At 34.8% G+C, this 57,530-nt stretch carries 71 protein-coding genes (1 of these 71 only partly in view); 67 read left to right on the top strand and 4 right to left on the bottom strand.

Features of this window, described 5'->3' with window-relative positions; genetic code table 11:
* Positions 1–178: 178 nt before the first annotated feature.
* Positions 179–880: a vancomycin high temperature exclusion protein gene (locus QTL86_RS21895; RefSeq protein ID WP_410496041.1), complete on the bottom strand. Its 702-nt coding sequence runs from the start codon at positions 878–880 to the stop codon at positions 179–181.
* A 185-nt stretch (positions 881–1,065) separates the two neighbouring features.
* Between QTL86_RS21895 and QTL86_RS21900 the strand changes: the two genes are divergently transcribed.
* From QTL86_RS21900 to QTL86_RS22125, 46 genes are all read left to right on the top strand, one after another.
* Complete coding sequence (locus QTL86_RS21900) at positions 1,066–1,257, top strand: hypothetical protein (protein ID WP_127067844.1); 192 nt, start codon at positions 1,066–1,068, stop codon at positions 1,255–1,257.
* Between the two features lie 375 nt (positions 1,258–1,632).
* Positions 1,633–1,905, top strand: coding sequence for a ribosomal L7Ae/L30e/S12e/Gadd45 family protein (locus tag QTL86_RS21905; protein WP_242825751.1), 273 nt, complete (start codon positions 1,633–1,635; stop codon positions 1,903–1,905).
* A 15-nt stretch (positions 1,906–1,920) separates the two neighbouring features.
* Positions 1,921–2,340 carry a 30S ribosomal protein S12 gene (rpsL, locus tag QTL86_RS21910; protein WP_013658511.1) on the top strand — a complete coding sequence of 140 codons (420 nt, stop codon included), beginning with the start codon at positions 1,921–1,923 and terminating at the stop codon, positions 2,338–2,340.
* Positions 2,341–2,482: 142 nt separating this feature from the next.
* The gene (rpsG, locus tag QTL86_RS21915; protein ID WP_013658510.1) at positions 2,483–2,953 is read left to right on the top strand and encodes a 30S ribosomal protein S7; all 471 of its coding nucleotides are present in this window, start codon (positions 2,483–2,485) and stop codon (positions 2,951–2,953) included.
* 27 nt (positions 2,954–2,980) lie between these two features.
* The gene (gene fusA, locus QTL86_RS21920; RefSeq protein ID WP_013658509.1) at positions 2,981–5,068 is read left to right on the top strand and encodes an elongation factor G; all 2,088 of its coding nucleotides are present in this window, start codon (positions 2,981–2,983) and stop codon (positions 5,066–5,068) included.
* A gap of 121 nt (positions 5,069–5,189) precedes the next feature.
* Complete coding sequence (tuf, locus tag QTL86_RS21925) at positions 5,190–6,383, top strand: elongation factor Tu (RefSeq protein ID WP_127067843.1); 1,194 nt, start codon at positions 5,190–5,192, stop codon at positions 6,381–6,383.
* A gap of 664 nt (positions 6,384–7,047) precedes the next feature.
* The gene (gene rpsJ, locus QTL86_RS21930) at positions 7,048–7,356 is read left to right on the top strand and encodes a 30S ribosomal protein S10 (protein WP_013658507.1); all 309 of its coding nucleotides are present in this window, start codon (positions 7,048–7,050) and stop codon (positions 7,354–7,356) included.
* A 96-nt stretch (positions 7,357–7,452) separates the two neighbouring features.
* Entirely contained in the window at positions 7,453–8,082 is a 630-nt protein-coding gene (gene rplC, locus QTL86_RS21935) for a 50S ribosomal protein L3 (protein WP_127067842.1), read from the top strand.
* 27 nt (positions 8,083–8,109) lie between these two features.
* Positions 8,110–8,733 carry a 50S ribosomal protein L4 gene (gene rplD, locus QTL86_RS21940; RefSeq protein WP_013658505.1) on the top strand — a complete coding sequence of 208 codons (624 nt, stop codon included), beginning with the start codon at positions 8,110–8,112 and terminating at the stop codon, positions 8,731–8,733.
* The gene (gene rplW, locus QTL86_RS21945; protein WP_013658504.1) at positions 8,733–9,032 is read left to right on the top strand and encodes a 50S ribosomal protein L23; all 300 of its coding nucleotides are present in this window, start codon (positions 8,733–8,735) and stop codon (positions 9,030–9,032) included. Before rplD ends, rplW begins: the two co-directional genes overlap by 1 nt.
* Positions 9,033–9,109: 77 nt before the next feature.
* Positions 9,110–9,943, top strand: coding sequence for a 50S ribosomal protein L2 (rplB, locus tag QTL86_RS21950; protein ID WP_127067841.1), 834 nt, complete (start codon positions 9,110–9,112; stop codon positions 9,941–9,943).
* A 31-nt stretch (positions 9,944–9,974) separates the two neighbouring features.
* Complete coding sequence (gene rpsS, locus QTL86_RS21955) at positions 9,975–10,256, top strand: 30S ribosomal protein S19 (protein WP_013658502.1); 282 nt, start codon at positions 9,975–9,977, stop codon at positions 10,254–10,256.
* Between the two features lie 31 nt (positions 10,257–10,287).
* A complete protein-coding gene (gene rplV, locus QTL86_RS21960; RefSeq protein WP_013658501.1) occupies positions 10,288–10,674 on the top strand; it encodes a 50S ribosomal protein L22 in 387 nt (128 codons plus the stop codon).
* 12 nt (positions 10,675–10,686) lie between these two features.
* The gene (rpsC, locus tag QTL86_RS21965; protein ID WP_013658500.1) at positions 10,687–11,346 is read left to right on the top strand and encodes a 30S ribosomal protein S3; all 660 of its coding nucleotides are present in this window, start codon (positions 10,687–10,689) and stop codon (positions 11,344–11,346) included.
* Complete coding sequence (gene rplP / locus QTL86_RS21970) at positions 11,346–11,786, top strand: 50S ribosomal protein L16 (protein WP_013658499.1); 441 nt, start codon at positions 11,346–11,348, stop codon at positions 11,784–11,786. The genes rpsC and rplP overlap by 1 nt, the downstream gene beginning before the upstream one ends.
* Positions 11,776–11,979: a 50S ribosomal protein L29 gene (rpmC, locus tag QTL86_RS21975; RefSeq protein WP_013658498.1), complete on the top strand. Its 204-nt coding sequence runs from the start codon at positions 11,776–11,778 to the stop codon at positions 11,977–11,979. The genes rplP and rpmC overlap by 11 nt, the downstream gene beginning before the upstream one ends.
* An 18-nt stretch (positions 11,980–11,997) precedes the next feature.
* Positions 11,998–12,255 carry a 30S ribosomal protein S17 gene (rpsQ, locus tag QTL86_RS21980; RefSeq protein WP_013658497.1) on the top strand — a complete coding sequence of 86 codons (258 nt, stop codon included), beginning with the start codon at positions 11,998–12,000 and terminating at the stop codon, positions 12,253–12,255.
* A 31-nt stretch (positions 12,256–12,286) separates the two neighbouring features.
* On the top strand, positions 12,287–12,655 hold the full coding sequence (gene rplN / locus QTL86_RS21985; RefSeq protein ID WP_013658496.1) for a 50S ribosomal protein L14: 369 nt from the start codon (positions 12,287–12,289) through the stop codon (positions 12,653–12,655).
* A gap of 13 nt (positions 12,656–12,668) precedes the next feature.
* The gene (rplX, locus tag QTL86_RS21990) at positions 12,669–12,980 is read left to right on the top strand and encodes a 50S ribosomal protein L24 (RefSeq protein WP_330547576.1); all 312 of its coding nucleotides are present in this window, start codon (positions 12,669–12,671) and stop codon (positions 12,978–12,980) included.
* Between the two features lie 25 nt (positions 12,981–13,005).
* A complete protein-coding gene (gene rplE, locus QTL86_RS21995) occupies positions 13,006–13,545 on the top strand; it encodes a 50S ribosomal protein L5 (protein ID WP_013658494.1) in 540 nt (179 codons plus the stop codon).
* A gap of 13 nt (positions 13,546–13,558) precedes the next feature.
* The gene (locus QTL86_RS22000) at positions 13,559–13,744 is read left to right on the top strand and encodes a type Z 30S ribosomal protein S14 (RefSeq protein ID WP_013658493.1); all 186 of its coding nucleotides are present in this window, start codon (positions 13,559–13,561) and stop codon (positions 13,742–13,744) included.
* Between the two features lie 22 nt (positions 13,745–13,766).
* Positions 13,767–14,168, top strand: a complete 402-nt coding sequence (gene rpsH, locus QTL86_RS22005; protein ID WP_013658492.1) for a 30S ribosomal protein S8 — start codon at positions 13,767–13,769, stop codon at positions 14,166–14,168.
* Between the two features lie 30 nt (positions 14,169–14,198).
* Positions 14,199–14,738 (top strand): 50S ribosomal protein L6, encoded by a 540-nt coding sequence (gene rplF, locus QTL86_RS22010; RefSeq protein WP_013658491.1) that lies wholly within the window; start codon positions 14,199–14,201, stop codon positions 14,736–14,738.
* Between the two features lie 22 nt (positions 14,739–14,760).
* Complete coding sequence (gene rplR / locus QTL86_RS22015) at positions 14,761–15,129, top strand: 50S ribosomal protein L18 (RefSeq protein WP_013658490.1); 369 nt, start codon at positions 14,761–14,763, stop codon at positions 15,127–15,129.
* 20 nt (positions 15,130–15,149) lie between these two features.
* Positions 15,150–15,662 (top strand): 30S ribosomal protein S5, encoded by a 513-nt coding sequence (gene rpsE / locus QTL86_RS22020; protein WP_013658489.1) that lies wholly within the window; start codon positions 15,150–15,152, stop codon positions 15,660–15,662.
* 16 nt (positions 15,663–15,678) lie between these two features.
* Complete coding sequence (rpmD, locus tag QTL86_RS22025) at positions 15,679–15,864, top strand: 50S ribosomal protein L30 (protein WP_013658488.1); 186 nt, start codon at positions 15,679–15,681, stop codon at positions 15,862–15,864.
* A 34-nt stretch (positions 15,865–15,898) separates the two neighbouring features.
* Positions 15,899–16,342 (top strand): 50S ribosomal protein L15, encoded by a 444-nt coding sequence (rplO, locus tag QTL86_RS22030; protein ID WP_013658487.1) that lies wholly within the window; start codon positions 15,899–15,901, stop codon positions 16,340–16,342.
* A gap of 2 nt (positions 16,343–16,344) precedes the next feature.
* On the top strand, positions 16,345–17,613 hold the full coding sequence (gene secY / locus QTL86_RS22035) for a preprotein translocase subunit SecY (protein WP_013658486.1): 1,269 nt from the start codon (positions 16,345–16,347) through the stop codon (positions 17,611–17,613).
* 22 nt (positions 17,614–17,635) lie between these two features.
* Complete coding sequence (locus QTL86_RS22040; RefSeq protein ID WP_410496042.1) at positions 17,636–18,283, top strand: adenylate kinase; 648 nt, start codon at positions 17,636–17,638, stop codon at positions 18,281–18,283.
* A gap of 1 nt (position 18,284) precedes the next feature.
* Entirely contained in the window at positions 18,285–19,037 is a 753-nt protein-coding gene (gene map / locus QTL86_RS22045) for a type I methionyl aminopeptidase (protein WP_013658484.1), read from the top strand.
* An 11-nt stretch (positions 19,038–19,048) separates the two neighbouring features.
* Positions 19,049–19,327 carry a KOW domain-containing RNA-binding protein gene (locus QTL86_RS22050; protein WP_013658483.1) on the top strand — a complete coding sequence of 93 codons (279 nt, stop codon included), beginning with the start codon at positions 19,049–19,051 and terminating at the stop codon, positions 19,325–19,327.
* Positions 19,328–19,342: 15 nt separating this feature from the next.
* Positions 19,343–19,561, top strand: coding sequence for a translation initiation factor IF-1 (gene infA, locus QTL86_RS22055; protein ID WP_013658482.1), 219 nt, complete (start codon positions 19,343–19,345; stop codon positions 19,559–19,561).
* 27 nt (positions 19,562–19,588) lie between these two features.
* Complete coding sequence (gene rpmJ, locus QTL86_RS22060; RefSeq protein WP_013658481.1) at positions 19,589–19,702, top strand: 50S ribosomal protein L36; 114 nt, start codon at positions 19,589–19,591, stop codon at positions 19,700–19,702.
* A gap of 151 nt (positions 19,703–19,853) precedes the next feature.
* Positions 19,854–20,225 carry a 30S ribosomal protein S13 gene (rpsM, locus tag QTL86_RS22065; protein ID WP_013658480.1) on the top strand — a complete coding sequence of 124 codons (372 nt, stop codon included), beginning with the start codon at positions 19,854–19,856 and terminating at the stop codon, positions 20,223–20,225.
* A gap of 24 nt (positions 20,226–20,249) precedes the next feature.
* On the top strand, positions 20,250–20,657 hold the full coding sequence (gene rpsK / locus QTL86_RS22070) for a 30S ribosomal protein S11 (protein ID WP_013658479.1): 408 nt from the start codon (positions 20,250–20,252) through the stop codon (positions 20,655–20,657).
* A 13-nt stretch (positions 20,658–20,670) separates the two neighbouring features.
* The gene (gene rpsD, locus QTL86_RS22075) at positions 20,671–21,297 is read left to right on the top strand and encodes a 30S ribosomal protein S4 (RefSeq protein WP_013658478.1); all 627 of its coding nucleotides are present in this window, start codon (positions 20,671–20,673) and stop codon (positions 21,295–21,297) included.
* Between the two features lie 51 nt (positions 21,298–21,348).
* Complete coding sequence (locus QTL86_RS22080) at positions 21,349–22,308, top strand: DNA-directed RNA polymerase subunit alpha (protein WP_127067837.1); 960 nt, start codon at positions 21,349–21,351, stop codon at positions 22,306–22,308.
* A 25-nt stretch (positions 22,309–22,333) separates the two neighbouring features.
* Positions 22,334–22,861 carry a bL17 family ribosomal protein gene (locus QTL86_RS22085; RefSeq protein ID WP_013658476.1) on the top strand — a complete coding sequence of 176 codons (528 nt, stop codon included), beginning with the start codon at positions 22,334–22,336 and terminating at the stop codon, positions 22,859–22,861.
* A gap of 307 nt (positions 22,862–23,168) precedes the next feature.
* Positions 23,169–24,023: an energy-coupling factor transporter ATPase gene (locus tag QTL86_RS22090; RefSeq protein ID WP_410496043.1), complete on the top strand. Its 855-nt coding sequence runs from the start codon at positions 23,169–23,171 to the stop codon at positions 24,021–24,023.
* Positions 24,008–24,874, top strand: coding sequence for an energy-coupling factor transporter ATPase (locus QTL86_RS22095; protein ID WP_410496044.1), 867 nt, complete (start codon positions 24,008–24,010; stop codon positions 24,872–24,874). Before QTL86_RS22090 ends, QTL86_RS22095 begins: the two co-directional genes overlap by 16 nt.
* Positions 24,867–25,658: an energy-coupling factor transporter transmembrane component T family protein gene (locus QTL86_RS22100; RefSeq protein WP_127067835.1), complete on the top strand. Its 792-nt coding sequence runs from the start codon at positions 24,867–24,869 to the stop codon at positions 25,656–25,658. Before QTL86_RS22095 ends, QTL86_RS22100 begins: the two co-directional genes overlap by 8 nt.
* A 76-nt stretch (positions 25,659–25,734) precedes the next feature.
* On the top strand, positions 25,735–26,475 hold the full coding sequence (gene truA / locus QTL86_RS22105; RefSeq protein ID WP_410496045.1) for a tRNA pseudouridine(38-40) synthase TruA: 741 nt from the start codon (positions 25,735–25,737) through the stop codon (positions 26,473–26,475).
* 456 nt (positions 26,476–26,931) lie between these two features.
* Positions 26,932–27,363 carry a 50S ribosomal protein L13 gene (rplM, locus tag QTL86_RS22110; RefSeq protein WP_410496046.1) on the top strand — a complete coding sequence of 144 codons (432 nt, stop codon included), beginning with the start codon at positions 26,932–26,934 and terminating at the stop codon, positions 27,361–27,363.
* Between the two features lie 23 nt (positions 27,364–27,386).
* Positions 27,387–27,779 (top strand): 30S ribosomal protein S9, encoded by a 393-nt coding sequence (rpsI, locus tag QTL86_RS22115; RefSeq protein ID WP_013658470.1) that lies wholly within the window; start codon positions 27,387–27,389, stop codon positions 27,777–27,779.
* A gap of 185 nt (positions 27,780–27,964) precedes the next feature.
* A complete protein-coding gene (locus tag QTL86_RS22120; RefSeq protein ID WP_410496047.1) occupies positions 27,965–29,329 on the top strand; it encodes an LCP family protein in 1,365 nt (454 codons plus the stop codon).
* A 251-nt stretch (positions 29,330–29,580) separates the two neighbouring features.
* On the top strand, positions 29,581–30,030 hold the full coding sequence (locus QTL86_RS22125) for a DedA family protein (protein ID WP_410496048.1): 450 nt from the start codon (positions 29,581–29,583) through the stop codon (positions 30,028–30,030).
* A 171-nt stretch (positions 30,031–30,201) separates the two neighbouring features.
* On the opposite strand, the gene ymfI is transcribed toward QTL86_RS22125, so the two are convergent.
* Positions 30,202–30,945, bottom strand: a complete 744-nt coding sequence (gene ymfI, locus QTL86_RS22130; protein ID WP_013658467.1) for an elongation factor P 5-aminopentanone reductase — start codon at positions 30,943–30,945, stop codon at positions 30,202–30,204.
* The gene (locus tag QTL86_RS22135) at positions 30,935–31,804 is read right to left on the bottom strand and encodes a deoxyribonuclease IV (RefSeq protein ID WP_410496049.1); all 870 of its coding nucleotides are present in this window, start codon (positions 31,802–31,804) and stop codon (positions 30,935–30,937) included. The genes ymfI and QTL86_RS22135 overlap by 11 nt, the downstream gene beginning before the upstream one ends.
* 295 nt (positions 31,805–32,099) lie before the next feature.
* Between QTL86_RS22135 and QTL86_RS22140 the strand changes: the two genes are divergently transcribed.
* From QTL86_RS22140 to QTL86_RS22205, 14 genes are all read left to right on the top strand, one after another.
* Positions 32,100–33,365: an LCP family protein gene (locus QTL86_RS22140; protein WP_013658465.1), complete on the top strand. Its 1,266-nt coding sequence runs from the start codon at positions 32,100–32,102 to the stop codon at positions 33,363–33,365.
* Positions 33,366–33,376: 11 nt separating this feature from the next.
* Complete coding sequence (locus QTL86_RS22145) at positions 33,377–36,205, top strand: phosphodiester glycosidase family protein (protein WP_410496050.1); 2,829 nt, start codon at positions 33,377–33,379, stop codon at positions 36,203–36,205.
* 27 nt (positions 36,206–36,232) lie between these two features.
* Positions 36,233–36,739 carry a hypothetical protein gene (locus tag QTL86_RS22150; protein WP_410496051.1) on the top strand — a complete coding sequence of 169 codons (507 nt, stop codon included), beginning with the start codon at positions 36,233–36,235 and terminating at the stop codon, positions 36,737–36,739.
* Positions 36,740–36,766: 27 nt separating this feature from the next.
* The gene (locus QTL86_RS22155) at positions 36,767–38,692 is read left to right on the top strand and encodes a DUF5693 family protein (RefSeq protein ID WP_410496052.1); all 1,926 of its coding nucleotides are present in this window, start codon (positions 36,767–36,769) and stop codon (positions 38,690–38,692) included.
* A complete protein-coding gene (gene csaB / locus QTL86_RS22160; protein ID WP_410496053.1) occupies positions 38,671–39,777 on the top strand; it encodes a polysaccharide pyruvyl transferase CsaB in 1,107 nt (368 codons plus the stop codon). Before QTL86_RS22155 ends, csaB begins: the two co-directional genes overlap by 22 nt.
* A 254-nt stretch (positions 39,778–40,031) precedes the next feature.
* Positions 40,032–40,763 carry a WecB/TagA/CpsF family glycosyltransferase gene (locus QTL86_RS22165; RefSeq protein ID WP_410496054.1) on the top strand — a complete coding sequence of 244 codons (732 nt, stop codon included), beginning with the start codon at positions 40,032–40,034 and terminating at the stop codon, positions 40,761–40,763.
* 303 nt (positions 40,764–41,066) lie between these two features.
* The gene (locus QTL86_RS22170) at positions 41,067–42,185 is read left to right on the top strand and encodes an ABC transporter ATP-binding protein (protein WP_041713080.1); all 1,119 of its coding nucleotides are present in this window, start codon (positions 41,067–41,069) and stop codon (positions 42,183–42,185) included.
* 191 nt (positions 42,186–42,376) lie between these two features.
* Positions 42,377–43,474: a PucR family transcriptional regulator gene (locus tag QTL86_RS22175; protein ID WP_013658458.1), complete on the top strand. Its 1,098-nt coding sequence runs from the start codon at positions 42,377–42,379 to the stop codon at positions 43,472–43,474.
* 16 nt (positions 43,475–43,490) lie between these two features.
* Positions 43,491–44,198, top strand: coding sequence for a cell division ATP-binding protein FtsE (gene ftsE / locus QTL86_RS22180; RefSeq protein WP_013658457.1), 708 nt, complete (start codon positions 43,491–43,493; stop codon positions 44,196–44,198).
* Entirely contained in the window at positions 44,167–45,060 is an 894-nt protein-coding gene (ftsX, locus tag QTL86_RS22185; protein ID WP_410496055.1) for a permease-like cell division protein FtsX, read from the top strand. The genes ftsE and ftsX overlap by 32 nt, the downstream gene beginning before the upstream one ends.
* A gap of 12 nt (positions 45,061–45,072) precedes the next feature.
* A complete protein-coding gene (locus QTL86_RS22190) occupies positions 45,073–46,215 on the top strand; it encodes a murein hydrolase activator EnvC family protein (protein WP_013658455.1) in 1,143 nt (380 codons plus the stop codon).
* A gap of 68 nt (positions 46,216–46,283) precedes the next feature.
* Positions 46,284–47,456 (top strand): S41 family peptidase, encoded by a 1,173-nt coding sequence (locus tag QTL86_RS22195; RefSeq protein ID WP_410496056.1) that lies wholly within the window; start codon positions 46,284–46,286, stop codon positions 47,454–47,456.
* Positions 47,457–47,585: 129 nt separating this feature from the next.
* Positions 47,586–48,749: a S41 family peptidase gene (locus tag QTL86_RS22200; RefSeq protein ID WP_127067823.1), complete on the top strand. Its 1,164-nt coding sequence runs from the start codon at positions 47,586–47,588 to the stop codon at positions 48,747–48,749.
* A gap of 11 nt (positions 48,750–48,760) precedes the next feature.
* Positions 48,761–49,684 carry a hypothetical protein gene (locus QTL86_RS22205; RefSeq protein ID WP_127067822.1) on the top strand — a complete coding sequence of 308 codons (924 nt, stop codon included), beginning with the start codon at positions 48,761–48,763 and terminating at the stop codon, positions 49,682–49,684.
* 63 nt (positions 49,685–49,747) lie between these two features.
* On the opposite strand, the gene QTL86_RS22210 is transcribed toward QTL86_RS22205, so the two are convergent.
* Positions 49,748–50,548, bottom strand: a complete 801-nt coding sequence (locus QTL86_RS22210; protein ID WP_127067821.1) for a rhomboid family intramembrane serine protease — start codon at positions 50,546–50,548, stop codon at positions 49,748–49,750.
* A 147-nt stretch (positions 50,549–50,695) separates the two neighbouring features.
* Here QTL86_RS22210 and QTL86_RS22215 point away from each other — a divergent pair, with 147 nt between their 5' ends.
* The 7 genes from QTL86_RS22215 to QTL86_RS22245 form a co-directional block, all read left to right on the top strand.
* On the top strand, positions 50,696–51,364 hold the full coding sequence (locus tag QTL86_RS22215; RefSeq protein ID WP_127067820.1) for a hypothetical protein: 669 nt from the start codon (positions 50,696–50,698) through the stop codon (positions 51,362–51,364).
* Positions 51,365–51,388: 24 nt separating this feature from the next.
* Entirely contained in the window at positions 51,389–52,417 is a 1,029-nt protein-coding gene (locus QTL86_RS22220; protein ID WP_410496057.1) for an ATP-grasp domain-containing protein, read from the top strand.
* 598 nt (positions 52,418–53,015) lie between these two features.
* Positions 53,016–53,330 (top strand): nucleotide pyrophosphohydrolase, encoded by a 315-nt coding sequence (locus tag QTL86_RS22225; protein WP_013658448.1) that lies wholly within the window; start codon positions 53,016–53,018, stop codon positions 53,328–53,330.
* Between the two features lie 14 nt (positions 53,331–53,344).
* The gene (locus QTL86_RS22230) at positions 53,345–55,282 is read left to right on the top strand and encodes a DNA/RNA helicase domain-containing protein (protein ID WP_410496058.1); all 1,938 of its coding nucleotides are present in this window, start codon (positions 53,345–53,347) and stop codon (positions 55,280–55,282) included.
* A gap of 651 nt (positions 55,283–55,933) precedes the next feature.
* Positions 55,934–56,254, top strand: coding sequence for a PadR family transcriptional regulator (locus QTL86_RS22235; protein ID WP_013658446.1), 321 nt, complete (start codon positions 55,934–55,936; stop codon positions 56,252–56,254).
* On the top strand, positions 56,247–56,960 hold the full coding sequence (locus QTL86_RS22240) for a DUF1700 domain-containing protein (protein ID WP_410496059.1): 714 nt from the start codon (positions 56,247–56,249) through the stop codon (positions 56,958–56,960). Before QTL86_RS22235 ends, QTL86_RS22240 begins: the two co-directional genes overlap by 8 nt.
* 5 nt (positions 56,961–56,965) lie before the next feature.
* Positions 56,966–57,530, top strand: partial view of a DUF4097 family beta strand repeat-containing protein gene (locus QTL86_RS22245; RefSeq protein WP_410496060.1) — the 5' portion only. The gene runs 239 nt beyond the window's last position; only the first 565 of its 804 coding nucleotides appear in the window; its start codon is at positions 56,966–56,968; its stop codon lies off the right edge, out of view.

Genomic DNA, 57,530 nt, shown 5'->3' on the forward strand with positions numbered 1-57,530 from the left:
TTATTATTATTTTTCATAATCTAGGAAAGTTCTACTTTTGTATAAAAATAGAACTTTCCTAGACTATAAGGGTGCAGGGGAAGTATTTCCTGCCGTATTCAGGAGGGGGCTCAGCTGACATGTTTTTTTGTCAGTGCCGAAGGGAACCTAGGGTTCCCTAGCGGAAGAAATGTGGAGGCTAGTCCACTTTCTTATCGTAGGTAAGCGAGCTATCAGTGGACATGATAGGAATTTTATCGCCTAAATAAGTAGGCTTAGGATTAAATAATGAATAACAGAAATCTTTAACACGTGCCAAGTATTCTCTAGCTTCAAAATATTTAATGTTGGGATATGAAAGTATATCCGCTTTTACGCCGTAGGCTTCAATACCCCTAGCATTTGCTAAATAAACAGCTCTCTTAAGATGATAATCTTGGGTTACAATAATAGCCTTGTTAATTTCGAATATTTCTTTTGCGCGATACATAGTTTCGTAGGTACTAAAACCTGCATGATCCAGATAAATTTGTTTTGTAGGAATACCTAGACTAATAAGATAATCTTTCATGGCATTAACTTCATCATAATTTTTTTGTCCATGGTCACCAGATACTAAAATTTTTAATTGAGAGTTATTTTTATAAATAGCATAAGCTGTATCTAATCGATCTTTTAAAATACCAGAAGGATTACCATTTGAATGAACCTGTGCACCTAATACAATAATAACGCTAGAATCTAATAAAGGTGTATCATTTGGGGAAGAGTAGATGTAAGTATTAGCAGTGTTAATCATATAGAGATTGATAAGTAGTGAAGCTAAAAAAGCAAAAAAGCCTAAACCTATGATAAATACTAGAGTGCGTAAAGTATATGTAAGCAAAGTTTTCTTTTTCATGTATTCCTCCTTAGTAATGTGTTAAATTTATAGTAACAAATAGATTAGAAATAAACAATGAAAAATCTGAATAAATAGATAATTAAAAAACATATTAAAGGATAATTTAATTAATAAGTACAATTATAGGCAGCATTAAGATAAAACTGTTAAAATACATTGTAAATAAAATAAAGGAGCAAAATGTGTATAGAACAAGGATAGAATGGAAAGGCTGGATATTCGAAATACCAGATATAGAACAAAGATTTGGAAAGACAAAAGTAGAGGTGTATAAGAATGATATAGAAGAAGTGTTTTATATAGAAGAACAATACTTATCTGAACTGATTTGTAATGAGTTATATGATAAATACCTGTATGTATATGAGGGATAGAGGGGTAGAAGTCCTAGCTTGTATACATTAATTAAAGGCTAGTTTATGTAATAAACTCGCAGATATTAAATGATAAAGACATGGAGAATGCAAGTTATCCTTATATATGTATATAAAATTTATAGCGTCGTATAAAAAAAGAGTTTTTAGTAAACAATTTAGATCTAGGCAAAATCAATTACTAAACTATAATAAATATACTATAAATAAAAGAACCACCAAGATAAAGGAGAATTAACATAATTTACTTAGAGAAAAGCAAAGATGAATGCGTTATAATTGTAAATGTTCCAGCTACACAAAAGTAATAAAGAAAACAAAATAATTCTTGACAACTAAGACTTAGAGTGATAGACTAGGTCAGTGTGTAATAGTATGCATAAAAATGAACCTAAAGGGGGATTTATGTTGTACGATTTGGAAAACACAATTCAAATTGTGGGGACAAAACAAACGATCAAACATCTTGAAAAAGGTGATGCTAAAGTTGTATTTGTCGCTAAAGATGCCGATGACCGTGTTACGGGTCAGGTGGTAGAGCTTGCAAAAGCGAAAAATGTACAAGTTGAATTCGTTGATACAATGAAAGAACTTGGCGAAAAATGTAACATAGAAGTAAAAACTGCAGTAGCAGCAATTATCGCGTAAGGAGGAGGTGCCAGAATGCCTACATTTAACCAATTAGTTCGTAAAGGCAGAAAAGAAATCGAGAAAAAATCAACTGCGCCAGCGTTACAAAAAGGGTTCAACTCTTTAAGAAAACGTCCTACAGATATCTCTTCACCACAAAAAAGAGGTGTTTGTACAGCAGTTAAAACAGCTACACCTAAAAAACCTAACTCAGCTCTTCGTAAGATTGCCAGAGTTCGTTTAACAAACGGGATTGAAGTAACAGCTTACATTCCAGGTGAAGGTCATAACCTTCAAGAACACAGTGTAGTATTAATCCGCGGAGGTAGGGTAAAAGACTTACCAGGTACACGTTACCATATCGTTCGTGGTACTCTTGATACAGCAGGTGTTGCGAACAGAAAACAAGCTCGTTCAAAATACGGTGCTAAGAGACCAAAAGTTAAAAAATAATCTAAGAAATGAATTGGTGCCCAACTTACGATAAAAAGCTGACTAGTCAGATTTTAAATAGATGAGTGGGCACGCACGATCCTCGTTAAAGAGGACGAGTACCGATGATATTTCGAATGAAATTAGTTAAGGAGGGAAGACCGTGCCACGTAAAGGACATGTAGCAAAAAGAGACGTATTAGCTGATCCTATGTACAACAGCAAGTTAGTAACAAAGCTTATTAACAACATTATGCTAGACGGTAAAAGAGGAAAAGCTCAAAAAATAGTATATGGTGCGTTTGACATCATTGCAGAAAAAACAGGTAGAGATGCATTAGAAGTTTTCCAAGAAGCTTTAGAAAACATCATGCCAGTATTAGAAGTAAAAGCACGCCGTGTAGGGGGTGCAACTTACCAAGTACCTATGGAAGTTCGTCCAGAAAGACGTCAAACATTAGGACTTCGTTGGTTAACAGTTCACACACGTAAACGTGGTGAAAAAACTACAACTGAAGCTCTTGCAGCTGAGTTATTAGATGCACTTAATAACACAGGTGGATCAGTTAAGAAAAAAGAAGATACACACAAAATGGCAGAAGCAAACAAAGCATTTGCTCACTACAGATGGTAGGCTATTTAATTTAAAGGAGGAAATACCTTGGCAGGAAGAGAATATCCACTTGAGCGTACCAGAAATATTGGTATCATGGCTCATATCGATGCAGGTAAAACAACTCTTACAGAACGTATCCTTTTCTATACAGGTAGAAACCATAAGATTGGTGAGAGCCATGAAGGTACTGCTACTATGGACTGGATGGAACAAGAGCAAGAACGTGGTATCACAATCACATCCGCTGCAACAACTTGTTTCTGGTTAAATAACCGTATCAATATCATTGATACTCCTGGACACGTTGACTTTACTGTAGAAGTTGAGCGTTCATTACGTGTACTTGATAGTGCTGTAGGCGTATTCTGTGCAAAAGGTGGGGTTGAACCTCAATCTGAGACAGTATGGCGTCAAGCTGACAAATACCACGTACCACGTATGGCGTTTGTAAATAAAATGGATATCATGGGTGCTGACTTCTTAAGAGCAGTAGGCATGATGAGAGAAAGATTAGGGGCAAATGCTGTTCCTATCGAATTACCAATCGGTGCAGAAGAAAACTTTGTTGGAGTAATTGACTTATTCAAAAACAAAGCATTCATCTACAAAGACGATTTAGGTAAAGAAATTGAAGAACAAGAAATCCCAGCAGATATGGCTGAAATGGCTGCACAATATCGTGCTGAGATGATTGAAGCAATTTGTGAAACTGATGAAGAATTAATGATGATGTACCTTGAAGGTGAAGAAATTGGAGAAGAACAACTTCGTGCGGCTCTTCGTCAAGCAGTTATCAACGTACAAATCATTCCAGTTCTTTGTGGTTCGGCTTACAAAAACAAAGGGGTACAAAAATTACTTGATGCTATCGTAGAATTTATGCCAGCACCAACAGATATCCCAGCTATTAAAGGTGTTAATCCTGAAACAGGAGAAGAAATGGACAAACATTCATCTGATGATGAACCATTTGCTGCTCTTGCATTCAAAATCATGACTGACCCATTCGTAGGGAAGCTTGCTTTCTTCCGTGTGTACTCAGGAAGCATTTCATCAGGATCATATGTTCTTAACTCAACTAAGAACAGAAAAGAACGTTTAGGCCGTATCTTACAGATGCATGCTAATGAACGTAAAGAAATCTCTGAAGTTTACTCTGGAGATATCGCTGCTGCTGTAGGTTTAAAAATGACTACAACAGGTGATACATTATGTGATGAAGATCACCCAGTAATTTTAGAGTCAATGGAATTCCCAGAACCAGTTATTCAAGTTGCTATTGAACCTAAAACTAAAGCTGGACAAGAAAAAATGGGACTTGGTCTTGCAAAACTTGCAGAAGAAGATCCAACATTTAAAACTTGGACAGATGAAGAAACAGGTCAAACAATCATTGCAGGTATGGGTGAGCTTCACCTTGAAATCATCGTTGACCGTTTAATGAGAGAATTCAAAGTAGAAGCTAATGTAGGTGCACCTCAAGTTGCATATAAAGAAACAATTGCTAAAGATGTTGACGTTGAATCTAAATACGTTAAACAATCTGGTGGTAGTGGTCAATACGGTCACTGTAAAGTTCGTTTCTCACAACTTGACCCTAACTCTGAACACACTTACGAATTCGTAAGCTCAGTAGTTGGTGGATCTATTCCTAAAGAATACATTCCAGCTGTTGATAAAGGTATCCAAGAAGCTATGAATGCTGGTCCTTTAGCTGGATTTAAAGTTCTTGGTGTTAAAGCAGACTGTTATGATGGTTCATACCACGATGTCGATTCATCAGAAATGGCATTCAAAATTGCTGGTTCTATGGCATTCAAAGATGCTATGAAAAAAGCAGGTGGTGTACTTCTTGAACCTATCATGAAAGTTGTTGTAACAGCTCCAGAAGAATATTTAGGAGATGTTATCGGAAGTCTTAACTCACGTCGTGGACGTATGGAAGGTATGAACGCAGTTGGTGGCGGACAAGAAGTTAGAGCATTCGTTCCTCTTGCAGAAATGTTCGGATATACAACTGACCTTCGTTCAAGAACACAAGGTCGTGGTAACTCATCAATGGAATTCGACCATTATGAACCATGTCCAAAAAATATCCAAGACAAAGTAATTTCAGACCGTAGAGGTAACTAATTATCTTAAAAAGGATATTAACAAAATAAATCATTTGCAGCTACTTGAAAAGTAGCTGCAAATTGAATATAATCAAATTATCTGAGAAAAACTCAGCCGAAATTAAAGGAGGAAATGACAAATGGCTAAAGCTAAATTTGAAAGAACCAAGCCACACGTTAACATTGGTACAATCGGACACGTTGACCATGGTAAAACAACATTAACAGCAGCAATTACAAAAACTCTTCACGAAAGATATCACTTAGGTGAAGCAGTTGACTTCGCAAATATTGATAAAGCTCCAGAAGAAAGAGAACGTGGTATCACAATTTCTACAGCTCACGTTGAATATGAAACTCCAGCTCGTCACTATGCTCACGTTGACTGTCCAGGACATGCTGACTACGTTAAAAACATGATCACAGGAGCAGCTCAAATGGATGGTACTATCCTTGTTTGTGCAGCTACAGATGGTCCAATGGCTCAAACTAGAGAGCATATCTTATTATCTCGTCAAGTTGGTGTACCATACATCGTTGTTTTCTTAAACAAATGTGATATGGTTGATGACGAAGAATTATTAGAATTAGTTGAAATGGAAATCAGAGACTTATTAAGCTCTTACGATTTCCCTGGTGATGATACTCCAATCATCCGTGGTTCAGCTCTTCAAGCACTTAACGATCCAATGGGTCCATGGGGAGATAAAATCGTTGAATTATTCGAAATCATCGACGAATATATCCCAACTCCAGAACGTGCTGTAGATAAACCATTCTTAATGCCAGTAGAAGACGTATTCTCTATCACAGGTCGTGGTACAGTTGCAACTGGTAGAGTAGAATCAGGTGTTCTTAAAGTTCAAGATGAAGTTGAATTAGTAGGTATTCATGAAGAAACTCGTAAAGTAGTTTGTACAGGAGTAGAAATGTTCCGTAAACTTCTTGACCAAGCTGAAGCTGGTGACAACATCGGTGCTCTTCTTCGTGGTATCCAAAGAACAGAAATCGAAAGAGGGCAAGTTCTTTGTAAACCAGGTTCAATCACACCACACAAAAAATTCAAAGCTCAAGTATACGTTCTTAAAAAAGAAGAAGGTGGACGTCACAAACCATTCTTCTCTCACTATAGACCACAATTCTATTTCCGTACAACTGACGTAACAGGTGTTATCGAGTTACCAGAAGGTACAGAAATGTGTATGCCTGGGGATAACGTAGAAATGACTATCGAACTTATCCACCCAGTAGCTATGGCACAAGGTTTACGTTTTGCTATCCGTGAAGGTGGTAGAACAGTAGGTTCTGGTGCTGTTGCATCAATCATTGAGTAATCTCTGATTATTTGATTATAAAAAGACACATCTTAAGATGTGTCTTTTTTTTAATCGATAATCACTGAATAATAGATAAAGGAATGATGAAGAATATAGGCTTGCCATAGGCGTAAGGAGTAATGATGGCAAGGCAAATTCTTAAGAGTGAAGAAGGTGCAGAAACTAATATACATTCTTGATTCTTCATGTAGAGTCTACAGATGGAAGAAATTATGATTTGCACATCATTGTAAAAGTGTGTAGAATATAAATCGTTAACGAAACGAAAAGGTTAAAAAGTAAATAGCTATTATATAGGAAGAAACTCATTTCTATTACAATAGACATATGAAAAATAATGCATAAATTACCAGAATAAAATTGTAAAAAAAATAAAAAAATCCTTGTCATGTACAAGGAGATAGTGTATAATAAACACGTTGTGACATTGAGAACTATGATCCAGGAGGTTACGCATCGCAAGATGGATTTCTGGGGAGCGAATGTCAGGTTCAAGAAACCAGGCGGCAGGTCACTGTACTATATTGAATAGGTGTTAGGCGTGTCCATAGTTATATGGAAATGCTTGATATAAGTTTGCGCTTATTAACACCAGCAGAGTGTACAGTCACCACTAGTCGTACTAGGTTCAAAAAAGTACGAAAAGGAGGGGACTTTTTTTATGGCAAGTCAAAAAATCCGTATTACATTAAAAGCTTATGATCACAAATTAATCGATCAAACAGCTGCACAAATCGTAGAGATCGCTAAAAAAACTGGCGCTCAAGTAAGTGGACCAATCCCACTTCCAACTAAAAAAGAAGTTGTAACAATTCTACGTGCTGTACACAAATACAAAGATTCTCGTGAGCAATTCGAACAAAGAACTCACAAAAGACTTATCGACGTAGAAGCAACACCAAAAACTGGCGATGCTCTTATGAGAATTGATTTACCAGCTGGTGTAGATATCAAAGTTGACGCTAAATAATTTTAGCAAACTTGATAACAAACGGACGGTTAAATAATCGTCTAGTATGATTACCCGAAGATGGTAATCCGCTGTAGATATTAGGAGGTGCAAGGAATGAAAAAAGCAATTTTAGGTAAAAAAATTGGTATGACTCAAATTTTTGATGAAAACGCAAACCTAATTCCTGTAACAGTATTAGAAGCAGGTCCATGTGTTGTAACTCAAAAGAAAACTATGGAAAATGATGGTTACGAAGCAATCCAAGTTGGTTTCGGTGAAGTTAAATCTAAACACGTAATCAAACCAGTTGCTGGTCACTTCGCAAAAGCTGGCGTTGAAGCTAAAAAATTCTTAAAAGAATTCAGATTAGAAGATACAAGTGCTTATGAAGTTGGTGCAGTAATCGCTGCTGATACATTTGCTGCTGGAGACAAAGTAGATGTAGTTGGTACTTCAAAAGGTAAAGGTTACCAAGGCGCTATCAAAAAATATGGTCAATCTCGTGGACCAATGGGACACGGTTCTAAATCACACAGAGTAGCAGGTTCTATGGGTGCTGCAACAAGCCCAGGACGCGTTATGAAAGGTAAAGGCCTTCCATCACACATGGGTTGTGTACAAGTAACAGTACAAAACTTAGAAGTTGCACGTGTAGATGCAGATAAAAACTTAATCTTAATTAAAGGTGCAGTACCAGGACCAAAAGGTACAATCATCACTATCAAAGATAGCTGTAAAGCTTAAGGATAGCGAGAAAGGAGGAAATTAGTAATGGCAAAAGTAGCTGTATTAAATATGACAGGCGCACAAGTTGGAGAAGTTGAATTAAACGACTCAATTTTTGCGGTAGAAGTTAAAGAACACTTAGTACACCAAGCAGTAGTTGCACACCTTGCAAACAGACGTCAAGGTACACAAAGTGCTAAAACTCGTGCAGAAGTACGTGGTGGTGGTAGAAAACCATGGAAACAAAAAGGTACAGGTAGAGCAAGACAAGGTTCTATTCGTGCTGTACAATGGGTAGGTGGTGGAGTTGCATTCGCACCAAAACCAAGAAATTACTCAATCAAAGTGAATGCTAAAGAAAGAAGATTAGCTCTTAAATCAGCTTTAACAAGCAGAGTAAACGAGTCTAAATTCATCGTTCTTGATTCATTAGAATTAGCAGAAATCAAAACAAAAGCTATGGCTAATGTTTTAGAAGCTCTTAAATTAAATAAAGCTTTAATCGTTACTGAAGGTGAAGCTAGCAAAAACGTTATGTTATCAGCTAAAAACATCCAAGGTATTAAAACAGCAGCTGTAAACAATATTAATGTATACGACATCTTAAAATACGATACATTCGTAGTAACTAAAGATGCTCTTAATAAAATCGAGGAGGTGTACGCATAATGGCAGATTTAAAATTTTATGACGTCATTTTAAAACCAGTTGTTACAGAGAAATCTATGAACAGCATGGCTGAGAAAAAATACACATTCCTAGTTGAAAAAAGTGCTACTAAAGCTCAAATCAGAGAAGCAGTAGAAAAAATGTTCGAAGGAACAAAAGTTGAGAAAGTAAATACAGCTAACTACGATGGAAAAACAAAACGTCGTGGAAGAACAGTTGGTAAAACAAACGCTTACAAAAAAGCAATCGTTAAACTTACAGCTGAAAGCAAAGACATTGACTTTTTCCAAGGAATGTAGTTTAATAGAAAAAGATGAAACACACGGCTAAGTGTAAAAGAATCGTGTAAATTAATCGATTGAAAGGAGTGAACACGATGGGTATCAGAAAATTTAGACCATATACCCCTTCAAGAAGACATATGACTTCTTCAACATTTGAAGAAATCACTAAAGCATCTCCTGAAAAATCTTTATTAGTAACTTTAAAGAAAAACTCAGGTAGAAACAATCAAGGGAAAATCACAGTACGTCACCGTGGAGGCGGCGCTACAATTAAATACAGAATCATCGACTTCAAACGTAATAAAGATGGTGTTCCAGCAAGAGTAGTAGGTATTGAATATGATCCAAACAGATCAGCAAACATTGCATTACTTGCTTACGCAGATGGTGAAAAACGTTACATCTTAGCTCCGTTAGGACTTAATGTAAATGACACACTTATGAGCGGTGAAACTGCAGAAATCCGTATTGGTAACTGTCTTGAAATGAAAGATATGCCAGTAGGTGCTACGATTCATAACATCGAGATGAAACCAGGTAAAGGTGGACAACTTGTTCGTGCTGCTGGTATGTCAGCTCAACTTATGGCTAAAGAAGGTAAATACGCTACAGTTAAATTACCATCTGGCGAAATGAGATTACTTCCAATCAACTGCCGTGCTACAATCGGTCAAGTTGGAAACATCGATCACGAACTTATCAACATTGGTAAAGCAGGACGTAAACGTCACATGGGTATTCGTCCAACAGTTCGTGGTTCTGTAATGAACCCTAACGATCACCCTCACGGTGGTGGTGAAGGTAGATCACCAATCGGTAGACCAAATCCATGTACTCCATGGGGTAAACCAGCTCTTGGATATAAAACAAGAAAGAAAAACAAACATTCTAATAAATATATTGTACGTCCACGTAACAAAAAATAATAACGTGGTTGCGTGAAAGGAGGCATCATTAATGGCTCGTTCCATCAAAAAAGGACCATTTGCTGATCAAAGTTTATTAAAGAAAATAGACGCTATGAACGCAGCAGATGAGAAAAAAGTTATTAAATCATGGTCACGTCGTTCAACAATTTTCCCTACAATGGTAGGTCATACAATCGCTGTACATGACGGAAGAAAACACGTTCCTGTATTCGTTACAGAAGATATGGTAGGACACAAATTAGGTGAATTTGCGTTAACAAGAACTTACCGTGGACATGGTAAAGATGAGAAAAAATCAAGAGTTCGCTAATTAATATTTATACGGAAGGAGGTCTTTCATCATGGCAAAAGGACATAGAAGCCAGATCAAAAAAGAGAGAAACGCTCAAAAAGACTCAAGACCAAAAGCTAGAGTAACATTCGTACGTTTATCAAGTACAAAAGCAAATATCGTGCTTGACCAAATTAAAGGAAAAGATGTTAATACAGCATTAGCTATCTTAGCATACACACCAAGATGGGGTGCTCGTGTAGTAGAGAAAGTATTAAAATCTGCAATTGCAAACGCTGAACACAATATGGGTATGGACGCTTCAACATTATATGTGGATGAAGCATTCTCAACAAAAGGACCAACTCTTAAAAGAATTCGTCCACGTGCTCAAGGTCGTGCATATCAAATTCAAAAACAAACTAGCCACATTACAGTGGTATTAAATGCGAGATAAGGAGGTAAACACATGGGCCAAAAGGTAAATCCACATGGATTAAGAGTTGGTGTTATCAAAGAATGGGATGCTAGATGGTATGCTGATAAAAAAGACTTTGCTAACAACCTAGTAGAAGATGATAAAATTAGAAAATTCATCAAGAAAAAATTATATGCTGCTGGCATTGATAAAGTAGAAATCGAAAGAATGTCTAAACGTGTAAGAGTTCACGTTCACACATCAAAACCAGGTATCGTAATTGGTAAAGGTGGAGCATCTATCGATTTACTTCGTAAAGAAGTAGAAAAATTAACTGCAAACAAAGTTGCTATCAACATTGTAGAGGTTAAAAGACCAGAAGCTTGTGCTCAATTAGTAGCAGAAAACATTGCACTTCAATTAGAAAACCGTGTTTCTTTCCGTCGTGCTATGAAACAAGCAATGGGTAAAGCATTCAAATCTGGAGCAAAAGGTATTAAAGTATCTTGTTCTGGTCGTTTAGGTGGAGCTGAAATGGCACGTACTGAACAATATTCAGATGGTAACATTCCACTTCAAACATTAAGAGCTGACATCGAGTATGGATTTGCAGAAGCAGATACAACATACGGTAAAATCGGCGTTAAAGTATGGATCTACAAAGGAGAAGTACTTCCAACTAAAGTTAAAAAGGAAGGGAGCGAAAACTAATGTTAATGCCTAAAAGAGTAAAACGCCGCAAACAATCACGCGGACGTATGAAAGGCCAAGCTACCCGTGGAAATAAAATCACTTATGGTGAATACGGTATTGTTGCAATGGAGCCATCTTGGGTTAAATCAAATCAAATTGAAGCAGCCCGTATTGCGATGACACGTTATATCAAACGTGGTGGTAAAGTTTGGATTAAAATCTTCCCAGATAAACCAGTTACAGCTACACCAGCTGAAACTCGTATGGGTAAAGGTAAAGGTTCGGTAGATTACTGGGTAGCAGTAGTTAAACCAGGAAGAGTTATGTTTGAGTTATCAGGCGTAGCAGAAGAAACAGCTAGAGAAGCTTTAAGACTTGCGGTACACAAGTTACCAATGAAGTGTAAAATCGTTTCTCGTGCTGAACAAGAAATGGCAGGTGATGGTAGTGAAAACTAAAGCATTCTTAGAAGAAATTAGAACTAAATCAGCTGATGAATTACAAGTTGAATTGGTAAATGCGAAAAAAGAACTCTTTAATTTAAGATTCCAAAACGCTACCAATCAATTAGATAACACAGCAAGAATCAAAGAAGTAAGAAAGAATATAGCACGTATTCAAACTATTATTACACAAAAAGCAACTGTGTAGTAGAGAGGAGGCAAGCTCGTGTCTGAAAGAAATTTACGTAAAACATTAATTGGTAATGTAGTTAGCAATAAAATGGACAAAACTATTACTGTAGCAGTTGTAAACAATGTAAAACACCCTCTTTACGGAAAAATCGTAAAAAGAACTTACAAATTACACGCTCATGATGAAAATAATGAGTGCCAAATCGGTGATAGAGTAAAAGTAATGGAAACAAGACCTTTATCTAAATCAAAAAGATTTAGACTTGTAGAAATCGTAGAAAAAGCTAAATAGTAATAGAAATCTTGAAAGGAGGTCACTTCTCATGATTCAACAAGAGAGTAGATTAAGAGTAGCTGATAACACAGGTGCTAAAGAACTTCTTTGTATCCGTGTTCTTGGTGGCTCAACAAGAAGATATGGTAATATCGGTGATGTTATCGTAGCATCAGTTAAAGATGCAACACCAGGCGGCGTTGTTAAAAAAGGTGATGTAGTTAAAGCTGTTATCGTTCGTACTAAAAAAGGCGTAAGACGTCAAGATGGTTCTTACATCAAATTCGATGAAAATGCAGCTGTAATTATTAAAGAAGACAAAAACCCAAGAGGGACTCGTATTTTTGGACCAGTAGCAAGAGAGTTAAGAGAAAAGAAATACACAAAAATCTTATCACTTGCTCCAGAAGTTCTATAAGGAGGTGTGAATAGTGAAAACTAAACTTAAAAAAGGTGATAGAGTAGTTATTATTGCCGGTAAAGATAAAGGTAAAGAAGGTAACATCACATTAATCGACCGTAAAAATGGTAGAGTTGTTGTTGAAGGTTGTAACATGATTACAAAGCACCAAAAAGCAAATGCAGCTAACCAAGGTGGTTTAATTGAAAGAGAAGCACCTATTCACATGTCAAATGTAATGTACGTGCACGGCGGTAAAGCAGCACGTTTAGGTGTAGAAATTAAAGACGGTAAAAAAGTTCGCGTAGCAATCGTTAACAAAGAACGTTTTGTAATCGACTAATTAGTGAAAGGAGGCAATGTGAACGATGAGTAGATTAAGAGAAACTTATAAAAATGAGATCATGGGTGCTATGACAGCAAAATTTGGTTACAAAAACCAAATGGAAGTACCTAAAATTGAAAAAATCGTTATCAACATGGGTGTTGGTGAAGCAAGAGATAATGCGAAAGTATTAGAAAATGCTGTAAACGATATGCAAATGATCGCAGGTCAAAAACCTGTTATCACAAAAGCTAAAAAATCAGTGGCTGCGTTCAAACTTCGTGAAGGTATGCCAATCGGATGTAAAGTAACTCTTCGTGGTGAAAAAATGTATGAGTTCTTAGATCGTTTAGTAAACTTAGCTCTTCCACGTGTACGTGACTTCCGTGGTGTAAGTGCTACAGCTTTCGATGGTCGTGGTAACTACGCTTTAGGCGTTAAAGAACAACTTATTTTCCCAGAAATCGAGTACGATAAAGTAGATAAAGTTCGTGGTATGGATGTTATCATCGTAACAACAGCTCATACAGACGAAGAAGCTCGTGAACTGTTAACACAATTCGGGATGCCTTTTCAAAAATAAGGAGGGTAAATAAATGGCAAAGAAATCAATGAAAGTTAAGCAACAAAGACCTGCTAAATTTTCAACTCAAGCATATACAAGATGCCGTATCTGTGGTCGTCCACATGGTTACCTTAGAAAATATGGTATCTGCCGTATTTGTTTCAGAGAATTAGCATATAAAGGTCAAATCCCTGGCGTTAAAAAAGCTAGCTGGTAAGAAAGAAAGGAGGCAAATAACAATGACAATGAGCGATCCTATTGCAGATATGTTAACAAGAATCAGAAATGCCAACATCGCAAAACACGATGTAGTTGAGGTTCCTGCTTCAAAAATGAAAAAAGCTATTTCTGAAATTCTTGTAAATGAAGGATATATTAAAGGTTTTGAAGTTAAAGAAGATGGTGTTAAATCAACAATTCGCATGACTTTAAAATACGGAAAAGATAAAAACGAGAAAGTTATTTCTGGTATCAAAAAGATCTCTAAACCAGGTCTTCGTGTATACGCAGATACAGACAACCTTCCAAAAGTTCTTGGTGGACTTGGTACAGCGATTATTTCTACAAACAAAGGTGTAATCACTGACAAAGAAGCTAGAAAACTTGGTGTAGGTGGCGAAGTAATCGCATTCATTTGGTAATAAAGACAATAAGTTAAGGAGGTGCCGAATATGTCACGTATTGGTAAACAACCAATCGCTGTTCCAGCAGGTGTTACAGTTACTATTAGCCCAGCTAACGAAGTAGTTGTAAAAGGACCAAAAGGAACACTTACTCAAACATTTGATACAGCAATGAACATTGCATTAGAAGAAAATGAAGTTGTGGTAACAAGACCAAACGACTTAAAAAGAAATAGATCTCTTCACGGTTTAACAAGAACACTTATTGCTAACATGGTAGAAGGCGTAACTAACGGTTTCACAAAAGTGTTAGAAATCAACGGTGTTGGATATAGAGCACAAAAACAAGGCAAAAAATTAGTTCTTTCTTTAGGGTATTCTCACCCAGTTGAAATGGAAGACCCAGAAGGTCTTACAACAACATTAGATGGTAACAAAATCACTGTAGCAGGTATCGATAAAGCAGCTGTAGGTCAATATGCAGCAGAAATTAGAGATAAACGTAGACCAGAACCATACAAAGGTAAAGGTATTAAATACATTGATGAAGTTATTCGTCGTAAAGAAGGTAAAACAGGTAAAAAATAATAAGTAAAGGAGTGACATCCGCATGATCAGAAAGCAATCTAGAAGCGATATTCGTGTTAAAAAACACAATAGAATGCGTAATAAAGTTCAAGGTACAACAGAGAGACCTAGACTTGCCGTATTCAGAAGTGAAAAACACATCTACGCTCAAATTATAGATGACATGACTGGAACAACTTTAGTTGCAGCATCAACAGTTGAAAAAGAAATTGCTAAAGAATTAAAAGCAACTTCTAACGTTGAAGCAGCAGCAGCAGTTGGAACAGCAGTTGCTAAAAAAGCAGTAGCAAAAGGTATTGAAAACGTAGTATTTGACCGTGGTGGTTTCTTATATCATGGTAGAGTTAAAGCATTAGCTGACGCAGCTCGCGAAGCTGGGTTACAATTCTAGTAAAGGAGGGAAATAAGAACATGGCTAAAAGATTAACTATTGATCCTAGTACAATGGATCTTCAAGAAAAAGTTGTTACCATTAAACGTGTAACAAAAGTAGTAAAAGGTGGTCGTACATTCCGTTTCTCTGCTTTAGTAGTAGTTGGTGACGGTAATGGTCACGTTGGTGTAGGCTTAGGAAAAGCAATGGAAATTCCAAATGCTATCCAAAAAGCTATCGACGATGCTAAGAAAAACCTTATTTACATCGAAAGAAACGATGCAGATAGTATTTATCATGAATTCTATGGTGAATTTGGAAGTGCAAGAGTACTTCTTAAACCAGCTAAAGAAGGTACTGGAGTTATCGCAGGTGGTCCAGCTCGTGCTGTACTTGAACTTGCAGGTATTCGTAACATCAGAACTAAATCTTTAGGTTCAAACAACAAGAAAAACGTAGTTCATGCTACAATCGAAGGTCTTAGAGCGTTAAAAACACCTTCACAAGTAGCTAAACTTCGTGGAAAATCAGTAGAAGAGATTCTAGGCTAAGAGGAGGAAGTAAAAGATGGCAAAGATCAAAGTTACATTAGTTAGATCTACAATCGGAGCACTTCCAAAACACAAAAAAACTGTTGAAGCGCTAGGATTAAGAAAGATTAACAGTGCAAACATTCACGAAGATAACGCAGCTATCCGTGGTATGATTGACCAAGTTACACACTTAGTAAAAGTAGAAGAAATTAACGAGTAATAGATATTTACAAATAGAAGGAGGTGCCAAGGACATGAATTTAAGTACATTAAGACCAAATGAAGGATCTAAAAAAGGAACTTTCCGTGTTGGTAGAGGTCATGGTTCAGGTAATGGTAAAACTGCTGGTAAAGGACACAAAGGGCAAAAAGCTAGAAGTGGCGGTGGTGTAAGGCCTGGTTTTGAAGGTGGTCAAATGCCATTATACAGACGTCTTCCAAAACGTGGATTTACAAACCGTAACAGTGTAGAAATCGTTGGTATCAACGTTGACTTATTAAATCGTTTCGAAGATGGTGCAGTAGTAACTATCGACGCAATGATTGAAGCAGGTATCATCAAAAATCCAAGAGACGGGGTAAAAATTCTTGGTAAAGGTGAAATCAGCAAAAAATTAACTGTACAAGCAAACGCATTTAGCGCAAGCGCTAAAGAAAAAATTGAAGCTGTGGGTGGTAAAGCAGAAGAGGTGATGTAAAGGTGGATTTATTCAAAACTCTTAGAAATGCTTGGAAAGTGCCAGAACTACGCAACAAATTGATATACACACTTTGGATGTTTCTTTTTATCAGAATCGGGGTATCTATTACTGTACCAGGAGTAGACAGAGCAGCGCTAGCAGCAGCAAATGCCGCTAATGCTAACTCCGGTTTTGTAAACCAATTTATGAGCATGATAACAGGTGGTGCAAATCAAGATTTGGCACTATTTGCATTAGGAGTAGGTCCTTATATTACTGCTAGTATCATCATGCAACTTCTTCAAGTAGCTATCTCTAAATTAGAAGAGTTAGCAAAAGAAGGAGAAGAAGGTAGAAAAAAAATCAACAAGTATACACGCTATGTAACACTTGGTTTAGCAGTTGTACAATCATGGGCTATGGTATTGACAAATAGAAATGTGTTAGTTGATGATAGCATTTGGACCTTTTTACTTGTTATGATTGCATTTATTGCTGGTTCAATGCTAGTTATGTGGATTGGTGAACAAATCACTTCAAAAGGTGTAGGTAATGGTATGTCACTTTACATCTTTATTGGTATTATTTATTCACTACCAACTAACTTTGCAGGAATTTTTGTTTTGAATAAAGATAGAATCTATATCCCAATCATTGTGCTTATTGCATTTATTGCTTTAGTAGGATTTACAGTACTCATGGCACAAGGTGAAAGAAGAGTATCAGTTCAGTATGCAAAACGTATGGCTGGACGTAAGGTGTATGGTGGTCAATCACAATACATTCCAGTTAAGGTTAACCTTGGCGGGGTTCTTCCTATTATCTTTGCTATGTCTATTATGAACTTCCCACAAATTATTATTAACTTGGTAGGGGCTCAAGTATCTGAAAACTGGCAGACGGTGCTTAATTGGTTAAACTGGACTAATCCAGTTGGATCAGTGATTTATATCATTCTTATCTTTGCATTTGCGTTCTTTTATTCAACAATTGCTTTTAATCCAATGGAGATTGCAAGCAATATGAAGAAAAGTGGAGGGTTCGTTCCAGGTATTAGACCAGGAAAGCCTACTTCTGATTATTTAGCAGCTTTAGGAACACGCATTACATTACTTGGAGCTATATTCTTAGTTATACTTGCGATAATGCCTTTAGCATTTAACTATTTATTCAAAGTAGACGTTGCCTTCTCAGGAACATCATTACTCATCGTAGTAGGGGTTGTACTTGAAACACTTAAACAAATCGAATCACAAATGTTAATGAGACATTATAAAGGATTTTTATAGAATGAATAGGAGGTAGGCCGCTGTGAGATTAATATTATTAGGTGCGCCTGGAGCAGGTAAAGGGACACAAGCAGAAATGCTAACTAAACTATATGATATTCCATGTATCTCTACAGGTAATATTTTTAGAGAGCATATTTCTAACAATACTGAGCTAGGTCAAAAAGCTAAAGCATACATGGATGAAGGAAAATTGGTGCCAGACTCACTTGTTATTGAGCTTGTCAAAAGTAGAATTACTCAGGATGACTGCAAAAATGGTATGATTTTTGATGGTTTCCCAAGAACAATTCCTCAAGCCGAGGCATTAGATGTAATGCTTAAGGAGTTAAGTATTCCAATTGACTTTGTTATCAATGTAGATGTACCTGATGAACTCATTGTTGATCGTATGAGTGGTAGAACAGTTTGTCCTAGCTGCGGCGCTTCTTACCATAAAGTAAATAAAGTTGAAACAGTTGCTGGTAAATGTGATCTTTGCGGTGAAACACTTATCCAAAGAGATGACGATAAAGCAGAAACTGTTAAGAAAAGATTAGATGTATATCATGAACAAACGGAACCTTTAATTGCATACTATAAAAGTCAAGGTAAAGTATTAGACATTGATGGTGTAGGTACAGTTGAAGAAGTACGTGATAGAGTAAAAAAAGCATTGGGAGTGAAATAAGATGGCCATTCACATTAAATCAGCTGATGAAATCAGCTTGATGAGGGAAGCCGCCCAAATTCTTGTAGAGGCCCATGATTTAGTAGCAGCTCATATAAAGGAAGGCATTACTACTAAAGAACTTGATAGCATAGCTGAAAAGTTTATTAAAAGTAAAGATGCATATCCTTCATTTCTTAATTATCATGGATATCCAGGGTCAGCTTGTATTTCTATAAATGATGAAGTTGTTCACGGTATTCCTGGGAAGAGAAAGCTACAAGAGGGAGACATAGTAAGTGTTGACCTCGGGGTATACTATAAGGGATATCACTCAGATGCTGCAAGAACCTATCCGGTTGGCACAGTTGATGCTGCCAAGTTAGACCTAATAAGAGTGACGAAAGAAAGCTTTTTTGAAGGTTTAAAATATGCAAAACCAGGCAATCATTTAAGTGATATATCATCGGCAATTCAGCGTCATGCTGAAGCTCATGGTTATGGCGTAGTGAGAGACCTAGTTGGACACGGAATAGGTAAACAATTGCATGAAGAACCACAAGTTCCAAACTACAAAACACCTGGAAGAGGACCAAAACTTCAAAAAGGTATGGTACTCGCTATTGAACCAATGATAAACATGGGAACATGGCAAGTTAGGGTACTAGAAGATGATTGGACGTTCGTAACTAGAGATGGCAGTGTATCTGCACATTATGAGAACACAGTGGTTATTACAGATGATATTCCAGAAATACTTACTATAGGTAAGTAAGAGGTGATTAAATGAATAACAAGTATTCGCTAGGGCAGATTGTTTTCTCAAAGTGCGGTCGTGATCAAGGGAAACCATTTATTGTTGTAAGTATAGAGGAAGAATATGTTTACTTAGTAGATGGGAGTCTCCGCAAAGTAGATAACCCGAAACTAAAGAAGAAAAAACATATTCAGCCAACGCTGACTACTAATGAATGGATAAAACAAAAAATTATAGAAGAAAATCGACTAACAAATAGTGATGTTAGACGAGCTCTTGAAGAGTATCTAGGGCAATCTTCTGTGTAAGAGGAGGTTTGTAACTTGGCTAAAGGTGATGTTATAGAAGTAGAGGGAACAGTGATAGAGAAGTTACCAAATGCGATGTTTAAGGTTGAGATTGAAGGAGGACACATTGTCCTTGGTCATATTTCAGGAAAACTTCGTATGAACTTCATCCGTGTATTACCGGGTGATAAGGTAACCATAGAACTTTCTCCATATGATTTAACCAAAGGGCGCATTATTTGGCGTTCTAAATAAATGGTATAATAGAAAGGAGAACAGAAAATGAAAGTACGTCCATCAGTAAAAAAGATTTGCGAAAAATGTAAAATTATTAAAAGAAAAGGTCGTGTTTGCGTTATCTGTGAGAATCCAAAACACAAACAAAAACAAGGTTAATATTACCTTGAATATTGGCACTTTAACTCATTGATTTATGAGTAAGAGTAAGCTATAATATTCTGTGGTATTTAACTTAGAAGCGGCTGCGGCATAGAGTCATTTATGCTGTATTATATATATTTTAAAAAACCTATAGGAGGTGCAGAGAGTGGCACGTATTGCAGGTGTAGACTTACCAAAAAATAAACGTGTTGAAATTGGTCTTACTTATATTTTCGGTATTGGCCGCCCAACTTCTCGTCAAATTTTAACAGAAGCTGGCATTGATTTCGATACTCGTATCAAAGACTTAACTGAAGAACAAGTTTCTAAGATTCGTGAACTTATTGAAAAATTAGGAATCATCGTTGAAGGTGATCTTCGTCGTGAAATCGCTTTAAACATTAAGAGATTAATGGAAATCGGTTGCTACAGAGGAATTCGTCATAGACGTGGTCTTCCAGTTAGAGGACAAAAAACAAAAACAAATGCTCGTACACGTAAAGGTCCTAAAAAGACAGTAGCTAATAAGAAAAAATAGTAAATAAAGGAGGTTAAGAATCTCATGGCAGTTGCAAAAAAAGGTGGTAAAAAAGTTGTAACTCGTAAACGTCGTGACAGAAAACACGTTGAACGCGGTGTTGCACACATTCAATCAACTTTTAACAATACAATGGTAACATTAACAGACACAAACGGAAATGCTCTTTCATGGGCAAGTGCTGGCGGTCTTGGATTTAGAGGTTCAAGAAAATCAACTCCATATGCAGCTCAAATGGCAGCTGAAACAGCAGCTAAAGCAGCAATGGAACATGGATTAAAATCAGTAGAAGTTATGGTTAAAGGACCAGGTTCTGGTAGAGAAGCTGCGATTCGTGCACTTCAAGCTGCAGGCTTAGAAGTAACATTAATCAAAGATGTAACTCCTGTACCACACAATGGTTGCCGTCCACCAAAACGTAGAAGAGTGTAATAGGAGGGTAAAAATGGCTAGATATATTGGTTCTAAATGTAAACAATGTCGTCGCGAAGGAAAAAAATTATTCCTTAAAGGTGAAAGATGTTTCTCAGCTGCTTGTTCAGTTGAAAAAAGACCTTATGCTCCAGGGCAACACGGTCAAGCTAAAAAGAAATTATCTGAGTACGGATTACAATTACGTGAAAAACAAAAAGCTAAAAGAATCTATGGTGTTCTTGAAGGTAAATTCAGAACTTACTTTGAAGAAGCAGATCGTAAACAAGGAATTACAGGTGAAAACTTACTTCGTCTTCTCGAACTTCGTTTAGATAACGTTTGTTACCGTATTGGTCTTGGACGTTCTCGTACAGAAGCTAGACAAGTAGTAAGACACAACCTTATTACTGTTAACGGTAAAAGAGTAAACATCCCATCTTACCAAGTTAAAGTTGGCGATGTAATTGAAGTTAAAGAAGATGCTAAATCATTCGAACGCTTCAAACTTACTGCAGAAGTAACAGGATCTCGTATTGTTCCAGAATGGTTAGAAGGCGATATTGAAAACCTTAGAGGTACAGTTAAAGCACTTCCAACTAGAGAACAAATCGATACTGATATTGCAGAAACACTTATCGTTGAGCTTTACTCTAAGTAATAGTTCGTCACCCTCAATATTTTATTTTAAAACCAAAGGAGGGTTTATCCGGTGTTGGAATTTGAAAAACCACAAATTGAGATTAAAGAATTATCGCAAGATGGTAAATATGGCTGTTTCGTAGTAGAACCATTAGAAAGAGGATATGGAATCACATTAGGCAATAGCCTTCGTCGTATTCTTTCATCTTCTCTTCCTGGCTCTGCTATTAGCAGCGTCAAAGTGGATGGTGTACTTCATGAGTTTAGTTCAATTCCTGGAGTAAAAGAGGATGTTGTTGAAATTATCCTTAACCTTAAAGGTCTTGCTATCCGCGATACAAGTCAAGGTACAGAACCTAAAGTAATTTATATTGAGAAATCTGGAGAAGGCCCAGTAACTGGAGCAGATATTAAATGTGGTCCAGAAATTGAGATCCTTAATCCAGAACATCATATTGCTACTTTAAATGGTGGAGCAAACTCTAACCTTTCAATTGAAATGACAGTAACTACTGGCCGTGGATATGAAGGTGTTGATAAGCTGAAGAAAACTGATCTTCCAATAGGAGTGATCCCAGTTGATGCTAACTACACACCAGTAGAGCGTGTAAACTTTATTGTAGAGGATACACGTGTTGGGCAACAAACTGACTATGATAAACTTACATTAGAGGTTTGGACAAATGGTACACTTAAACCAGATGAAGCTGTATCTTTAGCTGCAAAAGTTTTAAGTGAACATTTAAACCTTTTCATTGACTTATCAGAGAATGCACGTACTACAGAAATTATGGTAACAAAAGAAGATGATTCTAAAGAAAAAACTTTAGAAATGACAATCGAAGAGTTAGACCTCTCAGTTAGATCATTCAACTGTTTAAAACGTGCGGGAATCAACACAGTTGAAGACTTAACAAACAAGACAGAAGAAGAAATGATGAAAGTTCGTAATCTCGGACGTAAATCATTAGAAGAGGTATTCCAAAAACTCAACGAACTTGGTTTTCAACTTAAACCAAGTGAAGAATAAGCAGAATATTTAAGGAGGTTAGGGCATGGCTGGACAAAGAAAGCTCGGACGTGACGCCGCAGGACGTAAAGCGTTACTTCGTAACCAAGTTACAAATCTCTTATACCATGGAAAGATTAAAACAACTGCTCCAAAAGCAAAAGAGATTCGTAAAATCGCTGAAGGCTTAATCGCAATGGCTGTTCGCGAAAAAGACAACTATGAAGAAGTTACTATTAAAGCAAAACAACCTAAATTAGACAAAGACGGTAAACGTGTTAAAGAAGTTGTAGATGGCAAAAAAGTAACTGTTTATGATGAAGTAGAAAAAACTATCAAAAAAGATAGTGCTACTCGCTTACATGCAAGAAGACAAATGTTAAAGGTATTATACCCAGTAACAGAAGTACAAGGTGCTAAAAGAAGACAAGCTAAAAAAGTTGACATGTGCGACAAATTATTTAGCGAAATCGCTCCTAAATACGCTGACCGTAATGGTGGTTACACAAGAATCATCAAAATCGGACCACGTAAAGGTGACGCAGCTGAAGAAGTTATTATCGAATTAGTATAATATCTAGGGATTAAGAACTGTTCTTAATCCCTTTCTTATTATATTAATATATAGTAAAGTTATTAAGAGTGAATTAATGATCATAGTGTATCGGTACGATTATGGATAAAAAGAGTTTAAATAAGCTAAGAGGTAGCCAAAACCTAATGGGTTAGTTTATATTATATATAGTTATGAGTAGTTAAAAGAATGAATAGTGAATAATAATAATGAAAAGTTATTTATATTACGAAGCATTTACTCTAGATTCGTGCTTGGATGATTTAATTTAAGTATTAATAAGTATATATAATTAAGAGGTGTAACTATGCAGAACATTATTGAAGCTAAAAACCTTGTTTTTGAGTATTATAATTATGATGATGATGGACAAGTAAAAGATACCGTAACAGCGTTAAATCACATTAGTGTAGATGTAAAAGAGGGAGAATTCCTAGTCATTCTTGGTCATAATGGCTCAGGTAAATCTACCTTTGCTAAGCATTTAAATAGTATTTTAACGCCTAAAGAAGGAACTTTAATAGTTAGTGGTATCGATGCTACAGATAAAAAGAATACGTGGGATATTCGAAAACAAGTTGGAATGGTATTTCAAAACCCCGATAATCAAATTGTAGCTACCATTATAGAAGAAGATGTAGCGTTCGGTCCAGAGAATTTGGGAATAGAACCAAGCGAAATTAGAAAACGTGTAGATGATGCTTTAGAGACGGTTGGGATGAGCGATTACAAAAAAGGTTCACCTAATCAACTTTCAGGGGGGCAAAAACAGCGTATAGCAATAGCAGGTGTTATAGCTATGAAGCCTAAATGCATTGTATTTGATGAATCTACCGCTATGCTTGATCCTATTGGTAGAAGACAAGTTATGAGTACCATGCAAAAATTAAACAAAGAATATGGGATTACAATTATTCATATTACCCACTATATGCAAGAAGCAATACTTGCAGACCGTATTATAGTAATGGATAAGGGAAAAGTTGTTTTAGAAGGAACTCCAAAAGAAGTTTTTAAAGAAGTAAAAAGGATCAAAGATATAGGTTTAGATGTGCCAGATACAACTTATCTCGTATACTTATTAAATCAAGAAGGATTTGATTTACCTATAGATTTACTAACAGTAGAAGAGGTGACAGACGCAATATGTCAATTAAGATAGATCATTTAACACATATATATAATGAAGGAACGCCTTTTCAAAAGGTAGCATTAGAAGATATTAATATGAGTATAGAAAAAGGTGAGTTTGTAGGTATTATAGGCCATACTGGCTCAGGCAAAAGCACTCTTATTCAAATGTTTAACGGACTTTTAAAACCAACAAAAGGTGAGGTCTATGTTAATCAGCAGAACATCCATGGCGAGAAGATTAATAAAAAAGAAATGAGACAAAAGGTAGGTTTGGTTTTTCAATACCCTGAGTATCAGCTTTTTGAGATGACGGTGAAAGATGATGTAGCTTTTGGACCAAAGAATATGGGGTTAACTAAAGAAGAAATAGACAAGCAAGTGAAATTTGGGTTAGATGCAGTTGGTCTAGATGAATCTTATTATGAAAAGTCGCCTTTTGAGCTTTCTGGAGGACAAAAAAGAAGAGTGGCTATTGCTGGTGTCTTAGCAATGAACCCAGAAATACTTATCTTAGATGAGCCTACAGCAGGATTAGATCCAAAAGGTAGAAATGAATTATTCGCACAGTTAAAAAAGATGCACCAGGAACTAGGGCTTACCATTGTACTTATTTCACATAGTATGGAGGATGTGGCGAAGTACGTAGAAAAGTTATTTGTACTTTATAAGGGAAGAATTGCTTATACAGGTTCACCAAGAGAGGTTTTTGCTCATGGTAAGGAGCTAGAAAAGATTGGACTTGCTATGCCTCAGATTAAATACATTATGGAAGACTTAAAACAAAAAGGAATGGATATAGATACCGATGTATTAACAGTAGAAGAGGCAGCAGCTAAAATTATAGCGTATTTAAAGGAGAAAGGAGAACAACATGATTAGAGACATTACTATAGGACAATATTATCCTTCAGGTTCTCCCGTTCATAAATTAGATCCAAGAACAAAAATCCTTATTACCTTTGCCTATATTATAGGATTGTTTTTTATTAATTACTTTATTGGATATGCTTTTGTTGCATTATGTTTTTACGGCGCTGTTAGAGTAAGTAAGGTACCACTTAAATATATGCTAAAAGGGTTAAAGAGTATTATGTTTATTTTATTATTTACAGTGATACTCAATATGTTTTTTACTTCTACAGGTAATGAAATATTTAAGTGGTGGATTTTTAGAATTACTGATGATGGATTAGTATTAGCAGCTAAAATGGGAATTAGGCTAGTATTATTAATTGTAGGTTCATCTCTTTTGACTTTGACAACATCACCTATTGAGCTAACTGATGGCATAGAGAATCTATTAAATCCTTTTAGAAGGATTGGAGTGCCTGCACATGAGATAGCCATGATGATGAGTATTTCTCTTCGCTTTATCCCTATCTTATTAGAAGAAACGGATAAAATAATGAAAGCACAAACAGCTAGAGGTGCTGATTTTGAAAGTGGCAATATCGTGCAGAGAGCTAAGGCAATGGTGCCTATTATGGTACCCCTATTCATTTCAGCATTTAGACGTGCAGATGAATTAGCTATGGCTATGGAAGCACGTTGCTATAGAGGCGGCGTAGGTAGAACAAGATTAAATAGCTTGAAGTACACAAAGAAGGATTTAATAGCATTTTTATTTGCAACAGCGTTTATAATAGGGTGTATTTTATTATAAATTATTCTTTGTTGTAATTCCAATTATGTAGCTATAAATAGTAAAGAATTGTGTATCATAGGAGGAAATATGAGGGATGAAGAGATTTAAATTAATCGTGGCATATGATGGGACTAACTATAATGGATTTGCAAAGCAGCCAAATGCCACTACGATTCAAGGGACTTTAGATGTTGCTATTGCTAAAATTGTGCAGCATGAAGTACGTACACTAGGAGCAGGAAGAACAGATAGAGGGGTACATGCCTTTGCTCAATGCTGCGTATTTGATTCAGATACGAAAATACCAGCAGATAGATTAGCTAAAGCTATTAATAGTCAGTTACCAGCCGATATTTCAGTAAAATCGGTAGAAGAAGTAAGTGAAGATTTTCATCCACGTTTTGGAGCTAAAAGAAAAACTTATCGTTATCAGATTTTAAATGCAAAAATAAGAGATCCATTTTTATATAAGTATGCACTTTTATATCCATATGAATTAGATGTAGAGCGTATGCAAGAGGCTGCTAATGAGATGATAGGAGAGCATGATTTCGCATGTTTTTGTGCAGCAGGAAGTACAGTTAAAGATACTGTACGTATTATTTATTCTATAGATATTAAGAAAGAAGGAGACCTTGTTTCTATTGATGTTTGTGGAAATGGATTTTTATATAATATGGTAAGAATTATTATTGGTACACTGTTAGATGTTAATGAAAATAAGATTACTAAAGACAGTATAAAAACAATTATAGAATCGAAGAATCGTGAACTAGCAGGCCCAACAGTACCACCTCAAGGATTAACCATGCTTAATATAGTGTACAATGAATAATGAAGAATAAAGAATAAAGAATTAAAAACAAAGATGAGGAACTAAGAATTATAAATAAGAATTAGAGATAAACAGTGAAAAACGAAAGATTAATGATAAACAATGAGGAAAAATACACAATTCTTCATTATTAATTCTTAACTCTTAATTGCTATAAGTTATCCACAGAGACGTAATAGTATTTTGAAAAAAGAGTAGAAGTCTACAAGTTTATTAACAGTAAGTAGAAAGGCATGATAATCTAAATATGAACTTAGGTCTATTTAGTGCTTTTAAAACAAAAAAATATGTAGAAATAGTAAAAATAATCCACAGGAAAAAGCTTGACAGTTTATTTTGTAAATAATATAATATAGTTTGTGTTAATGAGACCACTTATAAAATCCAATAGCCCCGGATTTTATATGACAAATAGAAATTAACCTAGTTTTATAAGATCCAAAGGAGGTATATTCAATGAGAACAACATACATGGCAAACGCGCAAAACGTTGAAAAACAATGGTATGTTATTGACGCAGAAGGTCAAACAGTAGGTAGACTTTCTAGCCAAATCGCATCAGTATTAAGAGGTAAAAACAAACCAACTTACACACCACACGTAGATTGTGGAGATCACGTAATCGTTATTAACGCAGAAAAAGTAGTATTTACAGGTAAAAAATTAGATCAAAAATTATATAGAAGACATACAGGATACGCTGGTGGTTTAAAAGAAACTACAGCTCGTGAAATGATGGATACTCATCCTGAAAGAGTTATCATGAACGCTGTTAAAGGGATGCTTCCAAAAAACAGCTTAGGAAGAAAAATGCTTACTAACCTTCGTGTATATGCTGGAACAGAGCATAACCATGAAGCACAAAAACCAGTAGAGTTAAAATTCTAATCACTCGGGAGGAGGAAAATTAAATGGCAGCAGTTAGATATTACGGAACAGGTAGACGTAAAAGCTCAGTAGCTAGAGTATACCTTGTACCTGGAACAGGTAAAATTACAATCAATAAAAGAGATATCGAAGAATACTTCGGTTTAGAAACTTTAAAAGTTATCACTCGTCAACCATTAACATTAACAGATACATTAAGCAAATTTGATGTACTTGTAAACGTATATGGTGGTGGAACAACAGGACAAGCTGGAGCAATCCGTCACGGAATTAGCCGTGCATTACTTCAAGCTGACGCTGATTTCCGTCCAGCTCTTAAAAAAGCAGGTTTCTTAACAAGAGATCCAAGAATGAAAGAAAGAAAAAAATACGGTCTCAAAGCAGCGAGACGTGCACCTCAATTCTCAAAACGTTAATTGGGAAAATGTCCAAATTTGGACTATACAAAAGCCAATCCAATGGATTGGCTTTTTTTACATAAAGTTCTAACATTCCACATTACAATTTAATTACAAATGTATACATCGTTTATTTTATCAAACTAAATATATTATAATGATAAGTAAATAGGGCATATGTATACTTAGGGGGATTATTTTTTATGGATCAGAATAAGAAAGGGCTTACTAAGCAGCAGCAAAAGAAGCTCTTAAAGACATTTGGAATATCAGCAGGTATCACCTTGGCAGTATGCTTGGTAGCTATCATAGGTGTTGTTATTGCTTATAATAAGATTATTTTACAAAAGCCTGCCACTACTTTTCAAAATGAGGAATTGAGTGAAGAAGAACAGCAAAAAGAAGACGATAGAAAAGGACGCGGTGAAATAAATAAAACAGTCGCTGTGTTTGGTGTGGATAAAGATGAAACACGTACAGATGTTATTATTGTAGTTAATTTTAATAGTATAACTAATAAGGTAAAAGTCATCAATATTCCACGTGATACAAAGGTTATATGGACAGAGAGGCAACGCAGTAAGTTAAAGCAGTTAGTTGGCTATGAATGGGACATAAGTAAACTTAACGAAATGTCTGCTTATGCAGATATTAAGAATAATCCAGGTAATATTAGAGACATTACTATTAACGAAATTGAAAACATTTTAACTGTCCCTATTGATAATTACGTTATTGTTAATATAGAAGCTTTTAATAAGATTGTAGATGCTATTGGTGGAGTAGAGGTAGACGTACCACAAAGAATGTACTATAATGATAATTCTCAAGATTTACATATTGATTTACAACCGGGACTTCAAACGGTATATGGTAAGGATGCAGAAGGCCTTGTAAGATACCGATATGGCTATGCAGAGGGTGATGTGGGACGTATTAAGACGCAACAAATCTTCTTACAAGCTTTTGCTAAGAAAGTTATGAGTCCTGCTATAATGAATAACTTGCCATCTATTATTACTAGCTTATTTACTTACGTTAAAACAGATGTATCATTAACAGAAATATTTAGCTATTTATCTTTACTAAAGGAATTTGATTTAAACAATTTGGAATTCCATACGTTACCTGGAGAAGGTGCAAGCTATGAAGGGCCATCTTACTTCTATATTGATCAAGAACAATTAGATGATTTAGTAAAAGATGTCTTTTATGATACGACGATTGCAGGAGAAGAGCCTACAAGTAGTCCTGAAGCTACAGAAGATAGTGATAGTACAGAAATTATTATAGATCAAGATGTATCTATAGAAGTCTATAATGCTACAGGAGTAAGAGGATTAGCTGGAACTTTAAAAGATACTTTAAAGAAAAAGGGCTATAATGTAGCGCGTATTGATAACTATAGTGACGGTGATATTGAAGAAAGTACTATTTATGCCAAAGATAAAACAAAAGCAAACCAATTTTTAGAGTACTTAGAAGATGCAACTATTGTGGAAGATAGTTCCTTAGAAAGTGATATTAAAATAGTAATAGGTAAAAATTCAGCTAGTGCACTACAGTAGAACAAGGGGGCTCCTAAAGGGCCCCCTTTTAATATACCTTTGAGGTCGGAGCGTAGAGTATTACCTTGCGAACCATCCAATATTTTAGTATGCTTATAATAAGTGTTTTTTGAAACGAAAATTTCAAACTTAACTTAAAGACAGCTTACAATATGGAATAAGCATAGAAGAGATGACAGGACGATTAGCAGCTAGGAGGAGACATCATTACATCACAAGAAATATTAGAATATTTTAATCAATATGGATTATTGTTAGTTTTAGCTATTATGTATTTAGAAGGATTAAATCTGACAGGTATTCCAGCCATTGTATTATTACCAGCCATTGGTTTATTTGTGCATTATAGTACACATAGTTTTATGACCATATTAGGGATAACTATTTTAGGGAGTATGTTAGGAAATATCACTTATTATGTAGTAGTACGTTATATAGGACCAAAGATTTATAATTACTTTTACAACAAGTTTAAAGGGATTCGAAAATCTTTAGAGAAGGCGCAGAAGATAAGTAAGCAACATGGAAGTAAAGTATGTCTTATTGGACGCATCATACCAGGAGTAAGAACTGTAGTTAGTTTATTAGCTGGGACTTTTGAGATTCAAGCAAGAGACTTTATAGTATACTCATTTATAGGAGTTAGCATTTGGAATCTCCTATTTATTTTAGTAGGCTATTTGGTAGGTACTGCATTATAAATCATAATAATATAAAAGAGCCGCTAAATAATTCTTTAATACAAGATATAGTCTAGCAATTAACTTGTCAGATCTATTACTGTGTATTTCATAGGAGTATAGAAGCAGCTCTTTTATATTATTGAAATGTTGATTTTTAGTAACTAGAAAATAGCATATCTAAAGTTTTGATTATAGCAATCCACCATCTAAAGTAATGATTTGCCCAGTTACATAAGAAGCTAGAGGAGAAGCTAAATATAAACAAGTATTAGCTACATCCTGAGGTGAACCTGTTTTGCATAAAGGAATTTCATCTACAAATGCGGATTTTTCCTCTTCAGTGTAGCAACTGGTCATATCAGTATCTATCCAACCGCAAGCAATACCATTTACCCTGATATGAGATGGCCCAAGCTCTTTGGCTAAAGCTTTGGTAAAGCCATTAAGAGCGGCTTTACTAGTTGAATAAGCCACTTCACAGGAAGCACCAACCATCCCCCAGATAGATGAGATATTAATAATAATACCACCTTCACGTTGGAGCATTGAAGGAATTGTTAGATAACTACAGTGATAAGCAGAATTTAAGTTTGTTGTCAAAATTTTATTCCACATTTCAGGAGTAGTATCTGTGAATAACCCAACATGACTAATGCCAGCATTGTTGATAACTATTGAAGGAAGCTTACCATAATGGCTTTTAATGGTATCCATCATAGAACTAGCTACGTTATAATCTGATAAATCTCCAAAGTAAGCATAGACTTTAAAGCCTTTATTTAAAAAGGATTCATAAGTTTCTTTTAAACGTGCTTCATTAGTAGCGCCATTTAAAATAACAGTGGCACCTTTTTCGGCAAAAGCAAAAGCAATAGCCTTGCCAATGCCACGGGAAGAACCTGTAACAAGAACAAGCTCATGACTAAAGTTCAATTTGATCACCTCTTAAGAAAGCAATTTCTTCTTTATATAGGTTTGTTTTTTTATCTAACCAAGGTGTCTCTAAAATAATAGGTTTACCAACTGCTACAGGATGGTGTACAACATGATAGAGTGCAGCTTTACCTATAAAGTCTTTCCCCTTTGGATTATCTTCAGACGCACCCAAGTTAGCATGACGATCTTTTTTTGCACCACAAGGATTAAGAGAGCCATTGAGATGAAATACTTTAAGCCTATCTAGACCGATAATACGATCAAACTCAGCAAACACTTCATCTAAGTTATTAATAATATCATAACCACTATCGTGAACATGACAAGTATCGAAACAGACGCCAATTTTATGTTTTAATTCAACTCGGTCAATAATATCACGTAGTTCCTCAAAGGAACGACCGATTTCCTTTCCTTTTCCAGCCATAGTTTCTAAACAAATAAGAGGCTTAGTCTCTTCGGTGAGGACTTCATTAAGACCAGCAGCGATACGCTGGGCACCATATTCATAGGTTTTATCTGTAAAAGAACCCGGATGAAGTACTAAGTAGTTAGAACCAATGGCTGTAGTACGTTCAATTTCTAGAGCAAGACACTCTTTAGCTAACTTATAAGTTTCATCCTTATAAGAAGCTAAGTTAATAATATAAGGTGCATGTACTACTAGGTCAGAAAGTCCATGAGCCTCCATAAAAGCACGTCCTTCTTTAATTTTTAAATTTTCAATAGGAGAACGTTTTGTATTTTGAGGTGCACCAGTATAAATCATAAAGGTATTTGCACCATAAGAATAAGCTTCTTTAGCGGCACCAATTAAGCCACCACTAATAGAAACATGAGAACCAATTTTAAGCATTTTTATAATCCTTTCTGAATGAAAAATATGATATATGTTATTCTTCAAATTTAAATCTAACAAACAAATGACAGATATTAAATTTATATAAAATTACTGTATTATAATAGACATCTCAGCTATATTTTACTACAATATAGGAAGTGTTAGCAGAAATTATACTATAAATATGATTTTAGGGAAACTATATATTATAGAATAACCGAAAAATGCTAAGCATATCTAGTAAGAATGAATATCTTGTGACAAATATTTTTGAGCATGACAGAATATATAAGCACCATAGGAGAAAATGATGAGTGAGAAGAAAAAATTAAAGAAAAAACAGAAAAAAGCATTAGGTCGAATTTTTTTTAGGGTGATGGTTATTACCTTTATTATAGCTGCTCTTGTAATAGGAGGGCTTATTTTTGCCTATAATCACTTTTTATATAAAGGAAATCCTTTCAATGGAAGTAATAAAGAACCAGACCCTATCAACAAAACATTAGCAGTATTTGGTGTAGATGAAGATGGATACCGTACAGATGTTATTTTTGTTTTAAATTACAATAGTGAAACCGGTAAATCAAAAGTTATTTCTATTCCTCGTGACACAAAGGTTGAGTGGTCCCAGGAGCAACAAGAAAGAATGGAAGAATACAAAGGTTACTCTGTTAATGTTTCAAAAATTAATGAAATGACCAGCTATGCAGGTATTGAGCACATTAGAGAATTTACTATAGATGAAATAGAGAATATGTTAGGTATCCAGATTGACAACTATGTCATTATTACTATTGATGCATTTAAACAAATTGTAGATGCTATTGGTGGAGTAGAGGTAGATGTACCTGTACTTGATGGTAATGGTCTTCATTATGATGATAATTATGCTGATTTACACATACATTTAGACCCAGGCCCACAATTATTAGATGGTGAGGCAGCAGAAGGTCTTGTAAGATTTAGAAAAGGTTACGCAGAAGGCGATGTAGGACGTATTAAAACACAACAGCTATTCTTAGAAGCATTTGCTAAAAAAGTAACAAGTCCTGGTATTATCACAAAGGTGCCAAACATTATTAATACTATTTTTAAAACAGTTACGACTGACATTAAATTAAGTGATATACCAAGTTATTTACCTTATTTAAAATCAATGGATTCAAGTAACTTAAGCTTTAATATTATTCCAGGTGAAGGTGCATATGAAGGCGGTAAATCTTATTATTTCCCTGATATGGAGGCTATGCCAGGATTTGTTGAAGGCGTATTTAATGATGATGAGACGAGTACAGAATCAAAAGTGATAGAAGATAAAAGTGTAAGTATAGAAATTCTAAATGCTACAGCTATCAGGGGAGCAGCTGCGGCAGCTCAGGAAAATTTAGAAGCAGTCGGTTATACCGTTAATATAATAGGTAATTCTACTTTAGAAGAACCAAGTACAACAGTTATTTATGCTAAAGAAGTGGAAAAAGCAAATCAATTTAAGAAGTATTATCCGAATGCGATTATTAAACAGAATCAAAATATGAACTATGATATACAGATTATATTAGGCAATGATATCCAGTAAGGGGGATTAAAATGAAAGGCATAAGAAAGAGATTAATAAGTTTTATGCTATTAGCAGGCGTAAGTTTGAGTACGACGGTATATGGGAGTGTCCTGCATGAACAAAGGACTCAGCAGGTCATTACTAAAGGCGCTGTTCATATTAATGATAAGCTTCTGATGAGTGAAGGCTGGAGAAATATTAATGTTTTAAAAATAGATTTGAATGATAGTAATGTATCGTTAAAGCCTATGGAATCTGCTACAGGAGTAGAAAGGCAAACCGTATTACAAATGGTTAATAATGCAGGAGCCATAGCAGGGGTAAATGCGGATTATTTTGATATGAGTACAAGTAATACACCTAGTTTGGGAACCTATATTGAGGGTGGTGTATTAAAGCATGGTTATAATAGTAACTACTCTGAGTTAGGTGTTAATAAAAGTATGGCAACCTTTACTTTAGACACTAATAATACGCCTTCTATGGCGTATTATGGTGTATCTATTCGTATCAATGCCAATGGGAACTTTGTTGGCGGGGCAGCTACAAAGAATAATATTCCTAATACGATTACTAGACCGATTATTGTAGATTCTAGTTATTACAAAACAACTAATAATATTGTAACAAAGCATAAAAGTGTTTATACCATTGTAGTAGAAAATAATACAGTCATTTATTTAGCAAAAGCAGGAGAGAGTGTAAGCATTCCTACAAATGGATATGTTATTTTATTACCAGAAACCAGTGCTAACGAATACTATACAAAGATGCCTATAGGAACAAGTGTAGATCTTCAAGAGTTCTTGTATGTTGACGATAATGTCATTACTGCCATTAATGAGTTAAAGCTAGGTATAGGTGGTAGCGGTATTATTATGAAAAATGGCATGGCGTATACAGGTTCAGCACATAAAGTAACACCTAATTCAGCAGTGGCACGTACTATTATTGCAACAACCAAAGGTAGCAATGAAATATTACTTATTACAATTGATGGGAAAGGTAGCTACACAGGGGTAACACATAACCAACTTGTAGAAATACTACAACGTTATAATGTAGACAATGCCATGTATTTAGATGGTGGTGGTTCAACTACTTTTGTTGCTAGAAACTTAGGAGAAAAAGAAGTTAAGTTGCAGAATAATCCATCTGATGGTAGTCAAAGAAAAGTTATTAATGGCTTAGGCGTTTTTAGTAACTCGGCGCCTGGAGAGATAAGCACCTTATACATAGAACCTACTTACAGCAGAACCTTTATAGGAGAGAATATTACCTTAAAATTAAAAGGTATTGATGAAAATAGTAATCCTGTAACGATAGATACCTCAAAAGTGAAGTTTTCTGTAGAAGGAGGAAGTGGGCAATTTAATGGAGCAACTTTTACACCTAGTAGTGAAGGTAAGTTAATGGTTATTGCTCAGTATAATGGTGCTCAAGCAGCAACGGAAATTAAAGTAAGTAGCGCTCCAGCAGGTTTACTAATAGAACCTAGCCTTGTACAATTAAATGAGAATAGCACAAAGACAGTTCAAGTTTATGGACTAGACAAAGAGGGATATAAAATTCCACTTAAAGCAGAAAATGTAAGTTGGACAAGTTCTAATACTAAGTTAGCAGCCACTAATAATACAATAGTATCTACTACCAATACACTTGGGAAACTTACAGCTAATTATAAAGGCATAACCAAGGAAATTGGTGTTATAGTGGGTAACACAGCTGTGCCATTAGAGTCCTTTGAAACTAATGGAGCTACTTGGGCAGGGGATACTTCTTCTGTTGTAGGTAAAGTAGAAATTTCTAAAGATGACAAATACCATGGTAACCAAGCACTAAAAATGACCTATACTTTTATGCCTAGCGCTAATAAACAAGTGGCTTATACTGTATTTAGTAATCCTATACAGATTCCAGAAGATGCAGCAAGTATTAATATGTGGTTAAAGGCAAAAAAACAAGGACATGTAGCCAAGATAGAAGTGGTAGATAAAGCGGGTAAGACCTTTTATCTGAAACTTGCTGACAGCCTTGATTTTGATGGATGGAAGTATGTAAGTGCCACTTTGCCACAGGAAATAAGCTTGCCAGCAAAGGTAACAAAGTTATACACTTATTCTAATAGTAATGCTACTAAGGTAACAACTACACTTTATATAGATCACGTCTCCATAACAAGAGGTTTTAGAGACACGCTAGGGATAGCAACAAGAAATGATACTAGTGCGGATCCTTTTTATAAACCTACACTGCAACAAGCTATACAAAATCAATACATCATTAATGCAGTAGGGCCAACAAAGGTATCTAGCATGATGCTAGGGAAAGATACATTAGCTAGTATAAGTAAGCAGTTATCAGAGGGAGCAGGTGCAGTACTATTAGCTTCTAATAGTAATAGTGAGCTATCACTTGGGGCGCCAAACTATGTTTACAAAAATACATATGAAGCTATTGATTATAACAATACGAAAATGATTATGTTAGGAACAGGTAATGGAGGGCTCAGAACAACACAAGAGCAAGCATGGATTTACTTGAAACAGTCTTTAGATAAGACCAATGCAAAACATATTATTTTAGTGATGAGCAAAAATCCACTTACTCAGTTCAATGATGCATTAGAAGGACAAGCATTACATGAGTATTTGAAGACCTATAAAGAAAGCACAGGAAGAAATATATTTGTCGTTACTACTGGTGGTAGTGAAAACGAAGTCCGTATAGAAGATGGCATCAGATACATAAGAACACATGGTATGAATGTTACTACTGATAACTATAAAGAAGGTACTTTCCTTAAGTTCAAAATAGACGGAGACAAAATTTATTACACCTTTGAGAAATTTAAATAAATATTACTAACTAAGAGGAGGTATACTATGAATAAAAAATTAAAACTTACACTAGGCTTACTCATGATAGGGGCAACAACACTTTACGCAGCTGATGGGTTAATAGGAACAGAACAAGACCCACTAGTGACAAAGAGCTATGTAGACCAAAAAATTTCACAAATAACAGGGGGTACTAGTAATACTGTTTTAGCTAACCAATTAAAAGAACAAGAGCAGCTCATCTTAACATTAAGAGATGAAATCGCAGAGTTAAAACAAAGCGGAAGTAGCACTTATGAGATTGTAGTTGTACCAGCAGGAAAAATCATATTTGGTAAACAAGGCTCTGAAATGATTATTAGAGCTGGTGAAGGGAAAATAGTTGCTTCAAGCGTAGGTGGTGTTCAAGATATTACAGAGGGTAAAGATTTAAGTGGGGATACTGTAGCACCTAAAAACAATTTATTACTTATTCCAAGAGAAGATGGAAGAGGCTTAATGGCAACAAAACAGCTTACAGTAATGGTGAGAGGTGGCTATATATTAAACTAATGATTTATACAGCCAATGGAGGAAAAGATGAAAAAACAAGTTAAAATCCTAATTTATACCGTAATGGTCATCTCACTTATAGCTTGCTCATTTGTAGGAGTTAGAAGAATTCAAACTGAAGAAAGTTACAAGGGAGTAGAAGTAGCCATACGTTATAGCGATGTTCTTAGAATCGCTACTGAAACAGATAGATCACTAGAAGAAGTATTATTAAGGTTTAAAGAGCTAGGTGTGACTACTTTATTTGTAAGAGAAAATACAGTAGCCTCCCCAGTAGAAGCTGACCTTTATACGTATAGAGGCTTAGGTAAAATAAGTCTTTTAGAAGGCTATATATTAAAATTTTATTATCCTGACGTAGAAGGGGTTAAACCAGAATCACGTTACATTGTAACAGAGGATAAAGTAGTAGCAGAAAATATTTATGAAAGCTATGCAACAAAAGGGATTGAATTAGAGTATTTAGAGCAAGATGGCGTTTATTTTATTAGTATTGGTGAATTTGCAAATGAACTGACTAATACAGGTGTAGGCTTTGATGTAGACTCACTTAATCTTGCAGCAAGCTTAGGTTATACTATTTCTCCTCAGCTTAAAAGCTGGACTAATATTACACCAGAATCACTTGACTATGTGGTACAGGAAATAGAACGTATCAATGGTGTAGATACCATTTACTTTGCTGATACAGATGTACCAGGTGTAGATAATGAAGAAATGCAGAAACTTATACAAGATCATCAATTAGGATTTATAGAGTTTACAAGTAATAAACAAAAAGGGTTTGATACATTAGCTAAAAAAACGAGTGAAGAAGGTAAACACTATAAGGTGATTAGGCTTCATACAATAGGTGATACACAACTCTCTACCTTTACAGTACCACAGCTTATGGAGCGTTATGAACTAGCTCTTAGAGAAAGGAATATCCGTGCCTTTTTATTCAAGATGCCTACAACAGTTAATATTGAAGAAGATATTGATTACTTACAAGATGCTATATCAAGTTTTGTAAACTATACGACTTCTAAGGGCTATACTTTAACAGGAACAGTAGAAGATTATAATTTACCACCTATTCCTGTATTTGTAGCTATTTTAGCAGGCTTAGCAGCTATTATGATTTTTATATTATTACTAGCAGAGCTAGGTATGCTTAAAGTAGGCTATATTTTAGGGATCATAGGAATCATAGGCTATATTGGTTTACTCAAACTAAATGTTGTAATAGCTAGCCAGCTTATGGCACTCTTTGGGTCTATTATGTTCCCAACCTATGCTATGGTTAAAGGGTTAAAAGAAACACCTAGAAATATGAAAGAAACTATTTTAAGCTTCCTTAAAATAGGTGCGATTTCATTTGGAGGTGTACTTACTATTATAGGAACACTCTCAAGAACTAATTTTGCATTAGGAATTAATGTGTTTGCAGGTGTAAAAGTAGCAACAGTAGTACCAATTGTATTAGTTTTATTAATCCTTATTTTTAAGAAGCATCAATGGGACTTTAAATATTATAAGGGAGTTCTAGATAGAAAGATTAGCTATGGAGCCCTTATTCTTATAGCTTTACTAGGTGGTGTGCTCGCTATCTATATAACAAGAACAGGGAATAGCGGAACAGCTTCAGATTTAGAGTTACAATTTAGACAATTACTAGATAATATGCTTGGCGTTAGACCACGTACAAAGGAATTTTTAATTGCCTATCCTATTTTAATGTGTTTACTATATTACGGATACAAAGAAGCTTATATACCTTTTGTTATATTAGCTACTATAGGACCAGTTTCTTTAGTCAATACTTATGCACATATTCATACACCAATTCTTATTTCGTTATTAAGAAGTGCATATGGTATTATTTTAGGAATTATTTTAGGCCTTATTTTAATAGGGGTATTAAAATTATTAAGTAGGATGATGAAAAAATGGCAAATACAAACAAAATAGTATTATCAGGTTACTATGGCTTTGATAATATTGGAGATGAAGCAGTACTTTATTCCATTATAGCTATGCTGAAAAAAGAAATACCACAGGTACAAATTACTGTATTATCTAATAATCCAGAGAAAACTGCATGCTTATATCAGGTAGAAAGTATTAATCGATGGGATATGAAAAATGTAGCTAAGATTATTAAAGCATGTGATTTGCTCATTAGTGGTGGAGGCAGCTTGCTCCAAGATGTTACAAGTAGTAAAACCATTCCTTATTATTTAGCGATTGTTAAAATGGCACAATTTTATAAGAAAAAAGTAGTGTTTTATTCTCAGGGGATAGGACCCGTTAATAAAGGCTTTAGTAGATGGCTGATTAAAAAGGTAGTCAATAAGGTAGATGGTATCTTTGTCAGGGACCCAGCTTCCAAAACTTTGTTAGAAGAAATAGGGGTTAAAAAACCAATAGGTGTAGCTATTGACCCTGTAGTAGGTATTAGTTTGCCTAATGATGTTAAGACAACTGAGAAAACCATAGGTATATATATTAGGCCTTGGCAAAATGAAGATCAAAATCAAAAGCTTATTTCAGCTATGAAAGAAGGTCTGATTGAATTTATTAAAAAAGGCTATAAGCTTTATCTTATTCCTATGCACTATGAACAAGATTTAGACATTGCTAAAGCTTTAGAAGCTGCCCTTGCTATTGAAATGCGAAATGAAGGTATCGTGGGTGAAAATCAGATAAAGGTGATAGATAAGATGCTTTCTATTGAAGAGGTTCTTACTTACACAGCAGGATTTGAATTCATTATAGGGATGAGACTTCACAGTTTAATCATGGCAGCAGCAACTAAGGTACCTATGTTAGGTCTATCCTATGATCCTAAGGTAGATGCTTTCTTAAAAGAAGCTAGAGTACCTTATTGTTTAGATGTGAGTGAAGTGACGGAAGAAAGCTTTAAAACAAGCTTATTAGTTTTAGAGAAAAATTTAACAGAGCAAAAGAAGCAATTAAAGATAAGCTATGAAGCTAACCTATCTCGTCTTTATTTGCCAATAGAGTGTATAAAGAAATTACTAAAGATAAACTAGAGATAAGCTAGAAAAATGGAATGGGGATTTTATATATGTTATGTCATATATAAAATCCCCAATTTGTTTATAATACTTGCATATCTATAAAGATATGAGTAATATAAACAGGAAAGCAATGAAGAATTAATAATGAAGAATTAGAAAAGAAAAATGAAAAATTAGATTGAAGTGTTAAAAAGAATAGTAAATAATGATGGATGAATAATAAACAATTAAGCATGAACAATGAAGAGTTGTGGAGGTAGAATATGATGAATACAATAGAAATTTTAGGTGTACCTGTTTCGAATATAACAATGGATGGGGCAGTAGAGAAAGTAAGTGAATTCATGAAGTCAGACGGCCTTCATCCAGTATATACACCTAATCCGGAGATTGTTATGCTAGCCAAAGGAAACAAAGCGTTTTTAGAGGTTATAAAAAAAGCAGATTTAGTAGTACCAGATGGCATAGGGGTTGTTATTGCATCAAAGCTCCAAAAGGGAGAAAGACTTCCAGAACGTGTAGCAGGTTATGACTTAGTACAAAATACAATGAAAAGAGCTGTGAAGGAAGGCTACAAGTATTATTTCTTTGGAAGTAAGCCAGGGATTGCAGAAGAGGCTGCACAGAAGATGAGAGAAACTTATCCTGGTATTCAGATTGTTGGAACTAGAGATGGCTATTTTAAAAAAGAAGATGAACCAGCTATTATAGAGGATATTAATGCTTCAGGTGCTAATATTTTACTAGTGGCATTAGGGGCACCAAAGCAAGAAATGTGGATAGAGGAAAATAAGGAATTATTACCAAATGTGAGAGTAGCTATAGGTGTGGGTGGAAGCTTAGATGGTATGGCAGGTAGAGTAAAAAGAGCTCCTCTTGCTTTTCAAAAGCTAGGATTAGAATGGTTTTATCGATTGTTACAACAACCAACACGTTTTAAACGTATGCTTGTACTACCACTATTTTTGAAGGAAGTGGTATTTTATAGAAAATCTTAGTAAAAATACGTAGTATACGCTCAAAATGTATAAAAATCTTTGTTAATGTGACTTAAAATTACAGATTATAACAGTTGTTATGTAAATGTTTATAAAGAATACCCCAGTGAATTTGTTGATATTCATGGTGAAAGTAGGTTTATACCTCCTAATAATTAGGAGGTGAGGGATATTTGGGACTATTAGCCAAAATGCTAGAATTGTTTTTATAAAAATAGTCAATAGCGAAACTAAAGAAAAGTATAGTATAGTAAAGTAAGTCCAATGACATATGAATTATCCAAACTTAAGGGGGAAATCAAAGTGGCAGGTTTAAAATTAAAAAACATCGAAAAACGTTACTCAAACGGCTTCGTAGCAGTTAAAGATTTCAATTTAGATATTGAAGATAAAGAATTCATCATCTTCGTAGGTCCATCAGGATGTGGTAAATCTACTACATTACGTATGATCGCTGGTCTTGAAGAAATTTCTTCAGGAGAATTATGGATTGGTGACAAACTTTGTAACGATGTTGCTCCAAAAGATCGTGACATCGCTATGGTATTCCAAAACTACGCTTTATACCCACACATGACTGTATATGATAACATGGCATTCGGTTTAAAACTTCGTAAAACTCCAAAAGAAGAAATCGACCGTCGTGTACGTGAAGCAGCTAAAATCCTTGATATCGACCAATGCTTAGATCGTAAACCAAAAGCATTATCAGGTGGACAACGTCAACGTGTTGCCATGGGTCGTGCTATCGTTCGTGAACCAAAAGTATTCCTTATGGACGAACCTTTATCAAACCTTGATGCTAAACTTCGTGTACAAATGAGAACAGAAATCTCTAAAATGCACCACAGATTACAAACAACATTCATCTACGTTACTCATGACCAAGTAGAAGCTATGACACTTGGTACAAGAATCGTAGTTCTTAAAGATGGTGTTATCCAACAAGTAGATTCTCCATCTAATCTTTATAGTAAACCACAAAACTTATTCGTAGCTGGATTCATTGGTTCACCACAAATGAACTTAATCGAAGCTAAAGCTGTTAAAAGAGGCGAAGACGTTGTGCTTACATTTGGTAGCGTAGAAATTAAACTTCCAAAAGAAAAAGCAGAAAAAGTAGTTGCAGGTGGTTACATAGGTAAAGATGTTATGATGGGTATTCGTCCAGAACACATCGCAGAACCATCAACACTTTTCGAAGAACAAAAAGCAGACTACATTGTTGCTTCAGCTACAGTTGAAGTAGTAGAAATGCTTGGTGCAGAAAAGAACTTCTACATGATCTGTGAAGGTAACAACATTACAGGACGTTTTGACACATCTTGCCAAGCTGGTCCAGATGATGAAGTTAAAATTGCGTTTGATGTAACTAAAGTTCATGTATTTGACTTAGAAAGCCAACAAACAATCACAAACTAATTTAGACTTAAGAAGCACTAAGATGTAACATCTTAGTGCTTTTATTTATTAATAAGAGAAATAGGTGGCATAATAACGGTTTTTGTGGATAAATAATAAAATATAACTTTTTTTTTACACCTAAATAGGATAGAATAGTATTAAAGATACTGGGAATATAAATTATTTAATAATTGGGAGTTGATAAATATATGATATCTAATCAAATTTTACAAAATACAATTGATGGCCTCAAGGGTATTACAAGAAGAGACTTTTGCGTATTAGATGCAGAATCTAAAATTGTAGTAACTACAGATGGAAAAAGTGCAGGAGAATATGTACCACAAGTAGAAGCTTTTATTAATTCACAGGCAGATAGCCAAGAAATGCAAGCATCACACTATTTTAAGATTTATGACGAATACTTAGTTGAATATGTTCTTTCTGTAAGTGGTGCAGATGATGAAGCGTATAAATTAGGTAAGCTAGCAGCTTTTCAAATTAAAAGCTTATTAGTTGCTTATAAAGAGCGTTTTGATAGAGATAACTTCATTAAAAATCTATTACTTGATAACTTATTATTAGTGGATATTTATACAAGGGCTAAAAAACTTCATATTAAAAATAATGTACAACGTATTGTTTATTTAATTGAATGTGAAGAGAAAAAAGATAGCAGTATGTCTGATATCTTAAGAAACATTTTCCCAGATAAAACAAAAGATTTTGTAACAGCAGTAGATGAAAAAAATATTATTTTAGTAAAAGAAGTTAATACTGATAATCCAGTAGAAATCGAAAATTATGCTAAGATGATTTATGATACTTTAAGTGCTGAAGCTATGAGCAAAGTATATGTAGCTGTTGGTGCTGTAGTAAGTGATCTTAAAGATGTCTCTAATTCTTATAAAGAAGCTAATATGGCTCTTGAAGTAGGTAAGATTTTTAACTGTGAAGGACACATTTCACATTACTCTAAATTAGGTATTGGAAGAATTATCTATCAATTGCCTTTATCTTTATGCAAGCTTTTCATTAAGGAAGTATTAAAAGATAAACGCGTAGATAGTTTTGATGAAGAAACATTAATGACTGTTAATAAATTCTTTGAAAACAGCTTAAATGTATCTGAAACTTCAAGACAACTTTATATTCATAGAAATACCTTAGTTTATCGTTTAGATAAATTATTAAAAACAACAGGACTTGATTTACGTAAATTTGATGATGCTATTATTTTCAAAATTACAATTATGGTAAGTCAATATATGGACTATATGGAAAGACAAAGTCAAAATAGAATGTAGAAACAGGGGATTGTAAATGATTCAATTACAGGGTGTATCTAAAGTATATTCTAATGGGGCAGTTGGACTTAATAATGTCAGCTTAACAATTGAAAAGGGTGAATTTGTATTTATCACTGGAAACAGTGGTTCTGGTAAATCCACCTTTTTAAGGCTGCTTTTTAAAGAAATTGACCCTGATCATGGCAAAATTATTATCAACAACAAAGATATTTCTAAACTAAAGAGAAGACAGATTCCTTACTTACGAAGAGACCTAGGTATGGTATTTCAGGACTTTAGACTACTTCCTAATAAAACTGTTTATGAGAATGTAGCCTTTGCTATGCAGATTGTAGGTGCTACCTCTAGAGAAATTAGAAAAAATGTACCTATCGTATTAGGACTTGTAGGCCTTGCAAGAAAAGCACGCTGTTATCCTAATGAATTATCAGGGGGAGAGCAACAAAGAACAGCTTTAGCAAGAGCTATTGTTAATAATAATCCAATATTAATTGCAGATGAGCCTACAGGTAATTTAGATCCAGCGACTTCCTGGGAGATTATGAACTGTTTACAGGATATCAACCGAAGAGGAGTCACTATTATTATGGCTACTCACGAGAGAGAAATAGTTAACACTTTAAAGAAACGTGTGATAGAAATTTCTAATGGACAAATAAGCAAGGATGTGCATGAAGGAGGATATGACGATGAAGTGGAATACTCTCAAGTATTTATTTAAAGAGGGTATCGTAGGGCTATGGAGAAACAGGACAATGGCATTTGCTTCAGCAGGAACAATTGTACTATGTTTGCTTATATTGGGAATGTCCTATTCAGTTGGTACCAACATTGACTATATGATTGAACAAATAGAAAGTAAGTTTGGCATTACAGCTTATCTTGAAGATGGCTTAAGTGATACAGCTATCTTAGGTCTTAAAAATAAAATAGAAGCAATGCCTAACGTAGCAGGTGTTTCCTATATTTCAAAGGACGATGCACTAAAGAACTTTAGCGAAGAAAATGAAGATGCAAGCTTATTTGCTATGTTTAAGGAGGATAATCCTTTACCAGCTTCTTTTGAAATTACCGCTATAGATATTAAAAATCAAAGTGAATTGGTTAAAAAGGTTCAAGAATTAGAGGGAATTGATGAAGCAGTTTACCTTAAAAATGAAACAGAAGCCTTTATTAACATTAGAAATACTGTAAACTATGTGTGTTATGCTATTATCATATGTCTTATAGTAGTGGGTCTTCTACTTATGTCTAATACGATAAAGCTAACCGTTTATATTCGAAAAAGAGAAATCAATATTATGAAGTATGTAGGAGCAACAGATGGTTTTATTCGTGTCCCATTTCTGATTGAAGGGATGTTAGTAGGACTTATTGGTGCATTAGTAGCTATCCTTGCAGTAGCATCTGCCTATAATTGGGTTCAAGGAATGTCTCAAAGTGCAACCGGTATATTAGGTGAAATTGCATTAATGCCTACAGCAACTATTATGACTTCTTTAATTCCTATGTACTTAAGTCTAGGTATTGGAATAGGTCTTATCGGAAGTGCTTTTGCTATACATAAACACTTAAAAGTATAATCAGGAGGAACTATGAAAAAGCAAATTAGTATTTTATTAGCATTTACATTGCTACTGGTTCCTGTTTATGCAGATACTATTAATGATAAGAAGAATCAACTAAGCAGTGCCGAGCAGCATATCAAAGATAAAGAACAACTTCTTGAAGAGCGAAAACAGGAAAGAGCAGCTATTGAAGCGGAGATTAAAGAAGTTGATACGAAAATGGTTGCTATACAAGATAATATTAAAGAACTAGGTGATCAGTTAGAACAGAAAAAGCTTGAGATTGAAGAAAGCGAAAAAGAGCTAGAAGCTGCTAATATTAAAAAAGATGAACAATACGAGGCTACCAAAGCACGTATGGTCCAAATGTATAAGAATCAAAAAGTAGGATATATACAAGTTGTTTTTTCTTCTAATAGTTTTTGGGAAGCCATTAATCGTCTAGAATATATCAGACGTATATCAGAAAAAGATAATACGTTGCTAGATACCTATCAAGCTCAGATTGATTATATAGAGGTTCAAAAAGAAAAAATTGAATCCGAAAAATCTGATTTAGATTTACTTCAAAAGAAAGAAATTAGTAAAAAGAATGAATTAGAAGAAGCTAGAGCTGCAAAACAAGTAGCTATTGATAAGTTAGAAAGTGAAGAAGGTAAACTAGCAGGTGAAATTTCTAAGCTAGAAGAAATATCTGAGCAACTAGAAGAAGATATTAAAAAGCTTACAGAAGAAATGGAAGCAAAAAACAAGAATCAGATACCAACTCAATATACAGGAGGTACCTTTACTTGGCCAGTACCAGGGTACTACCGCATTAGTTCAGAATACAACCCTAGAACAAGTCCTATTTCAGGTAATTATGAATTCCATACAGGAATAGATATTCCAGCTGGTTATGGAGAGGATGTTGTAGCAGCAGGAGATGGCGTTGTTATTACAGCAGGTTGGATCAATGGATATGGCAATACTGTTATGATTAGTCATGGTAGTGGCATTGTAACCTTATATGGACATAATTCATCTGTAGTGGTAAGTCAGGGACAGACAGTAAGTAAAGGGCAAGTTGTTGCTAAGATCGGTAGCACTGGCTATTCTACAGGTAACCACTGTCACTTTGAAGTTCGTGTCAATGGTAGCCATACAAGTCCATGGCCATATTTAAACTAATGAGTATTAAATCGCCAGAGTTAGGTAAATAATAAATAAAAAGAGATAAATAAGGCAAGGAGACTACATTGAAACCAGCAAATTTATTAAAAAAAGTTATTCTTATTACAGCTAGCCTTGGCATGATTACACTAGTGGTAGGATGTAGTTCTAAAAGCAGTAGCGCCTATTATTCTACTAGCAAGCTGGAAATGATTAATAAATATTTATCAAGTGGCTATTTATATGATATTGATGAAATAAGCGAAGAAGAAATCACAGATAGTATCTACACTAGCTATGTAAGTGGCTTAGAAAATTCAGCTACATATTATCTTGGAACAGATGAATTTAAACAAGCTGAAGCTACTAGCCAAGGTAACTATTTAGGTGTAGGTTTAATGATGACTTGGGAAGCTGATGGTAGGTCTGTTTTAATTACAGATGTTATTCCTGAGTCACCAGCTGCCAAAGCCGGTCTTAAAGCTGGTGATCATATTATAGCTATTGATGGTATAGAAGTAGTGGGTGCTAATCAAAAAGAAGTACTTGATAAGCTAGCTTACACAGGAGAACAATCCATTTCATATAAGATAAAAAGAAGTGCAGATGAAAAAGAAGAAATAATTAATCTTACAGCAGCACTAGTTCCATTAGATGATTTAGAATATGAAATGATAAATCAAGTTGGCTATATTAAACTAGAAAGTATTAGAAATGGAACAAGTGAGCATCTTGATCAGGTAATCAAGGAATTTGAAGCTCAGAAGATAAAGGGTATTATACTTGATGTGAGAGAGCTTTATACCAATAATGTTGACGAAGTTAGTAAAATGTGCGACTTATTTTTAGATGAAGGGATTGCCTTTAAATTGAAACATGGTAAAAGTGACATACAGGGTTTCGAAATGTCATCAGGCAAATATGATCAAAAAGTTGTGTTATTAACAGACCGTTATACAAGAGGTGGAGCAGAAGCTTTTGTAAGTGCCATGGAGGATGTAGCTATTCAAATGGGAACAGATACTTATGGATTAGCTTATGTAAGCGAGTTAGTTGCTTTAGAAGATGGCAGTGGGCTTAATGTGGCCACTGGCGTATTATATGACAAGTTTGGCAAGCAGCTATCAGATAAAGGTATAGAACCAGATGAAATGGTATTTATGACTGAGCAGGAAAAAGTGGAATATATAGAAAAGGGAAGCATCAGTAAAGAAAATGATAGCTTACTTAAAAAAGCCTTAGAGCAATTCTCAAATTAAGAGAAGGGCTCTAAGTTTTTCTATTCTAATAAATACATTTTATGGGTGATATTTAGAAGGATAATACAGAGGAAAACAACATAAAATAATAGTAAGCGCATTTAATTTTATACTAAGGAGGTAGCATTGATGAAAAAGAAAACTATTTTTCGTGGTGCTGCTGTAAGTTTTTTACTCGTTACAATGGTCTTAGTTACTACAGCATTTGTAGATAAGTATCATTATGTGGATAAAAAATTGCAAGCAATAGAAGCAGTTTTAAAAGATTATTATGTGGGAGATATTGATGAACAAAAACTAGAGGAGGGCATCTATAAAGGTTTTGTTGCAGGTGTAGGTGATGCTTATACGAACTACTATACTTCTGATGAATATGCAAGCTTTAAAGAGAAATCTAGTGGTATGTATGCTGGAATAGGTATACAAATGACACTTCAAACCTATGATAATAGTATAGAAGTGACAGAGGTATTTGAGGGCTCACCTGCCGAGAAGGCTGGTATAAAACCAAAGGATAGAATTATTAAGGCAGCTGGTAAACGTGTTACTGGCGATGAATTTGAAATACTGCCAACCTTAGTAAAAGGAACACCGGGAACAACTGTTGATATTACTGTTTATAGACCTTCGGAAGAAAAAAATTATGATTTTACCATAGAAAGAGCTAGTGTGGCTTCTCCAACGGTTTATTTTAGAATGTTAGATAATGAAGTAGGCTATATTCAAATCAAACAATTTGAAGCAGTAACTTATGACCAGTTTAAGGTAGCACTAGATAAATTAAAGAAAGAAAAAGCAAAAGGACTAGTATTAGATTTAAGAGATAATCCAGGTGGTCTTTTAAACATTGTGGAACAAATAGCTGATGAATTAGTACCAGAAGGTATTATTGTATCTACCAAGGATAAACAAGGTAAAGGTAGCGAATATTACGCTGATAGTAAGTATACAGATATTCCTATGGTGGTACTCATTAACGGTAATAGTGCAAGTGCCTCAGAAGTATTAGCAGGTGCTTTAAAAGACTATAGTAGAGCAGAGCTAATAGGAACAACAACCTTTGGAAAAGGTGTTGTACAAACAATCATTCCTTTATCAGATGGCTCAGCTATTAAATTAACAACTTCTCAATATTTCACCCCTAGTGGTGTATGTATTCAAGGTATAGGAATTGCACCTGATTATGAAGTCAAATTAAGTACTGAAAAGATTTTAAAGGGTAGAGAATTAACAGATACAGAAGATGACCAATTACAAACTGCTATTAAGGTGGTTAAAGAAAAACTCAAGTAGTATTGTAGGAGGTGATTTTCATTAGGGAGAGTAAAGGAGAAGTAGTAATAGGTAGCGCAATAGGAATTTTATTAAGTGCAGGAATCATCTTAAAAAACTATGGTGAGCCTGTTTCCTGGGAACTTGTTATATTACTATTAATGAGCCTGATACTAGGCTTTATAGATAAAAAATTGACTTGTTTAGCTTATGTCACTGCCTTAGTATATTTAATGGACACAATATTGGTAGGATTTAAGTTAAAAGCAATGTATTTTACTTTACCTTATGAAAAGCTCATACTCATTGTTGGTGCCCTTCATATGCTTGAAGGATTACTAACGTATCTGTTCGGTGCAAGAGAGAATCAGTGTATTATTAATTACAAAAGAAACCAAATAACAGGAGGATATCAAGCTTATAGGAAGTGGTATATCCCCCTGTTTTTATTTACGATTAAGGGCTTTTATGTACCATTACTTTGTGTGCTAGTTTATGCTGATGAAACTTATACTATGAAACCTGAGGCTAAAGCTAAAAAGAGTGGTAAATGCATTTTTTTGTATGGGAGTATTATTCTACTGATTGGGCTATTAGTTTGTTTAAGAAAAGTACCTTTAGTATTAGGCATGATCATGATGCCAATTGCACATGAGTTATTATTTGTAATAAATGATTTCATGGAGCGAGGTCCCTATATGTATAGCTTACCTAAAAAGGGTGTTAGGGTTATTGAGATTAACAAGGAGCAGAAACAAAGAAACACTATTAAGCGTGGCGACGTGATTTTAAAGGTTAATGGTAAAGACATAATAGGGGAAGAGGAATATTATAAACAGCTTTTAGAAAAAAGGCTTGTTATGATGATAGAGGATTTAGAGGGAAATAAAAAAATACTTAGTTTTGATAAAGAGGAATATGAGAAACTCGAGATTATTATATTACCTAGGGAATAGGAAGATAAACAAAAAGGACGTACCATTTCTAAGAAAGAAATAGTAGGTCCTTTATACATGCGATTATTGTTTGTGTTCGTGATTGTGTAAGTGCTCCATACAATATTCATAGTTACCATTACAACTAGAACAGTAACGAAATTCTGCCTCAGGGTCAGTTAATTCAGTTTTACCACACACAGCACATTTATGAAAGGCTACCTTAATAGGAGCCCCTTGTTTAAGCTCACGCTTTTGTTTCTTAAATTGTTTCTGCGTACTTGTACGACGCCCACGCATAAGGGTTGAACCAAAGAATAATAAAAAGTTAAGTAAAGAAACAATAATAAGAATTCTGGTGCTAGTAGTGCCTCGAATGAGATTAACAAGTAAGAAAGCAATATCTAGAGCTGCAAGATACTTAACTTTAATAGGAATAATCCCATAAAGTGCAAATTGTACATCTGGGAAAAGTACAGCATAAGCTAAGAATAAAGATAAGTTCATATAAGTTGCAGTAATAATCATATTTCCACCAGAAATAAAGAAGGCAATAATGTTAAAAATGATTCCTAGTAAATAATAAACATTAAATTTAAAAGCACCCCATTGGTATTCTAATTCTCTACCAATAGAATAATAAAGTAATATAGCAAAAATAAACCATATAGGGCTACTAGAGATAGGAATAAAAATCCATGAAATGATTCTCCAGATTTGCCCCTGCATAATATAAGCTGGATCGAAGTAAATCCACTCTATAATAGGTAAACCTAATAAGAATTGAGCTATATAAACAATGATGTTTCCCATAATAATATAGAGCATAAGATTAGGAATGGAAAAACGTCCATATTTACGTTCTAATTTATTTAAAAAGTTCATAAATTCCTCCTTAACATTCATATAAATAATATAATTTTGCTTTATAATTTAACATAGTTTATAATAAAATCGAAAATCTTGCTATAAGTATAGCACACTCTATACCTAAGGCAAAGGGGAAGAATGAAACAGGAGGACAAGCAAAATATGGAGAAGTATGGTAAGGACTTTAAGGAACTTACATTTAAGCAAAAAGTAAATCATATATGGGAATACTATAGATGGTATATTTTATCATTTATTATTGGGGCAGTAATTATTTCAAGCTTAGTGATTTCTATTTTTACACCTCAGGAAGTGCATGATGTAGATATTGTCCTAGCAGGGAAAATGAATTATGATGAAACGCAGCCTGAAGTAGTAAAGTCATACAAGGAAATGTTTAATGCAGATTTAGGGTTATCAATTGTTGATTGGGATAATATGGGTGAGATGGGAATGGCTATGCTCCAAAAGATTCCTTTATTAGTAAAGACAGATGAACTTGATGTATTAGGTTTAGAGCCTATGATGTTTGAAAGTTATACCAGACAGTTAGGTGCTGATATGTTTGTACCATTAGAGACTATACCAGAGTTTAGTGGATTACTAGAAAAGTATGAGGACCGATTAGTAACTTATAATCAGAAGTATAATGACGACCAAGAGTTAGTTGAGGCTGAAGAGCACATATATGGTATCCGTATTTCTAAGTTTGCTAATATCCCTTGCATTACTGCCAATGATGAGTTTATTATTGGTGTAACAACTACAGTTAAGGACCTTGAGAAAACAGCCCAGTTACTTGACTATTTATTAGATGAAGGTAACGAGTAAAAAAGTTAATGAGGAGATAAAGAGATGAACTTTAATGGTATTAAGCAAATAGGTATAGTTGGAGGAGGAACTTCAGCTTTAATGCTTTGTATTGAAGCTGCTAAGGTGGGTATAAGAACAAGTCTGTTAGATCCTAAAGTGGGGTGTATAGGCTCCCAATTGGCAAATGAACACATTATATCAGCTATTACCAATGAAAGTATTCAAAAGCTAAGTTTAAGATGTGATGTTCTTATTTTTAATACGAAATTAGATTTCGAGTTAAATGTTAAACTCCATGCAAAAACTTATCCAAAGAAGGAAACAATGAAAGACCTTTGCCATTTTAAAAATGTACAGGATATTTTAGAATTTCTAGATATTCCAGTGCCTAAGGTTTATTATCAAGATAATAAGCAGCAAGCTTTTTCTCAAATGGAGAATTTAGAAATGCCATTTAGGTTTATTAAGCAATATACAGACCGAACTGAGCAGATGGCTGTTTATAATAAAGAAGATTTGGCAGACTTTATCTTAGAAGTAGATGAAGGAGCAGATAGCTTTATTCTGCAACCTATTACTAAGTATAGCCGCATCATAACTTTTCTTTGTATTGTCGATGAAGATGAAAAAGCATATATATATGACCCAGTAGAAGAATTAAATGATGAAGATAAAACTTGTCATCTAAAGATTTCTGACAGCTTATCTAAGACTATGTTAACACGTCTTAATCGTTATAATAAAAAGCTGCTTAAAGAAATAAATGGTATTGGCGCTTTTACAATCAAATATGGTATTAAAGCAAACAAAAGTGTGGAACTTATTGAGATTACACCAGAGCTCTCTATGGCAGGACTTCTCACCTTAGAAGCATATGAACTTTCTATTTATGAGCAGTATCTACATTTATTAGTGGGCATGTCTATTAATAAACCAGAATTAGAAGCTTATGTACAGGGAACTATTAAACCTGTTAAGGAGCAAAAAGAGGAAAAAGGTATTTATCATTTTTATCAATTAGGACAAAATCAATTATATATTAAAAGAGATAAAGAAGAGCCTAAGGCTTAATAAGAAATAAAAGAGTTGAATTTGAAGTTTCTATAGATATTTATCATATAGCAAAAGCCACCCCTTTAGAAAAATCTAAAGGGGTGGCTTTTGCTATGTGCCAGACTCTCGTTATTCACTTATATAACCTATACCAATAGCTGAAACAGGGCATAAGGGTAGCTCCTCAGTACGCTTTGCACTTAAAGAGGCCACAGGTATAAGCTATGAAAGTTTAAACGAAGAGTGAGGAGCTCTTAAAAGTCTTAGCCGGTGCACCCTTATGATGAGGAAGCTAAGGCTTTAAGACTCTGGTTTAAAACTTTATTTGTAAAGCGGTGTAAAAGCTTTTTTGCAACTTATATATGGCGCCTTCCTTGCAGCGCATCAGTGAACATTTTCCTTAAGTCCAGAGGTACCTATAACAATAGATTGAGACTTGGCTGACCCGGTCAGTTCCTCAGATTGAAGCTGTGGTAATTATGCCGAGGAAGTTACTTTATTTACTTTTACATTTATATATATGCCGTGCGAAAGATAATTCCCTAATAAAATTTGAAAAAGTTGTTTAAAATTAATATACTAATATTAATAAGAATAAAGAGAAAGGGGCTTTAACGTGGAAGAGATATTAGAACGTATACGAAAGTTTAGAGATGATAGAGATTTTAAGCAATTTCATTCTCCTGAAAATCTAGCAAAGTCCATTAATATCGAGGCAGGAGAACTATTGGAACATTTTCAATGGGGAAATGAATTTAACAAGGAAATGGTTGGAGAAGAATTAGCAGATGTAATAGTATATTGCTTATTTATGGCAGATGCATTAGGTGTAGATTATAAAGAAATAATTATGAATAAAATGAGTAAGAATGAAAACAAATATCCCGTAGAAAAAGCAAGAGGAACAAGTAAAAAATATACTGAGCTATAAGGAAGGGTAGATAAATGATTATTTATCAAGCTACAAAAGAGGAGTTTCTAGAACATGTAGAAGAAGATCTAATTGAGCAAAAAATATATGAGCAGTATTCTACCAAGATAGGTAGGACAAGCCAAAGTGAAATTGCTTCATGGAATCATTCAATGCAGTACATGTATAAGGTTTTAAACACTAATGCTGTTCCTAGGAAAGCTGGTATTGCTATAGAATATCGATTGCCTACTACTTCTAAAAGAGTAGACTTTATAATAACAGGTGAAAATGAGTTTGGTAAAGAGACTGTCATTATAATCGAATTAAAACAGTGGCAAAAGGCAGAGCGAGTAAATAAAGAGGATGTTGTACGTACTTTTGTTGGTCATAAAGAAAGAGAGGTTGCTCATCCTTCATATCAAGCTTGGTCATATGCGGCTATAATTAGAGATTATAATGAAACAGTTCAAAATCAAGATATAGAATTACATCCTTGTTCTTATTTGCATAATTATATTACGCAAGACGGTGACCCTATTTTAGATGAAGAAATCTATGGTTGCCTTAAAAAAGCGCCACTCTTTAAAAATGGAGATGTGAAAAAGTTAAGGGAATTTATAGAAAGATATGTCCAGAAACCCGACCAAAATAAAACTTTATATAAAATAGAGCATGGGAAAATTAGACCTTCAAAATCTTTGCAGGATGCATTATTAAAAATGTTACAGGGTAATCAGGAGTTTGTTATGATAGACTCTCAGAAGGTAGTATATGAAACAGCCTTAAATCAAGCAAGATTTGCGTTTGATACCGGTAAAAAGCAAGTTATTATAGTAGAGGGTGGACCAGGTACAGGGAAATCAGTTTTAGCGATTAATCTTTTAGTACAACTAACAAATGAAAGCATGGTATGTCAATATATTTCAAAAAATAGCGCACCCAGGGAAGTCTATAAGCGAAGGCTTCAAAGTAACTATAAAAAGAGTTATATTGATAACCTTTTTAAAGGCTCGGGAAGTTATGTAGATAGTAATAAAAATGAGTTGGATGTGCTGATAGTTGATGAAGCTCATCGTTTAAATGAAAAATCGGGGATGTTTAAGAACATAGGAGAAAATCAAACCAAGGAAATCATCCATGCAGCAAAATGTGCTATATTTTTTATAGATGAATGCCAACGTGTTACAGCAAGTGATGTAGGAAGTATTGAAGAGATTGAAAGTTTTGCAAAGAAACAAGGGGCACAGGTAATTAAGGTGGGTTTAGATTCTCAGTTTAGGTGCAATGGCTCAGATGGATATTTAGCATGGATAGATGATGTTTTGGGAATAAGAGAAACAGCGAATGATATAGGATTTGAGCATGACTATTTATTTGAAGTACTAGATAATCCTAATGAACTAAAGCAGATTATTTATGAAAAAAATAGCATAAATAATAAAGCAAGAATGGTTGCTGGATATTGTTGGGAGTGGATTAAAGCAGGCAAAGAAAATACAAATGTACATGATATTAATTTACCGGATTATGATTTTTCCATGAGCTGGAATCTTGGAAATACTAATACATGGGCTATAGATGAAGAATCTGTACAGGAAGTAGGGTGTATTCATACTTGTCAAGGATTAGAGTTTGACTATGTAGGTGTTATTATTGGAATGGACATGATTTATAGAGATAGTAAAGTAATAACAGACTATACGAAGAGAGCTAAGACAGATAAATCTCTTAATGGACTACTAGGCAAGTGTAAAAAAAGAGAAAATGAGGCATTGGCATTAGCTGACAAAATTATTAGGAATACGTATCGTACGTTGATGACGCGAGGGCAAAAGGGATGTTATGTTTTCTGTGAAGATATTGAATTAGGTAAGTACTTAAAGGAAAGAATGCAAATTAATAAAGTACAGTATGGAGAAATGAAAACAATAGGTTTAATAGCAGAAGGTGTAGAAAATTACCATATATAAAGCAGACATGCTATTTGAAGAGAATAAAATCTTAAGAGAGGACTTTTATAAACTACTTCTAGCTATACAAAATCTAATAGAGTACGAGAATTGGAGCTTGCTAAAGCGCTATTAGATGTATTAGATGATGCAACTATTGCAGCTAAAATAGGTTTGCCTATTGATGAAGTAAAGGAGTTAAGAATAAGTCATACTTAATCTTACTCAGAGAGAATAATAAAATAAGTGATTATATTTCAACGTAACAAGGTGTAAATTTGTCCACTAGTTTTTTCTTGCCCAGCAGTAGCTATGTAGGGAAGCTAGGTGGCTTGCTGGAAGATGCCTTGGAGCGGAGTCTAGAGGCTCTTAACGAAATGCTACTTATGGTTCTTAGACCAATTGTTTGAGCGAATGCGAGTTTTTGGTCGTTCATAAGTAGTATGAGTTGAGAGCCTCTTGACGATGTGAGACAGCAGCTGAAAGTAAGACACCTAGCTGGACTACATAGCGGACTCGGCCCTTGCTTTTATGAAAAAAAGATTAGAAGATTAGAATATAATTAAAAATCATAATATTACGTTGAAATGTATATTATATTGCGTATACTATAGATATCAACACAATACTCATGTAGCATACAGTATGCCTAGGAGAGCAAGGAGGGGTAAGATGGCATTGCAATTAGGTGGGAATTTATTAGAAGCATGTATTTTAGCAATTATAGAAAAAGAAGATGTCTATGGCTATCGTTTAACACAGGAAGCAAAAGAGTTAATGGAGGTTTCAGAATCTACGTTGTATCCTGTTCTTAGAAGATTACAAAAGGATGGCCTTTTAAATACTTACGATGAAGCTTTTCAAGGGAGAAATAGAAGATATTACGGGATTACAGAAGAAGGAAAGGAAAAGCTACAAACCTATAAGGTAGAATGGACTGGGTTTAAGGAAAAAATAGATTTAGTACTTGAGGGGGTATCAAGGAATGAATAGAACAGATTTTATGAAAGAATTGCGAGCGGGGATTGTCAAATTACCTTACCAAGAAGCTGAGGCGGCATTAGAGTATTATGAGGAATACTTTGAAGAAGCTGGAGCTGAAAATGAAGAAAGAGTGCTTGAGGAGTTAGGTGACCCTAGGGCAATTGCTAAGCAGATTATGGAGGACTTTCATAATAGGGAGACTGAAAATGGTAATGAGTTTACGGCTAAGGAACCTGAAAATAGTTATAATTTTAGTAATAAGGGATATCAAACTAATAATGGTTTCACTAGTAGTGCAGGATCAATTAATTTAGATGATATTAAGCTACAAGAAAATAAAGAAAGCAGGAGCAGCTTTAAATCACTAGGATCATCTCCGTTGGTTATTATACTCCTTATTATTGCCATCCCAGTCATTGTTCCTTTGTTATTTGGGGCAATAGGGGTATTAATAGGCATAGAAGTGACTATCTTTGCTTTGGGAATAGTGAGTTTTGTGCTTTCGGTAGCTGGAGTGGTTTGTTTAATGGCAGGAGCAGCCACTTTAGGTGGGCAGTTTATGACAGGTTTATTCGTAATAGGTATAGCACTTGCGATATTTGGTTTTGCTCTAATTATGGGGCTTGTTACAAAGTATGCTAATAAATTCGTGAATGTCTTCCTCTTAGGAAGTATAAAAGATTTGATTACAAATAGAAGTTATGGAAGGAGGTAAGTCAAATGAGAGGAAGAAGTGTACTAGGTTTAGCTATAGGACTGATTATTAGTGGCGGCGTTTTATGTTTTGGGGCATATGTAGCAGGTGCTGATACCTCTGTTACTTGGAATAATGTAAAGATTGGTGTAAATGGCGTAACCTATGTAAGTAGGGACTACGATAGCGAGGAGTTTAATACGATTACTGAAAAGCTAGAGAACTTTGATAAGCTTACTTTAAATATAGATACAATGGATCTAGAAATTAAAACAGGTGATACTTACCAGCTAGAGGCTACGTATGCTAAAGCAGGTGTATTCTCCTATGAAGTTAAAAAGGGTGAATTAGTCATAAAGCAAAGTGCGAAACATCCTTCTTTATTTGGATTTAATACTAAAATAGGCAAGATGACTTTATATATACCTGAAGGCAAGTCATTAGAGCATATGGATATTGAGATGGGTATTGGAGAAGCACATATTGATAATGTGGTAACAGATGCGTTTGAGCTTAAAGGGGGAGTAGGAGAAGTCGTTATTAATAACCTTGTAAGCCAAGATACAGATACAAAAATGGGTGTCGGGGATG

Origin of the sequence: Cellulosilyticum sp. ST5, assembly GCF_046529625.1 — a bacterium.
In the GTDB taxonomy this organism is placed as follows: Bacteria; Bacillota; Clostridia; order Lachnospirales; family Cellulosilyticaceae; genus Cellulosilyticum; species Cellulosilyticum lentocellum.

Bases quoted from the DNA above. Each gene is read 5' to 3' on its own strand.
- rplM (WP_410496046.1), top strand. From the start codon at position 26,932: ATGAGAACAACATACATGGCAAACGCGCAAAACGTTGAAAAACAATGG.
- truA (WP_410496045.1), top strand. From the start codon at position 25,735: ATGAAGAGATTTAAATTAATCGTGGCATATGATGGGACTAACTATAAT.
- QTL86_RS22120 (WP_410496047.1), top strand. From the start codon at position 27,965: ATGGATCAGAATAAGAAAGGGCTTACTAAGCAGCAGCAAAAGAAGCTC.
- ftsX (WP_410496055.1), top strand. From the start codon at position 44,167: ATGAAGTGGAATACTCTCAAGTATTTATTTAAAGAGGGTATCGTAGGG.
- rpmJ (WP_013658481.1), top strand. From the start codon at position 19,589: ATGAAAGTACGTCCATCAGTAAAAAAGATTTGCGAAAAATGTAAAATT.
- QTL86_RS21905 (WP_242825751.1), top strand. From the start codon at position 1,633: ATGCATAAAAATGAACCTAAAGGGGGATTTATGTTGTACGATTTGGAA.
- QTL86_RS22215 (WP_127067820.1), top strand. From the start codon at position 50,696: ATGGAGAAGTATGGTAAGGACTTTAAGGAACTTACATTTAAGCAAAAA.
- QTL86_RS22000 (WP_013658493.1), top strand. From the start codon at position 13,559: ATGGCAAAGAAATCAATGAAAGTTAAGCAACAAAGACCTGCTAAATTT.
- QTL86_RS22140 (WP_013658465.1), top strand. From the start codon at position 32,100: ATGAGTGAGAAGAAAAAATTAAAGAAAAAACAGAAAAAAGCATTAGGT.
- rpsJ (WP_013658507.1), top strand. From the start codon at position 7,048: ATGGCAAGTCAAAAAATCCGTATTACATTAAAAGCTTATGATCACAAA.
- rplW (WP_013658504.1), top strand. From the start codon at position 8,733: ATGGCAGATTTAAAATTTTATGACGTCATTTTAAAACCAGTTGTTACA.
- tuf (WP_127067843.1), top strand. From the start codon at position 5,190: ATGGCTAAAGCTAAATTTGAAAGAACCAAGCCACACGTTAACATTGGT.
- QTL86_RS22190 (WP_013658455.1), top strand. From the start codon at position 45,073: ATGAAAAAGCAAATTAGTATTTTATTAGCATTTACATTGCTACTGGTT.
- QTL86_RS21895 (WP_410496041.1), bottom strand. From the start codon at position 880: ATGAAAAAGAAAACTTTGCTTACATATACTTTACGCACTCTAGTATTT.
- rpsE (WP_013658489.1), top strand. From the start codon at position 15,150: ATGGCTAAAAGATTAACTATTGATCCTAGTACAATGGATCTTCAAGAA.
- rplF (WP_013658491.1), top strand. From the start codon at position 14,199: ATGTCACGTATTGGTAAACAACCAATCGCTGTTCCAGCAGGTGTTACA.
- rplB (WP_127067841.1), top strand. From the start codon at position 9,110: ATGGGTATCAGAAAATTTAGACCATATACCCCTTCAAGAAGACATATG.
- rpsL (WP_013658511.1), top strand. From the start codon at position 1,921: ATGCCTACATTTAACCAATTAGTTCGTAAAGGCAGAAAAGAAATCGAG.
- QTL86_RS22165 (WP_410496054.1), top strand. From the start codon at position 40,032: ATGAATACAATAGAAATTTTAGGTGTACCTGTTTCGAATATAACAATG.
- QTL86_RS22085 (WP_013658476.1), top strand. From the start codon at position 22,334: ATGGCTGGACAAAGAAAGCTCGGACGTGACGCCGCAGGACGTAAAGCG.
- rpsD (WP_013658478.1), top strand. From the start codon at position 20,671: ATGGCTAGATATATTGGTTCTAAATGTAAACAATGTCGTCGCGAAGGA.
- QTL86_RS22100 (WP_127067835.1), top strand. From the start codon at position 24,867: ATGATTAGAGACATTACTATAGGACAATATTATCCTTCAGGTTCTCCC.
- rpsI (WP_013658470.1), top strand. From the start codon at position 27,387: ATGGCAGCAGTTAGATATTACGGAACAGGTAGACGTAAAAGCTCAGTA.
- QTL86_RS22145 (WP_410496050.1), top strand. From the start codon at position 33,377: ATGAAAGGCATAAGAAAGAGATTAATAAGTTTTATGCTATTAGCAGGC.
- QTL86_RS22240 (WP_410496059.1), top strand. From the start codon at position 56,247: ATGAATAGAACAGATTTTATGAAAGAATTGCGAGCGGGGATTGTCAAA.
- QTL86_RS22135 (WP_410496049.1), bottom strand. From the start codon at position 31,804: ATGCTTAAAATTGGTTCTCATGTTTCTATTAGTGGTGGCTTAATTGGT.
- rpsC (WP_013658500.1), top strand. From the start codon at position 10,687: ATGGGCCAAAAGGTAAATCCACATGGATTAAGAGTTGGTGTTATCAAA.
- QTL86_RS22155 (WP_410496052.1), top strand. From the start codon at position 36,767: ATGAAAAAACAAGTTAAAATCCTAATTTATACCGTAATGGTCATCTCA.
- QTL86_RS22090 (WP_410496043.1), top strand. From the start codon at position 23,169: ATGCAGAACATTATTGAAGCTAAAAACCTTGTTTTTGAGTATTATAAT.
- rplO (WP_013658487.1), top strand. From the start codon at position 15,899: ATGAATTTAAGTACATTAAGACCAAATGAAGGATCTAAAAAAGGAACT.
- QTL86_RS22200 (WP_127067823.1), top strand. From the start codon at position 47,586: ATGAAAAAGAAAACTATTTTTCGTGGTGCTGCTGTAAGTTTTTTACTC.
- rplE (WP_013658494.1), top strand. From the start codon at position 13,006: ATGAGTAGATTAAGAGAAACTTATAAAAATGAGATCATGGGTGCTATG.
- QTL86_RS22230 (WP_410496058.1), top strand. From the start codon at position 53,345: ATGATTATTTATCAAGCTACAAAAGAGGAGTTTCTAGAACATGTAGAA.
- ftsE (WP_013658457.1), top strand. From the start codon at position 43,491: ATGATTCAATTACAGGGTGTATCTAAAGTATATTCTAATGGGGCAGTT.
- QTL86_RS22235 (WP_013658446.1), top strand. From the start codon at position 55,934: ATGGCATTGCAATTAGGTGGGAATTTATTAGAAGCATGTATTTTAGCA.
- rplC (WP_127067842.1), top strand. From the start codon at position 7,453: ATGAAAAAAGCAATTTTAGGTAAAAAAATTGGTATGACTCAAATTTTT.
- rplN (WP_013658496.1), top strand. From the start codon at position 12,287: ATGATTCAACAAGAGAGTAGATTAAGAGTAGCTGATAACACAGGTGCT.
- QTL86_RS22210 (WP_127067821.1), bottom strand. From the start codon at position 50,548: ATGAACTTTTTAAATAAATTAGAACGTAAATATGGACGTTTTTCCATT.
- rplV (WP_013658501.1), top strand. From the start codon at position 10,288: ATGGCAAAAGGACATAGAAGCCAGATCAAAAAAGAGAGAAACGCTCAA.
- map (WP_013658484.1), top strand. From the start codon at position 18,285: ATGGCCATTCACATTAAATCAGCTGATGAAATCAGCTTGATGAGGGAA.
- rplR (WP_013658490.1), top strand. From the start codon at position 14,761: ATGATCAGAAAGCAATCTAGAAGCGATATTCGTGTTAAAAAACACAAT.
- QTL86_RS22220 (WP_410496057.1), top strand. From the start codon at position 51,389: ATGAACTTTAATGGTATTAAGCAAATAGGTATAGTTGGAGGAGGAACT.
- QTL86_RS22095 (WP_410496044.1), top strand. From the start codon at position 24,008: ATGTCAATTAAGATAGATCATTTAACACATATATATAATGAAGGAACG.
- QTL86_RS22175 (WP_013658458.1), top strand. From the start codon at position 42,377: ATGATATCTAATCAAATTTTACAAAATACAATTGATGGCCTCAAGGGT.
- rplP (WP_013658499.1), top strand. From the start codon at position 11,346: ATGTTAATGCCTAAAAGAGTAAAACGCCGCAAACAATCACGCGGACGT.
- rpsS (WP_013658502.1), top strand. From the start codon at position 9,975: ATGGCTCGTTCCATCAAAAAAGGACCATTTGCTGATCAAAGTTTATTA.
- csaB (WP_410496053.1), top strand. From the start codon at position 38,671: ATGGCAAATACAAACAAAATAGTATTATCAGGTTACTATGGCTTTGAT.
- QTL86_RS22150 (WP_410496051.1), top strand. From the start codon at position 36,233: ATGAATAAAAAATTAAAACTTACACTAGGCTTACTCATGATAGGGGCA.
- QTL86_RS22050 (WP_013658483.1), top strand. From the start codon at position 19,049: ATGAATAACAAGTATTCGCTAGGGCAGATTGTTTTCTCAAAGTGCGGT.
- rplD (WP_013658505.1), top strand. From the start codon at position 8,110: ATGGCAAAAGTAGCTGTATTAAATATGACAGGCGCACAAGTTGGAGAA.
- rpsK (WP_013658479.1), top strand. From the start codon at position 20,250: ATGGCAGTTGCAAAAAAAGGTGGTAAAAAAGTTGTAACTCGTAAACGT.
- rpsH (WP_013658492.1), top strand. From the start codon at position 13,767: ATGACAATGAGCGATCCTATTGCAGATATGTTAACAAGAATCAGAAAT.
- rpmD (WP_013658488.1), top strand. From the start codon at position 15,679: ATGGCAAAGATCAAAGTTACATTAGTTAGATCTACAATCGGAGCACTT.